The organism is Pseudomonas sp. S3_B08, from assembly GCF_054667725.1.
Genome location: NZ_CP162750.1, coordinates 4,315,515 through 4,373,185 on the forward strand (window position 1 = coordinate 4,315,515; position 57,671 = coordinate 4,373,185).

Genomic DNA, 57,671 nt, shown 5'->3' on the forward strand with positions numbered 1-57,671 from the left:
CGGCAGCTCCTACAGAAGATCGCATTTCAACTGCAGGAGCTGCCGAAGGCTGCGATCTTTTGATCTTTACTGCATATCCCGCCACGTCAGGTACACACGCAGATCGAACTCGATCTGGTGATACCCCGGCAGCATGTGCTCGCACAGTTTATAGAACGCCTTGTTGTGATCCGACTCCTTGAAGTGCGCCAGCTCGTGCACCACGATCATCTTCAGAAAATCCGGCGCGGCGTCCTTGAACAGCGCGGCGATGCGAATTTCCTTGCTGGCCTTGAGCTTGCCGCCCTGCACCCGCGAAACCGTGCTGTGCAGGCCGAGCGCGCGGTGGGTCAGGTCGAGGCGGTTGTCGAACAGCACTTTGTCGATGGCCGGCGCATTGCGCATGTACTGCTGCTTGAGATCCAGCGCGTAGCTGTACAAGGCCTTGTCGCTCTGCACGTCGTGTCGCCCTGAATAGCGCTGATTCAGGTATTCACCCAGGCGCCCTTCGGCGATCAGTTGGCGCACCTGATCCTGCAATTGCGCGGGGTAGGCCTGGAGGTACTTCAACACAGTCATGGACAAGCGACGCGGTTCGAAAAAGGTCCGCCAGTGTAGCGAATTCAACCGGGCAACGCGCTCCAGTCAAACGGTTCAACGAAGCTGACCGCGTCTTCGGCGATCAACGGCCGCGCGACGAGGAAGCCCTGCACGTATTCGCAGCCATGGGCTTGCAGCCACTGATATTGCTCGAGGGTTTCCACTCCTTCGGCAATCACCAGCAGACCGTATTGCTTGCACAGGTCGATGACCATGCGCACCAGCGCCGCATCCCGTGGCGAGTCCGGCAGGCGCGCGATCAAATGGCGGTCGAGCTTCAGCGTGTCCAGTTCCAGATCGCGCAGATGCGCCAGCGAGCACGGCCCCGAACCAAAATCATCCAGCGCCACGCGCACCCCGAGATGACGCAGTAGCCGCAGTTGCTTGCGGGTTTCGTCCGGGTCTTGCATCAACGCTTCTTCGGTGACTTCGACTTCCAGTTGCCGCGGTTGCAGCGCATGGCGTTCCATGACTTGACGCAACTCAGTGACCAGATTCGGCAGGCCGAACTGGGTATTGCTCAGGCTCACGCCGAGCACCAGATCTTCGGCGAACAAGGTTTCCCAGGCTTTGCGCTGACCGGCGCCACGGTGATAGATCCAGCTGCCGAGGCGACTGATCAAGCGCGCCTCTTCCAGCAATGGCAGAAACAACCCCGGCGGCACATCGCCGACGCTCGGATGCTGCCAGCGCAGCAACGCCTCGAACCCACGGATCTGTCCGCTGCCGATCGCCACCTGCGGCTGATAGACCAAATTGAAATCGCGATTCTCGATGGCCTCACGCACGCTGTCTTCCAGCATCAGACGCGAGCGTGCGCGGCCGTTCATTTCAGGGTCATAGAAACGATATTGCTGACGCCCGGCGCGCTTGGCCTCGTACATAGCGATGTCCGAGGCGCGCAGCAAACCGTCGAGATTGCGCCCGCAGTCGGGATAAGTGGCAATGCCGATACTGGCGCCAAGGACGATATCCAGACCTTCGATCTGCTGACACACCGATACCCGTTCGATGAGTTTTTCGGCAATCTTCGCCGCTTGCTCGGGAAACTCCAGATCCAGCAACGCGGTGAATTCATCGCCGCCCATGCGCGCGAGAATATCGAACGGCCGCAGGCACGCTTTCAATTGCTCGGAAACCCAGCGCAACACGCGATCGCCGGCATCGTGACCGAGGGAATCGTTGACCCGTTTGAAGCCGTCGAGATCGAGGTAGAGCAACACCCAACTGCTGTCGCTGCGTTCGCCGCGCAACAGCAGGTTTTCCACGGTCTGGTAGAACCCGCGCCGGTTGAGCAGCCCGGTCAGCGGATCGGTTACCGCCTGGAATTCCAGTTGCTGGTGCAAGTGACGCACCACCGACATGTCCAGCACCGTCACCACCATCGCATGCTGTTCCGAGGGCAGCGGTGCGCAGGACAAGGCCACCGGCACTTGCTGCCCAGGCGCGGTGCGCAACAACGCATCATGCAGGCGCAGGGTTTCCCCGCGTTGGTAGCCGGCGTAGAACTCGGAATCGGCCCACAGGGGAATGTGTGGCTTCTGCAGGAAATCGAGAAACTCCTTGCCTTCCAGATCCTTCACCGGCGCATTGAGCAGTCGCGAAATCGCCGGGTTGGCGAAGCGGATCACGCCGTCCTCGCTCAACACCAGAATGCCTTCGGCGGCGTTGTCCAGCACTGAGGCATTGAAGGCGCGCGCCACTTCCAGGTCATGACTCAGGCGTTGCAAGGCACGGCGATTGCGCTGGTGCTCGAGCAGCGCCTGGACCTTGGGCTTGAGGATTTGCGGATCGAACGGCTTGAACAGGTAATCCACCGCGCCGCTGGCATAGCCTTTGATCACGGCGTCCTGAGATTGCTCGTTGGCGGTGAGGAAAATGATCGGCGTCAGCCGCGTGCGCTGGCTGCCGCGCATCAAGCGCGCGACCTCGAAACCGTCCATGCCGGGCATCTGCACATCGAGCAGGACCAGGTCGATGTCGTGTTCGAGCAAAAGGTTCAGCGCCTCGAAACCCGAGGCGGCGGTCATCACGTGCCAATCCTGACGCTGCAGCAACGCGCGCATGCTGATCAGATTTTCGGGGTAATCATCGACGATCAAAAGGACCGAGCTGCCTTCACCTGGCTGGGGTTGCGCGCATTCCATGCTGCTTCTCTTATCGGGACCGGTTGCCGGCAAAACCATAGACGTACTGAGCCTTCACTCTAGACGCGGATCAGTGAAAGCAGAAGCTGTCATCCCGCCATCATTTAAACAATGCTCAACCCAGCCGACTAACGGTCACCGCTACAGCCCCCGAAAACCGGGCGGGATGGCATTTCGACAGGACTTTGACGTCAAGTAATCGCCAGGCGGGCATTAACAAAAATTGCCGCTACGCTTATAAAGACGCCCGAAAACGCGCGGGCTAGAGCTTCTGGCACCGGCGTTCCGGATGAATTGATTGGAAGAACCGTCATGATCGACCTCGCAACCTGGAACCTCAGCGTTCCTGTTGGCAGCCCGCCGTACACCGTCGAAACCTCAAAACTGGTGGATGGCTTCAAGGATCAGTACTTCCATTCCGACACCGGCACCCTGTTCTTCTGGTCCCCGGTGACTGGCTCGAAAACCGAAAACGCCATCTACCCGCGTACCGAACTGCGCGAAACCTACAGCAACGGCACCCTGCGCAACTGGTACTACCCGGACGCCGACAACCTGCTGCGCGCGACCCTCGCGGTGAACAAGGTGCCGAGCTCGGGCAAGATCGTCATCGGCCAGATCCACGCGTACGAAAGCCAGCGGCCGATGGTCAAGCTCGAATATCAGTACAAGGAAAAAACCCAGACCGGCAATCTGGTGATCAAAGTGCGCATGCGCCCGGACGACGCCGAAAGCCGCGTCATCACCCTCGCCACCGGCGTCAAGCTTGATCGCGAATTCAACTACCTCATCCACTTGAGCCCCGGCGGTGCCCTGGGCGTGAGTGCGGCGGGCTATCAGTGGGACTCCCAGATCAGCGCGACCTGGCGCGACAAGCCGCTGTACTTCAAGGCCGGCGTGTATGTGCAGGACAACACCGGGTACACCAGTGAAGGTGGACAGGTGACGTTTACCAAACTGGATATTGATCACGACAAGTAACCCATTTCGACATCGCAATCCCTTGTAGATACCGTCTTGAGCCTCACCGGGCAAGCGCAAGTTTCGGGTCATATGGCAGTCCTGACTTGAGCACTCCGTAAACGAAGTGCAGCAGCTTGCGCATTGCTGCGCAGATGATCTGCTTGGGGGCCTTGCCATTGGCTTCCAGGCGTTCTTTCATCGCCTTGATCGCCTTATTGTGTTTCAGCGCCACCATGCCAGGCATGTAAAGGCCTGCACGCAGCCGTGCTGACCCTACTCTTGAGATCAGGGTGTGACCTTTGAGCTTTCCTGATTCCTGCAGCTTTGGATTGAGCCCTGCAGCAGCGACCAGTTGGCGAGGATCACTGTATTTGCGCAAGTCACCCAGTTCGGCGAGCAATCGTTCAAGCGTTTTTTGTCCGATGCCGTCGATGGTTACGATGAGATCCCGCATCTGACGCATATCCGGGTCGTCATCGATGTGTTTTTTGATCGCCTTATGCGTTTCTACGATCTCTTTTTCGATATGGCGCAGAACGGAGTTGATCGAGTCTTTGACCTTTTCGTCGGAAACGTCCAGACGATTAAGCTCCATTTGTTCCATTTCCTGAAGGTCATCCAGGCGGCGCACCATTGCTTTTAACTGGCGGTATTTCAGCGGCTCAGGCGCCCATGGGTGAAGTTTTTGATCCTTTTCCCGGGCAAAGTCGGCGATCAGTTTGGCATCGCTTTTATCGGTCTTGATGCGGCGCAGTTCGCTGTCAGCGTACGCTTTGGTCGTAGCCGGGTTCACGACGCAGACCCGGAAGCCTTTGTTGTAAACGAATTCCGCGAGCTCCAAGTGGTAGACGCTGGTGGCTTCCATCACGATCAGGGCCGAACGCTCGGCGTTTTTTTCTAGCCACGCCTCAAACTCTTTAAAGCCCTTTGGATCGTTGGCCAGCTTGGCCTTGGTTTTGTGCTTGCCGTTGGGCTGGTGTGTAGCGATATCAAAGGTGTTCTTTGCGATGTCGACGCCAACGAAACCGGACATGATCGTTTCTCCACTTGTTCCCTGTTGCGATCATCACGTCACTCTGTCCAACCTTGCGAATGCGGGCTCTCGCCGCAGGCGGGCCCAAGATACCGTGCGAACTGTACGAGTGAGTGTGGAGGGCTGGAGCACGATCTACGTCACAGGCAAAAAGCCTAAGGAGCTGCGCGGCTTCCAAGTCCCTCCCTCGATGATCAGTCGAGAACTATCGCTCCTGACGGAGCGTTAGTCGAGATACAAGGAGCTGCCGAAGGCTGCGATCTTTTGATCTTGATGTTGGCGCCTCTTGGGACGCCGGGATCAAAATCAAAAGATCGCAGCCTTCGGCAGCTCCTACCTTTAAACAGCGTTGTTTATATCTGTCAGCAGTTACTTCCGGATGCCTACAACAGCTGATTCCCAGTGATCGGGTTTAGTAGCCCGTGGTTACGCGATGCGCACTGGCACCATTCAGTCGGGCATAACCCGCGCTTGATGGTAGCTGTACGCAGAGCGCCTTCGGGTGCGCCGGTCGCGTCTCCCCGGTCTACTAACCTGCGTTCAGCTGCCACCCTCTTCGTTTAGTAGCGATCCGGTGTCGGCTCCATTTACCGGAGACGAACCATGATCAAATCAACGCCGCACCCCAGAAACAGTCCCGCATCCCCCTACGAATCCCTTGATTCCAAAAAACTCAACGACGCCGCCGAACGCGCCCTCGACCATTACCTCAAACCGTCCGCCTTCATCATGGCCAGCACGCACAAACCCGATCCATGTACCTCGCCAACCCGAAGTACAACACTGAATCGCTGCTGGCAAACGCCAGCGAAACCCTGGGTTCAGCCAGCGAAATGCTCAACAACTTCGCCGCCATGCTCGACACCTCACACCGCAGGACTGCGCTAGGCATCGCGCAGGTGGTCATGCTCGTTGAACTGAAGGAATAGTCGTCCACAAAAAAGCCTCCCTCACCGCGGGTTTCTTGAGCCAAATAGATTAAATGTTCCGCATACGCTACATTGACATCAAAATGTGACGGTAGCGCAACATGGATTACTCTCTTTTAATTACCCGTCTCGGCATTCAATTACGTGAAAAACGTATAAATCGTGGCTTGACGCAGGCGCAGCTTGCCCATCTGGCGGGACTGACGCGATACAAAGTCATCGCAGTGGAGAAAGGCACCCTTTCTGTCGGCATGATCGCTTACGCGCGGGTTTTGGCTGCTTTGGACTGCGAACTCTCAGTGGTTCCAGCAACGATGCCAACCCTTGAAGAGATTGGAGATTTATTCGAATGAACATGGCCTCTCTTCAAGTCAGTACCCCTGAAGGTACTAGCGGAAGGCTTTGCAGCGATGCCGAGGATTTCACTTTTCGTTATCACGAAGATGCATCGCCACAAATGGCGATCAGCCTCCTGATGCCTGTACGGCATGACGAATTTCGTCGGCGCGAGTTGCACCCTGTTTTTCAAATGAACCTGCCAGAAGGCTACGTACTGGAGCAGTTGCGCAACCGCTTGGCCAAGACTGTGAACGTCAACCCAATGCTGCTACTGGCGCTTTCCGGCAGTACATCGCCCATTGGCAGGATTCACGTACGCTCTGAAACCGTTGATGCATTGTTGCAGGCGCAAGAATTTCCGGGAGAAAAACTCGAAGAGATCCTCACGTGGGATGGTACGGAAGATATCTTCGCTGAGATGCTTGATCGTTACCTCCTGCGGGCAGGCATTTCAGGTGTTCAACCCAAGTTGCTGGTGCCGGAGCGGCAAGAACCAGAGTTGCCGAGAGTGACATCCAAAACCTCGGATCTGATCATCAAGAGTGGAAGAGACGAATTCCCGGGCCTTGCGATCAACGAATTCCTTTGCATGTCCATGGCGAAAGAGGCGGGGATTCCCGTTCCACCGTTTTACCTTTCCGACAACGCCAAGCTGTTTGTCATGCGTCGATTTGATCACGACGACAGGCTCAACCCGATTGGGTTTGAAGACATGGCCGTGCTGATGGGGCTGTCGGCTAACCAGAAGTACAGCAAGAGTTATGCGGCAATCGCCAAGGCTGTTCGAGTGTTTTGCCCGGCGAAACACTTGCGTACGTCGCTTGATCAACTCTTCGCTAGCGTTGCCCTGAGCTGCATCGTCGGAAACGGCGACGCTCATTTGAAAAATTTCGGATTGCTCTACTCAGAACCGACGCAACGCGATGCGCATCTGGCGCCGGCTTACGACATCGTCAACACCACGGCCTATATTCCAGAAGATGTTCTGGCATTGGATCTGGCGGGCAACAAGTCAATGTTCGCCTCACGACAAGGACTCTTGGAGTTTGCTCGCACCTGTGAAATCGACCAACCCAAAGAGCGAATTCAAAACCTGCTTGCCTCGGTTGAAACGGTGCTCGGACGCTATCCTCAGTATCGCGAACACGCGCCTCATGTGGTCAACGCCATTGAGCGCGCGGCAGCGCCATTTTCTCTGACGTTTAGATAACTTCGTCATTGCGAGAAATTCCGCCCCCAAAAAACCCGCCTCTCCAGACTGTGTGAAAACCTAGCAATCTGCGCAGCGCTCAAAGAAAATGCTCCGTATCGAAAGATACGGAGCATTTTTCGTTATGGCCTACATCCAGGGACAGTCCCGCAGCCAGACCAGCCTGTTTCCGGTCTCGCTGGAAGAGTTGATCCCCGAGGATCACCTCGTTGGCGTTATCGATCTTCACGTCGCCAAGCTGGATCTGGCTCGACTGGGCTTTGATAAAGCACTTCCCAAAAGCACCGGCCGTCCCTCTTACGATCCAGCGGATCAGCTCATACTCTAGCTCTACGGCTATTTCCAGCGGAAATGGCTGATCTTTAAGCAGATCAGCAACAAAGGCCGGATCTACCAAGCGAAGGTCAGCGACTGCACAAGCTGCACGATTAAAGCGAAGTGCACCGACGCCAAACGCCGATACATCTCGCGCCATATGCACGAACAGGCTTTCCAGCGAATGGAGCAGCGAATGCAGGCGCATCCCGAAATGATGGTCAGCCGACGATCCATCGTCGAACATCCCTTTGGCAACCTTAAACAGTGGTTATTTGGTAACGCTCGCTTCTTGCTGCGACAGCTTGAAGGCGCGAGAGCTGAAATGGCCTTGGCGGTGAACGCCTACAACCTGAAAAGAGCAATTAACGTGTTGAGCGTGCGCCAGATGATGGCGCTGATGGGGCTGAAACGCCTTTTTTCGTCTGCTGTGAGCACAAAAGCAAACGCCCCGAACAAGTCGGGGCGTTTGCTGGAACCACCATCAGTGCGTTTTCACACAGTCTGTCTCGGCGGGTTTCCTTTTAATCAGTTCAACACCCAAGCTCAGTTAGTGGCTTAACTAACGAAGGATTTGATAAATACGCCTCTTCCCACAGTAGACATCGTAATATCTAAATGATCCGACTGTTATAGCCAATTGAGATTAAAGACTGTCAACTATTACAGGTTACGCGTATTTAAATAATCCTTAACATCAAAAACAAGCGATACAAGCACCAACTGTATCCCTTACAGCCAAACACCATCTCATCTACATGGAAGAAACCAACATGGCACAGAAAGCAACCATCGCTCCCCTTCAATATGCTCCCCCCCTTGGTCCACATCCCGCACTTTACGGAACTGGCGAGCCTAATTATTTTGTTGACGTTGCTGTTTCCAACACAGGCCAAGTCCTCGGAACAGGTCGTGTCGAGCCGGGTGGGCAATGGAGAGTCGAGTTAACAATCAAAACAGGTGAATGGATTCAGGTTCAAGCTCGATGCTATGCAACTAAAAACGCGCCGGTCTCAAATACAGAGTGGAGCGATCCCGTAAGCATCTACGGTTAGGATATAAAAAAGATTGAATTTCGTTCTGGCTACTTAATATAAATAAAGCCCGCATCACTGCGGGCTTCTTTCAAACACTTAAATTTAATTAACCTTGGCGTTCAACTCACCCTTCAAATAACGCTGGTACATCGCTTCCAGCGAGATCGGTTTGATCTTCGAGGCATTACCGGCAGTACCGAACGCTTCATAACGAGCGATACATACATCGCGCATTGCGGTCACGGTGGCGCCGAAGAATTTACGTGGGTCGAATTCGCTCGGGTTGGTGGCCATCAGGCGACGCATGGCGCCAGTGGAGGCCAGGCGCAGGTCGGTGTCGATGTTGACCTTGCGCACGCCGTGCTTGATGCCTTCGACGATCTCTTCAACCGGGACGCCGTAGGTTTCTTTGATGTCGCCGCCGTACTGGTTGATGATCGCCAGCCACTCTTGTGGCACGGAGGACGAACCGTGCATCACCAAGTGGGTGTTCGGGATGCGCTTGTGGATTTCCTTGATGCGGTCGATCGCCAGCACGTCGCCGGTTGGTGGCTTGGTGAACTTGTAGGCACCGTGGCTGGTGCCGATGGCGATGGCCAGGGCATCGACCTGGGTGCGCTTGACGAAGTCAGCGGCTTCTTCCGGGTCGGTCAGCATCTGGCTGTGATCCAGAACGCCTTCAGCGCCGATGCCGTCTTCTTCACCGGCCATACCGGTTTCCAGCGAACCCAGGCAACCCAGCTCGCCCTCTACCGAAACGCCGCAGGCGTGAGCCATGGCCACGGTTTGTTGGGTAACGCGGACGTTGTAGTCGTAGTCGGTCGGGGTCTTGCCGTCTTCGCCCAGCGAGCCGTCCATCATCACCGAGCTGAAGCCCAGTTGAATCGAGCGCTGGCAAACGTCAGGGCTGGTGCCATGGTCCTGGTGCATGCACACCGGGATGTGCGGAAATTCTTCGATCGCGGCCAGGATCAAGTGACGCAGGAACGGTGCGCCGGCGTATTTGCGGGCGCCGGCCGAAGCCTGGACGATCACCGGGGAGTCAGTCTTGTCAGCGGCTTCCATGATGGCGCGCATCTGCTCAAGGTTGTTGACGTTGAAGGCTGGAACGCCATAGCCGAACTCGGCTGCGTGGTCCAGCATCTGGCGCATGCTGATAAGTGCCATTGTGTGTGTCTCTCCCGGTTGAGGGTCGTTGATCGTGCCAGCCTGCCGGAGCGGCGGCGGCTATTCAAGTTAATGCAGATCGGGGGTTGAGGCCCGACCTGGTGATTCGGTAAAGCAAATTCCAAGAACTACACAGATCCCCTGTGGGAGCGAGCCTGCTCGCGAAAGCAATCTTGCAGTCGCTGATGCAGTGCCTGCCAGGCCGCTTTCGCGAGCAGGCTCGCTCCCACAGTAGAACTGTGGTGTGTCAATTACTGCGCCTTGCAACCACGGCCAATCAGGTCATTGGTGGCGACCCAGTACACCAGGCCTTCGTCACCCTTGACGTGAAACGCCAGCATGCCATCGCTGTACAGCGCGCCCGAGGCGCCCGGCTCTTCTTTCAGGCGATAGACCTGATCACCGCCGCCGAGGCGAACGTCGACTTCCTTCTGGCCGGCATCGGCGTAACGCCACAACACCTTGGCCTGACTGTCGCAGGTCCAGGTCGTCCAGTCGTCTGCCGGGGCCGACGACTGAAACAGGTTCAACTGCGCGCAACCACCCAACAATGTCAACGCCGCAACGGCGATCAAGCCTTTCATCCGTGTTCCTCGACTGACGACGCATGCCGCCAGCCCTGAGTTAAAGAGTCAGACCCGTCAAGGACAACCATGTTCCTTGACCGGGGTTTGCGTCTCGTATTTGTCCAGGCCGTCCGGCCCCGAGCGCTTGTTCAGCACCGGGTTGGTTTCGGCCTGCCAGTCGGCCTGATAACAGCCCTTCTGCGGCTCGCTCGGTGCTGGCGTGGCGTCAGCCTTCGGGGTGCTCCCGCAGGCCGCCAGCGTACCGGTCAGCAACAACAGCGCTAACGACTTGACCATATGAACACTCCTTTGCCTGGCCAAACGGGCGGCCTCAGGCCTTGGCCCGGCTTTCCAGGACTTCAACGGCCGGCAGCACCTTGCCCTCGACGAATTCGAGGAACGCGCCACCACCGGTGGAAATGTAAGAGATCTGCTCAGCCACGCCATATTTATCGATCGCCGCCAAGGTGTCGCCACCGCCCGCGATGGAGAATGCCGAGCTTTCGGCGATAGCCTGGGCCAGCACTTTGGTGCCGTTGCCGAACTGATCGAACTCGAACACACCAACCGGGCCGTTCCACAGAATGGTTTTCGACGACTTCAGCAGCTCGGCGAAATTGGCTGCAGTTTGCGGACCGATGTCGAGAATCATGTCGTCAGCCGCCACGTCAGCGATCAGCTTGACGGTCGCTTCAGCGCTTTCGGCAAATTCCTTGGCGACCACAACGTCAACCGGCAACGGTACGCTGACTTTGGCAGCGATTTCACGCGCGGTGTCGAGCAGGTCCGGTTCGTACAGCGACTTGCCGACCGGGTGACCAGCCGCCGCGAGGAAGGTGTTGGCGATGCCGCCGCCGACGATCAGTTGATCGCAGATCTGGCTCAGGCTGTTCAGCACGTCGAGTTTGGTCGACACCTTGGAGCCGGCAACGATGGCTGCCATTGGCTTGGCCGGCGCGCCGAGGGCTTTGCCCAGTGCATCCAGCTCAGCGGCCAGCAACGGGCCGGCGGCAGCGACTTTGGCGAACTTGGCTACACCATGGGTCGAACCCTCGGCGCGGTGAGCAGTACCGAAGGCGTCCATCACGAACACGTCGCAGAGGGCCGCGTATTGCTGCGCCAGGTCGTCGGCGTTCTTCTTCTCGCCCTTGTTGAAGCGTACGTTTTCAAACAGCACGATGTCGCCAGCCTTGACCTCAACGCCACCGAGGTAGTCAGCCACCAGCGGCACTTCACGGCCAAGCGCTTTGCTCAGGTAATCGGCGACAGGTTTCAGGCTGTTTTCGGCGGAGAATTCGCCTTCGGTAGGACGGCCCAGGTGCGAGCAGACCATCACTGCCGCGCCTTTTTCCAGGGCCAGCTTGATGGTCGGCAGCGAAGCCAGGATGCGCGCGTCGCTGGTGACAACACCGTCCTTGACGGGGACGTTGAGGTCTTCGCGGATCAATACGCGCTTACCTTGCAGATCGAGGTCGGACATCTTCAACACGGTCATGGGTCGCACTTCCTACGGTTTTTTTGAAGTTGCTGTTTGCAGATAGTGGTCTGCTACGTCCAGCATTCGGTTGGCAAAACCCCACTCGTTGTCGAACCAGGCCAGGATGTTCACCAGTTTGGGGCCGGAAACACGGGTCTGACTGGCATCGACGATGGCCGAATGTGGGTCATGGTTGAAATCACAGCTGGCGTGCGGCAACTCGGTGTAGGCCAAAAGGCCTTTGAGCGGGCCGCTGGTGGCGGCTTCGCGCAGGATCCGGTTGACCTCATTGGCGTCAGTCGCGGTGGCGGTCTGCATCGTGATGTCGAGGCAGGACACGTTGACTGTCGGCACGCGCACGGCTTTGGCCTGAATTCGCCCGGCAAGTTCCGGCAGCAGGCGCTCGATACCGCGTGCCAGACCAGTGGACACCGGGATCACCGACTGGAACGCCGAACGCGTGCGGCGCAGATCTTCGTGGTGATAGGCGTCGATCACTGGCTGATCGTTCATCGCCGAGTGAATGGTGGTGATCGACACGTAATCCAGACCGATCGCCTGATCGAGCAGACGCAGCAGCGGCACGCCGCAATTTGTCGTACAGGAGGCGTTGGACACCAGCAGCTCGTCGCCGGTCAGGCAGTCCTGATTGACGCCGTAGACGATGGTGGCGTCGACATCCGCTTCGCTGGCCATCGGCTGCGAGAACAGCACGCGCGGCGCGCCGGCAGCGAGAAATCGCTGGCCATCGGCACGGGTGTGGTAAGCGCCAGAGCACTCAAGCACCAGATCGACGCCCAGCGACGCCCAATCGATGCCTTCAGGGGTGGCACTGCGCAAGACCTTCACGCAGTCGCCATTGATATGCAGACAATCGCCTTCAACCCGCACTTCGCCGGGAAAACGGCCGTGGGTGGAGTCGAAGCGTGTCAGGTATTCGATGCTGGCCATATCGGCCAGATCGTTGATCGCGACAATTTCAAACCCGGCCTGCGCGCCGCGCTCGAACAACGCCCGCAAGACGCAACGACCAATGCGGCCGTAGCCGTTGAGTGCAACTTTGTAGGGACGCGGTTGAGGCATGGGGTTCTCGATTACCGTGGTGTATCAGGCAGTGCGATGTTGCCCGAACCAACGCTTTCGCGAGCAGGCTCGCTCCCACATTGGAATGCATTTCCCTGTGGGAGCGAGCCTGCTCGCGAAGGCGTCAGCCCGGACAACATAACTGTCAGATTTAGTCTTCCAGCAGCTCTTCAGCCTGACCGAGGATGTTTTCCAGGGTGAAGCCGAACTCTTCGAACAATGCCGAAGCCGGCGCCGACTCACCGTAGGTGGTCATGCCGATCACACGACCTTCCAGACCCACGTACTTGAACCAGAAATCGGCGTGGGCCGCTTCGATGGCGATACGCGCGCTGACCTGCAACGGCAGAACCGACTGCTTGTACTCCGCATCCTGAGCATCGAACGCGCTGGTGCAAGGCATCGAAACCACGCGAACCTTGCGGCCCTGCTCGGTCAGTTTGTCGAAGGCTTGAACCGCCAGACCGACTTCCGAACCGGTGGCGATCAGGATCAGCTCAGGCTCGCCTGCGCAATCCTTGAGCACATAACCACCACGGCTGATGTTGGCAATCTGGCCAGCGTCGCGTTCCTGGTGCTGCAGGTTCTGCCGGGAGAAGATCAGCGCCGACGGGCCGTCCTTGCGCTCCAGAGCGTTTTTCCAGGCCACTGCCGATTCCACGGCATCGGCTGGACGCCAGGTGTCGAGGTTCGGCGTGCTGCGCAGGCTGGTCAATTGCTCAATTGGCTGGTGCGTCGGGCCGTCTTCGCCCAGACCGATGGAGTCGTGGGTGTAGACGTGGATCACGCGCTTCTTCATCAAAGCCGACATGCGTACGGCGTTGCGCGCGTATTCCATGAACATCAGGAAGGTCGCGCCGTAAGGCACCAGACCGCCGTGCAGGGCGACGCCGTTCATGATCGCGGTCATGCCGAACTCGCGCACGCCGTAGTACATGTAGTTGCCGCTGGCGTCTTCAGCGCTGACGCCTTTGCAGCCTTTCCACAGGGTCAGGTTGGAGCCGGCGAGGTCAGCCGAACCGCCGAGCATTTCCGGCAGCAGCGGGCCGAAGGCGTTGAGAGTGTTCTGACTGGCTTTGCGGCTGGCGATAGTTTCGCCCTTGGCCGCGACTTCGGCGATGTAGGCCGAGGCTTTTTCCGAGAAGTCGGCCGGCAGTTCGCCGCTCAGACGACGGATCAGCTCGTTGGCTTCAGTCGGGAATGCAGCGGAGTAAGCGGCGAAACGCTGATCCCACTCGGCTTCGACCGCGCGGCCAGCTTCTTTGGCATCCCACTCGGCATAGATCTCGGCCGGGATTTCGAACGGGCCGTAGTTCCAGTTCAATGCCTGACGGGTCAGGGCGATTTCTGCGTCACCCAATGGGGCGCCGTGGCAATCTTCCTTGCCCTGCTTGTTCGGCGAACCGAAACCGATGGTGGTCTTGCAGCAGATCAGCGTCGGTTGAGCGCTCTTGCGTGCGGTTTCGATGGCGGTCTTGATCTCTTCCGGATCGTGGCCGTCGACGTTGCGGATCACCTGCCAGTTGTAGGCTTCGAAACGCTTCGGCGTGTCATCGGTGAACCAGCCTTCGACTTCACCGTCGATGGAAATGCCGTTGTCATCGTAGAAGGCAATCAGCTTGCCCAAGCCCAGCGTGCCGGCCAGGGAGGCGACTTCGTGGGAAATGCCTTCCATCATGCAGCCATCACCGAGGAACACGTAGGTGTGGTGGTCAACGATGTTGTGGCCGGGACGGTTGAACTGCGCGCCCATGACTTTTTCAGCCAGAGCGAAACCGACGGCGTTGGCCAGACCCTGACCCAGCGGGCCGGTGGTGGTTTCGACGCCCGGCGTGTAACCGAATTCCGGGTGGCCTGGAGTACGGCTGTGCAGTTGACGGAACTGCTTGAGGTCGTCGATCGACAGGTCGTAGCCGGTCAGGTGCAGCAGCGAGTAGATCAACATCGAGCCGTGGCCGTTGGACAGCACGAAGCGGTCACGGTCGGCGAACGACGGGTTGCTCGGGTTGTGCTTGAGGTAGTCGCGCCACAGCACTTCGGCAATATCTGCCATACCCATAGGGGCACCGGGATGGCCGCTGTTGGCTTTTTGCACGGCATCCATGCTGAGGGCACGAATGGCGTTGGCACGCTCACGACGGCTAGGCATCGCTGATCTCCTGGGTGTGAATAGACTGAAACGGAAAAAAGGAGGGCATTTTCCCTCACCCATGCGCCTCGGGGCAATGACAGATAGTCATCGGCAGGCGTTTTTCCAATCGATAGCACAGGTTTCGCTTGGTGAAACCTTTCCGCTATTCGTTTGTAGAGACTGCCGTCCGCCGAGAAGTGCCATTTATCGAGCAATATCAAAACTTTTTGATATTGACCTTGCGGTGCATTGCCCCCGTCTCTAGACTGCCAGCCCTATGAACTTACGCGTGCCTTCCATTCGCCATGACGATTGCGACGAGCTGGCGGCCCTGTGCAAGGCCGGCGGCGATCCGCTGCGGCTGAATGTATTGCGCGCGCTGGCCAACGATTCGTTTGGCGTGCTGGAGCTGGCGCAGATTTTCGGCATCGGCCAGTCGGGCATGAGCCATCACCTCAAGGTGCTGGCGCAAGCCGACCTGGTGGCGACACGCCGTGAGGGCAACGCAATTTTTTATCGTCGTGCCCTGCCCCACAGCGAATTGCTCGGCGGCAAGCTGCACGCGGCATTGCTGGAAGAAGTCGACAATCTGGATCTGCCCGATGAAGTGCAAGCACGCATCGAGCAGGTTCATGGTCAGCGTGCCGCCGCCAGCCGGGATTTTTTCGCCCGGGTCGCGGAGAAATTCCGTGCCCAGCAAGATTTGATCGCAGGCCTGCCGCAGTACCGTGACAGCGTGCTGGCCCTGCTCGACAAACTGAACTTCGATGGTGCAGCCACGGCCATTGAAGTCGGCCCCGGCGATGGTGCTTTTCTGCCGGAACTGGCCCGTCGTTTCGGCACCGTAACCGCGCTGGACAACAGCCCGGCGATGCTCGAACTGGCGCGTCAGGTGTGTGAACGTGAACAGCTGGCTAACGTCAGCCTGCAATTGGCCGATGCATTGAACGGCACAAGCCTCAAGGCCCATTGCGTAGTGTTGAACATGGTCCTGCACCATTTCGCCGCTCCGGCCGATGCGCTCAGGCACATGGCCGATCTGCTGCAACCGGGCGGTAGCCTGCTCGTGACAGAGTTATGTAGCCACAACCAGAGTTGGGCCAGGGAGGCCTGCGGTGATCTCTGGTTGGGGTTTGAACAGGACGATCTGGCCCGTTGGGCCACCGCTGCGGGACTCGTTCCCGGGGAAAGCCTCTATGTAGGCTTACGTAATGGTTTCCAGATCCAGGTTCGCCACTTTCAGCGACCGGCTGGCGACACTCACCATCGGTAAATTCAGGAAAACATCGAGATGAGCGAATACTCCCTCTTCACCTCCGAGTCCGTGTCTGAAGGACATCCGGACAAAATCGCCGACCAGATTTCCGATGCGGTGCTGGACGCCATTATTGCCCAGGACAAACACGCTCGCGTGGCCGTGGAAACCCTGGTCAAGACCGGCGTCGCCATCGTTGCTGGTGAAGTGACCACCAGCGCCTGGGTCGACCTGGAGCAGATCGTTCGTGACGTGATTTGCGACATTGGCTACACCAGCTCCGAAGTCGGCTTCGACGGCGCGACCTGCGGCGTGATGAACATCATCGGCAAGCAGTCCCCTGACATCAACCAGGGTGTCGACCGCGCCAAGCCTGAAGATCAGGGCGCCGGCGACCAGGGCCTGATGTTCGGTTACGCCAGCAACGAAACCGACGTTTTGATGCCAGCGCCGATCACCTTCTCGCACCAGCTGGTGCAGCGTCAGGCTGAAGCACGCAAGTCGGGCCTGCTGCCGTGGCTGCGTCCGGATGCCAAGTCGCAAGTGACCTGCCGTTACGAAGGCGGCAAGGTTGTCGGCATCGACGCTGTGGTTCTGTCGACCCAGCACAACCCGGAAGTGTCGTACAAAGACCTGCGCGAAGGCGTGATGGAGCTGATCGTCAAGCACGTACTGCCTGCCGAACTGCTGAGCAAGGACACCCAGTTCCACATCAACCCGACCGGCCAGTTCATCATTGGTGGCCCGGTAGGTGACTGCGGTCTGACCGGTCGCAAGATCATCGTCGACAGCTACGGCGGCATGGCCCGTCACGGCGGCGGCGCGTTCTCCGGCAAGGATCCATCGAAGGTTGACCGTTCGGCTGCCTACGCTGGCCGTTACGTAGCCAAGAACATCGTTGCGGCCGGCCTGGCCGAGCGTTGCGAGATCCAGGTTTCCTACGCGATCGGTGTGGCCCAGCCTACGTCGATCTCGCTGAACACCTTCGGCACCGGCAAGATCAGCGATGACAAGATCATCAAACTGGTGCGTGAAGTGTTCGACCTGCGTCCATACGCGATCACCACCATGCTCGACCTGCTGCACCCGATGTATCAGGAAACCGCAGCCTACGGCCACTTTGGTCGTGCGCCGCAGACCAAAACCGTTGGCGAAGACAGCTTCACCACGTTCACCTGGGAAAAAACCGACCGCGCCGACGCCCTGCGTTCCGCCGCTGGCCTGTAATACCCTGGCTGCAAGAAAGCCCCGCACGGTTCGCGCCGTGCGGGGCTTTTTCATGCCTGAAACATTCTTTAGATCCCTGTGGGAGCGAGCCTGCTCGCGAAGGCGCCCGCCCATGCAACGTCAATTCAGAATCCGGAAACACCTCGAAAAACACCCCCGGTAACGCATTTCGAATCCTCACCTACCCTTCAAATATTACCCCCGAGCAAGGACGCTCAACGATGCTCTTCACACTGCGCCTGTTGCTGGCCTTCCTGCTGGCACTCATCACCCTTGTCAGCCAAGCCAACTGTCCGAACTGGGATCGTTCCCAAGCCCAACGCGAAATCACCAGCCTGCAAAACCGGATCGACCAATGGGACGACGCCTATCACCGCGAAGGCCGTTCATTGATCAGCGACGAACTCTATGACCAGTCCCAACTGCGGCTGAAAGAATGGCAAGCCTGTTTCAACCAGCCCTCATCCCCGCAGCCGTTGCGCACCGCGTCCGGCACGGTCACCCACCCCATCGCCCACACTGGCCTGGACAAGCTGCACAAAGTCGAAGACCTCGCCCACTGGTTGCGTGATCGCCAGAACGTCTGGGTGCAACCCAAGGTCGACGGCGTGGCTGTCACGCTGATCTACCGCCAGGGGGTATTGCAGCAGGCGATCAGTCGCGGTGATGGGGTCAACGGCCAGGACTGGACAGCCTCCGCGCGCAGGATTGCAGCCATTCCGCAACGTTTGAGGCAGCCACGGGATCTGCTGGTACAGGGCGAACTCTATTGGCGCCTGAGCGCGCATGTTCAATCACAGTCCGGCAGCGTCAATGCCCGCGCCACCGTCGCGGGGCTGATGGGACGTAAAACACTCGATGTTGAACAGGCCGCCGGGATCGGCCTGTTTGTCTGGGACTGGCCGCAAGGTCCTGTGCGGCTGCCGGAAAGATTGTCCGAACTTCAGACATTGGGGTTCGCCACAACCGAGCCCTATACCCAGCCCGTCACCCGATTCGAAGACGCGCAAAAATGGCGCGAGCACTGGTATCGCTCGCCACTGCCCTTTGCCAGCGACGGCGTGGTGCTGCGCCAGAGCCAACGGCCACCCGCCGAACGCTGGCAGGCTCGCGCGCCGTATTGGGCGATCGCCTGGAAATACCCTTTCGCCCAGGCATTGGCCGAAGTGCGCAAGGTCAATTTCAAGATCGGCCGCACCGGGCGGATCACGCCGGTGCTGGAACTGCTGCCGGTCAGACTCGATGACCGCGAAATCAAACGGGTCAGCGTCAGCTCAATCAAGCGCTGGCAAACCCTCGACATCCGTCCCGGCGATCAGGTGGCAATCACTCTGGCCGGGCTGACCATTCCGCGCCTCGACAGTGTCGTGCTGCGCACCAGCGAACGGGCGGACATCAACATCCCCGATGCTGGCGACTACCACGCCCTGAGCTGCTGGCAACCGACGCCGGGGTGTGAAAGCCAGTTTCTCGCGCGTCTGACCTGGCTCAGTGGCAAGCAGGGCCTGGCCATGCAGCATGTCGGTCGCGGCACCTGGGAGAAACTTTTGGAAACAGGCCGTCTGAAACACCTGCTGGATTGGCTGACCCTCGATGCGTCAGAGCTTGCTAACATTGCCGGCCTCGGCGAGCGCAGCAGCGCACGCCTGATCCAGAGTTTTCACGGCGCGCGGCAACAGCCGCTTGCTCGATGGTTGAAAGCGCTGGGCATGCCGCCGACCGGACAGGCACAACTGGACGATTCGTGGCAGGCCTTGGCACAACGCGACACTGAACAATGGCAGGCAGAAGCCGGCATCGGCCCGGGACGCGCGGCGCAACTGAGCGCATTCTTTCGCGACCCGCAGGTACTGGCTTTGAGTGAAACCTTGAAAGCCGCCGGAATCGACGGCTTCTGAACCTGCAATCCCCGCCCGGCGGGAACCCAACGGCCGGCCAGACGCTCCAACAGCGCAGTGCCCTCCCACCCCGATTGCCTTTGCACATGGAGCTTTTATGAAATTTCTCGCACCGCTCGCCCTGCTTACTCTTTGCGGCGTCATGGCCGCCCCGGTCATGGCCGAAGAAGACGGCCCGGGCCTGACCGGTTGCGCTGCCAAGAAGCAGGGCATCATCAATCAGATCGAACAGGCCAAGTCGCGCGGCAACATGGAGCAGCAGGCAGGCCTGGAAACCGCACTGCGTGAAGTGAACGAACATTGCACCGATGCCGGGCTGAAGAAAGAACGTGAGAACAAGGTGCTTGAGGCCAAGCACGAAGTCAGCCAGCGTCAGGCGGACCTCGACAAGGCCATGAAGAAAGGCGATCCGGAGAAGATCAACAAGCGCAAGGAAAAGCTCGCCGAGTCGCGCAAGGAACTGCAGGAAGCGCTGGACGAGATCGATAAGTAACCGGAGCCCCTGTGGCGAGGGGATTTATCCCCGTCCGGCGGCGAGGCCGTCGCAAATTTGGCTAGTCGGGTCCGACTGAAAAAAACCGGTTGTATGGTTTTGGGGCTGCTTCGCAGCCCATCGGGGATAAATCCCCTCGCCACAAGGTACTCACTCGCCACAACGTACTCAGCAGCTTCAGGAATCAATGATCGCGAAACTCTTTATGGCAAGCACTGCAGGCATCCTCGACTTTCTGCACTGCCGGCCCAAGATTGCTGGCCTTGTACGGCTGAACCTGACTGGCGACCACCAATTCACCGGTAGCCGCTTCAAGGGCGCGGGCCAGTTCCTGAAAACGCGCCTGTTTCTGCCAGACATCGTCCTTGGCGCTGGTGTGATCTTGCTCGCGCACCTGCGGAAAATGCTTCCACGGCTCATGGGCCAACGCATCAAGTCTGACCGCACCTTCGGCAAATTTCGGCCCGTCGAAGGCAATGCGCCCACGCAACATGCCGCCGAGGTCTTCGCTGGTCTTGAGCATCTGCTTGAAGATGACCTTGCGCTGGCCCAGCGGCGAATTCGGGTCGACGCCGCCACAGGCGGACAAGGTCAGACAGGCCAGCAATACAACAGCAATTGGTTTCAGAGTCATGATGGCTTCAGGTCGCGGAAATCGGCGGCCAGTATCCTCGGCTCACCGCCAAACACCAATAGCCCTATTAAAAATACGGGTTGGTCGAGCGCATGGAGCTCTCGGCCAACCGGCACAGGAATCACTCCATGAACAGCCGCTTCACGGCCTGGCGTCACCCGCTTATCGTCACCCTTCCACTGCTCGCCATCCTCGCCGGTTGCACAGGCGGCGACAGCGCCAAACCAAAAACCCATGCGCTGGCCACCTATTCCAGCGCGACCTGGGAAGCCTTGCCCGCGGTCTCCGACAGCGATCTGGTCGCCGGTTTCGGCTCGTGGCGCAGCGCCTGCACACGACTCAAAGCCGACGCAGTCTGGGGGCCGACCTGCGCTGCGGCGGTGAATGTGCCGCAAAGCGCCGCCGAGATTCGTGCATTCCTCAAGCAGAATCTCGATGTCTACGGCCTGCGCGCCGAGAACGACAACCCCAACGGTCTGATCACCGGCTACTACGAACCGGTGTACCCCGGCAGCCTGACGCCCACCGCAACGGCGAACGTGCCGGTGTACGGCGTGCCGGAAGACATGATCATCGTCTCGCTCGACAGCATCTACCCGGAATTGAAAGGCAAGCGCCTGCGCGGCCGCCTCGAAGGTCGCGTGCTCAAGCCTTACGACGACGCGGCGACCATCGAATCCAAAGGCGTGAAAGCGCCAGTGGTCGCCTATCTGACTGATCCGATGAATCTGCAATTTCTACAGATCCAGGGTTCGGGCCGGATTCAGACCGAGGACGGCAAACAGTTGCGCATCGCCTACGCCGATCAGAACGGCCACCCGTACCGGCCGATCGGTCGCTGGCTGGTCGAGCAAGGCGAGCTGAAGAAAGAAGACGTGACCATGAGCGCGATCAGCAACTGGGCCAAGGCCAACCCGACGCGCATTCCGGAACTGCTCGCCAGCAACCCGAGCTACGTGTTCTTCACCCGCAACCCGGACAGCAACGAAGGCCCGCGCGGCTCGCTGAACGTGCCGCTGACCGCCGGCTACAGCGCGGCGGTGGATCGCAAGGTGATTCCGTTGGGCAGTCTGTTATGGCTGTCGACCACCAAGCCGGATGGCACCCCACTGGTGCGCCCGGTCGCGGCGCAGGATACCGGCGGCGCGATTGCCGGTGAGGTGCGCGCGGATCTGTTCTGGGGCACGGGTGATGCGGCCGGGCAACTGGCCGGGGACATGAAACAGCAGGGGCAGATATGGATGCTCTGGCCTAAAGGGGCGGCGTTGCCGCAGGTCCCGCAGGTGGCGGATACACCGAAGCAAAAATCTTAAATTCTTCGTGGCCTGATCCATCGCTTTCGCGAGCAGGCTCGCTCCTACATCTGGAATGCATTTCCATGTGGGAGCGAGCCTGCTCGCAAAGAGGCCGGCAGCAACAGCCGATAATCAGATCGACACAAAGAAGAACGAAGCAATCAGCCCCATCCCGATAAACCACACCACCGAACGCAGTGCAGCCCAGTCAGCCAGGTAGCAGATGATGTACAGCAGGCGACTGGTGATAAACAGCACGGCCAGCACATTGACCGTCACCAGCTGCGCAGTGCCGACCAAGTGGGCAACGATCACCGCAGCGGCAAACGCAGGCGTTACTTCAAAGCTGTTCAGTTGCGCGGCATGGGCGCGACGGGCGACGCCATCGACGCTGTCGAGAAAGTCCCGTGGATCATAATTGTCCTTGAGGCGGAAACCGCCGGTGGCCTTCGCCACGATCGTGCACACGTACGGCAGGAAAATCGCGATCAACACACACCACAGAGCCACTGTCATAACGTCGTCCTTTTTTCGATTGGAGAAATTGGCGAGCGGTCAGAACTTCATCACCAGCATGCCGATCAGCACCTGCCCACAGGCTAAGAGCAGCGCCCGGCCGAAAGGTTCTTTCAGCTGGATATAACACGGCAATTCCAGTGAGCCGTCGATTAGTCAGATTATTGATTCGTCATGTGTCAGCAGCTGTTTATACTGCAACCCACCACGCCGTACTCAGCTGCACACCAAAAACTCCAATAAAAGCTGCCTGCTCCGCTTTCTTCGAAAACGGTCGCTGGCACGCGTATGCCTGATCAAAGCGTCAAGACTACCGACAGAGACCTTGCGCATGCCCCTCGCTTTAATTGCACTCGCCGTTGCCGCGTTCGGCATCGGCACTACCGAATTCGTCATCATGGGCCTGCTGCCCGACGTCGCCCGCGATCTGGCGGTGAGCATTCCTCACGCCGGGCTGCTGATCACCGGTTACGCCCTGGGCGTGGTGTTCGGCGCACCGATCCTGGCGATCGGCACCGCCAATATGCCGCGCAAAGCGACACTGCTGGGCATGACGCTGATGTTCATCCTCGGCAACGTGCTCTGCGCGCTCGCGCCGAACTACGCGACGCTGATGGCGGCGCGGGTGGTCACGGCACTGTGTCATGGCGCGTTTTTCGGCATTGGCTCGGTGGTTGCTGCCGGCCTGGTTGCGCCGAACAAACGCGCGCAAGCCATTGCCATGATGTTCACCGGCCTGACCCTGGCCAACGTGCTTGGCGTGCCACTCGGCACAGCGCTTGGCCAATACGCTGGCTGGCGCTCGACCTTCTGGGCGGTGTCGGTGATCGGCATTGTTGCGGCGCTGGCGCAGTGGTTGTGGCTGCCAAAACACATCGCGATGGACAAAGCCAACCTCGCCAGCGAATTCAAAGTGCTGGGCAAGGCCAACGTGCTGCTGGCGCTGGGCATGAGCGTGCTGGCCTCGACCAGCCTGTTCAGCGTGTTCACCTATATCGCGCCGATTCTGCAAGACATCACTGGCGTCAGCCCCCACGGCGTGACGGTGATGCTGCTGTTGTTCGGCGTCGGCCTGACAGCGGGCAGCATGCTCGGCGGGCGTCTGGCCGATAGCCGCTTGCTGCCGTCACTGGTCGGCGTGGCACTGGCAGTAGTGGTGATTCTGGCGGCGTTCAGCCAGACCAGCCGTGCGGTGATTCCGGCGGCGATTACCCTGGTGCTATGGGGGATTTTCGCTTTTGCGCTGTGCCCGATTCTGCAGCTGCTGATCATCGATCAGGCGCATGAAGCGCCGAATCTGGGTTCGACGCTGAACCAGAGCGCGTTCAACCTTGGCAACGCAGCAGGTGCCTGGATCGGTGGACTGGTGGTTGCCAGCGGCGCGGATCTGACGGATCTGCCGTGGACCGGGGCGCTGGTCGGCGTGCTGACGGTGCTGACGGCGCTGTTGTTCATTTACCTGCAACGTCGGCAGGCGAGTGCGGTCAATGTGTCTGGCTGAGACCTCTATTTATCCCCCTTGGGCTGCGCAGCAGCCCCAAAACCTTCAATCGGGTTTTGTCAGGAATAATCGATAAACCGGATTGCGACGGCTTCGCCGCCGAGCGGGGATAAATCCCCTCGCCACAATGAACTGTGGTGTGTCCCATGTCGCTGTTCGCCCATCAAACCCCTGCGTCCAACCTCCGGTCGCGCTCCATTCACCCCTCATCCAAAGGACCCCGGATGCTTGAACTTGTCGCCGCTTTCATCTGCCTCACCACCCTCCTGACCTTCGTCAATTTCCGCTTTATCGGCCTGCCGCCGACCATCGGCGTGATGGTTACCGCCCTGCTGTTCTCATTGCTCCTGCAAGGCCTCAGCGTCCTCGGCTTTCCCGGCCTCGAAGATCGCGTGCAGCAACTGATCGGCCAGATCGATTTCGGCGATCTGCTGATGAACTGGATGCTCTCGTTCCTGCTTTTCGCCGGCGCCCTGCACGTCAACTTGAATGACTTGCGCAGCTACCGCTGGCCGATCGGCCTGCTGGCGACCTTCGGCGTGTTGATCGCCACCGTGGTGATCGGCAGCCTGGCCTTCTACATTTTTGCCCTGTTCGGCTGGCACGTGAGTTTCCTCTACTGCCTGTTGTTCGGCGCGCTGATCTCACCGACCGACCCGATTGCGGTACTCGGCGTGTTGCGTACCGCCAATGCTTCGAAGCCACTGAAAACCACCATCGTCGGCGAATCACTGTTCAACGACGGCACGGCGGTGGTGGTCTTCACCGTGCTGCTGGGCATCGCGCAACTGGGCGAAACCCCGACCGTCAGCGCCACGGCCATGCTCTTCGTCCATGAGGCGATTGGCGGTGTGTTGTTCGGCGGGCTGATCGGTTATCTGGTCTATCGGATGATCAAAAGCGTCGAGCAGCATCAGATCACCGTGATGCTGACCCTGGCCCTGGTGATCGGCGGTTCGGCGATGTCCACCGAACTGCACGTCTCGGCGCCGATTGCGATGGTGGTGGCCGGTCTGATCATCGGCAACCTCGGGCGCAATCTGGCAATGAACGACATGACCCGTCGCTATCTGGACGGTTTCTGGGAGCTGCTCGATGACATGCTCAACGCTTTGCTGTTCGCGCTGATCGGCATGGAGTTGTTGCTGCTGCCGTTCAACTGGCTGCACATGGCCGCCGCAGGTCTGCTGGCGGTGGCGATTCTGTTGTCGCGCCTGCTTACCGTGGCGCCGGCGATCCTGCTGCTGCGGCGCTGGCGCTCAGTGCCGGCCGGCACGATCCGCATCCTCACTTGGGGCGGTTTGCGCGGCGGTGTTTCGGTGGCACTGGCGCTGGCGCTGCCGCTGGGCCCGGAGCGCGATCTGCTGCTGAGCATCACCTACATCGTCGTGCTGTCGTCGATCCTGCTGCAGGGCCTGACCATCGGCAAACTGGTCAAGCACGCGACGCGCAACGAGCCCGCGAGCGTGGCTGAGCCAGCCCACCACTGATCATTTCTTGATCGACTGCGGATCGGGCTTAACAGCCTGATCCGCAGATTCCTTCGGCGCACCGCTTTCGCTGCGAATCTGCGCATGGCTGATCAGCGCGAAGATAAAGCTGCCGCCGATGATATTTCCTGCCAGCGTCGGCGCGGCGAACACCGCCCAGAAATCACTCCACGGCAACTCGCCGGCAAACACCAGATAGGACACTTCCGCCGATCCGACGACGATATGGGTGAAGTCGCCCAGCGCCATGAAGTAGGTGATGAGGATGATGATCCACATCTTCGCGCTCTCCATGGAGGGGATCATCCAGACCATGGTGGCGATCATCCAGCCGGAGACGATGCCCTTGGCGAACATCTGACTGGCGCTGTGCTCCATGACCTTGCGGCCGATCTCGAGGAAGGCGACGTCGGTCTTGCTGTCGAAAATCGGCAGTTCCAGCATCACGTAGGCGACCAGAATCGTCCCGCAGAGGTTGCCGACCAGTACCACTGTCCACAGACGGATCAGTCGCAGGAAGTTCTTCAGCGTCGGCTTGGTCATCACCGGCAGCACGGCGGTCAAGGTGTTCTCGGTGAACAGCTGCTGGCGGGCAAGGATCACCGCGAGGAAACCGGCGCAGTAGCCGAAACTGGCGATCACCTTGAATTCGTCTCCGTCGGGCAGGCGCGAATTGAGCAGGCCCATGCCCATCAGGGACAGGCCCATGGTCAATCCTGCCGCCAGCGCCGACCACCACAGCGCGGCAATGCTGCGCTCCAGTTCCTGGTCGCCCTGGGTGCGGATGATTTCATGCAGAACGGCCGCGCGCGGCGGCTGGCTCTTCTCGACTTCGTGCTGCTCCTTGGCCGAGAGGTCGGGGGTCTTTTCGCTGGTGGGGGTGGTCATGGCGTGGCAACCGGTGGGGGGCGATGTAGCTACGACCGTTGCGCTTGGGAATACGTTCTGTAGGCGCGGCGCAAATCTCTGGATGCACGCCAATCCAGGGTAGGAGCTGCCGAAGGCTGCGATCTTTTGATTTTGATTTTCAGAAACAAGATCAAAAGATCGCAGCCTTCGGCAGCTCCTACAGGGCTCGCATTACTCGCTGACGGCTTCGTCATCCTTGAACTGGTCTTTCACGTATTTGATCTCGGTCCGCCCGTGCGGCGCCGGCAGGCCGTCTTCGCCGAGGTTGACGAACACCATTTTCTCGACGGTCAGGATGCTCTTGCGGGTGATCTTGTTGCGCACTTCGCAGGTCAGGGTGATCGAGGTGCGGCCGAATTCGGTGGCGGTGATGCCCAGTTCGATGATGTCGCCCTGGCGCGAGGCGCTGACGAAGTTGATTTCCGAGATGTACTTGGTCACCACGCGCTGGTTGCCCAGTTGCACGATGGCGTAGATCGCCGCTTCTTCATCGATCCAGCGCAGCAGGCTGCCGCCGAACAGGGTGCCGTTGGGGTTGAGGTCTTCAGGTTTAACCCATTTGCGGGTGTGGAAATTCATGTTCACTCCTGAGCGCTTGCCGAAAGATGCGCCCATCTTGGCAGACTGCTCAGTCAGGCTCCAGGCAGCTGCGACTATGGTCGCCATTGGCGATCTTCATCTGGCCGACAGAAACCCTTTGGAAGATCAGCCCGGGCGGCTATAATCGCCCCCGTTTCAAAAAACGGTAACGTTCATTGGCTACCGTTTTCCCGCCACCTGTCCGAGGGGCGCTGCAGCAGGTTCGACCTGTCAGGCTCGGATGGGGCGTTGACCGGCTCACGCCGGACACTAAACGCACAACGGCGCCCATTCGCATACATTACGAATGGAGGCTCTTCATGAGCGCTGTCAACACGCCTGCCGATTTTACCGATTACAAAGTTGCCGACATGTCCCTGGCTGCCTGGGGCCGTCGCGAAACCATCATCGCCGAATCGGAAATGCCTGCCCTGATGGGTCTGCGCCGCAAATACGCTGCCGAACAGCCGCTCAAGGGCGCGAAAATCCTCGGCTGCATCCACATGACCATTCAGACCGCCGTGCTGATCGAAACCCTGGTTGCCCTGGGTGCCGAAGTACGCTGGTCGTCCTGCAACATTTTCTCCACTCAGGATCAGGCCGCTGCCGCTATCGCTGCCGCCGGTATCCCGGTGTTCGCCTGGAAAGGCGAGACTGAAGAAGAGTACGAGTGGTGCCTGGAGCAGACCATCCTCAAGGATGGCCAGCCATGGGACGCCAACATGATCCTCGACGACGGCGGCGACCTGACCGAGCTGCTGCACAAGAAATACCCGCAAGTGCTGGATCGCGTTCACGGCGTGACCGAAGAAACCACCACTGGCGTACACCGTCTGCTGGACATGCTGGCCAAGGGCGAGCTGAAGATCCCGGCGATCAACGTCAACGACTCGGTGACCAAGTCCAAGAACGACAACAAGTACGGCTGCCGTCACAGCCTGAACGATGCGATCAAGCGCGGCACCGACCACCTGCTGTCCGGCAAGCAAGCGCTGGTCATCGGTTACGGTGACGTGGGCAAGGGCTCGGCCCAGTCCCTGCGTCAGGAAGGCATGATCGTTAAGGTTTCCGAAGTTGACCCGATCTGCGCCATGCAGGCGTGCATGGACGGTTTTGAACTGGTTTCGCCGTTCATCGACGGTATCAACAACGGCACCGAAGCAAGCATCGACAAAGCGCTGCTGGGCAAGATCGACCTGATCGTGACCACCACCGGTAACGTCAATGTTTGCGACGCGAACATGCTCAAAGCGCTGAAGAAGCGCGCCGTGGTCAGCAACATCGGTCACTTCGACAACGAAATCGACACCGCTTTCATGCGCAAGAACTGGGCATGGGAAGAAGTGAAGCCACAGGTGCACAAGGTTCACCGCACCGGTGCCGGCAGCTTCGATCCACAGAACGACGATTACCTGATCCTGCTGGCCGAAGGCCGTCTGGTGAACCTGGGCAACGCCACCGGTCACCCGAGCCGCATCATGGACGGTTCGTTCGCCAACCAGGTTCTGGCACAGATCTTCCTGTTCGGCCAGAAGTACGCCGACCTGTCGCCAGCGCAGAAAGCCGAGCGTCTGACCGTTGAAGTGCTGCCGAAGAAACTCGACGAAGAAGTGGCCCTGGAAATGGTTCGCGGCTTCGGCGGCGTGGTCACCCAACTGACCAAGCAACAGGCTGACTACATCGGCGTCACCGTCGAAGGCCCGTTCAAGCCGCACGCCTACCGTTACTAACAGGCGCTGAATGCTCGCTCTCCCTGTGGGAGCGAGCTTGCTCGCGAAGGCGGCTTATCATTCAACATCCGTGTTGTCTGACCCAGCTCTTTCGCGAGCAGGCTCGCTCCCACACCGGATTGCAGCGTCTCGAAGGTACTTGTTTCCAAGGGTATGACCATGTCCCAAGACCGTCGCTACAGCTTCGAGTTTTTCCCGACCAAGACCGATGCCGGGCAAGAAAAGCTGCTTGCCACTGCCCGTCAGTTGGCCACCTACAATCCTGATTTCTTTTCCTGCACCTACGGCGCTGGCGGTTCGACCCGTGATCGCACGCTCAACACCGTGTTGCAGCTGGAAAGCGAAGTCAAAGTACCCGCCGCACCGCACCTGTCGTGCGTCGGTGACAGCAAGGACGACCTGCGCGGCCTGCTGAACGAATACAAGGCTGCCGGCATCAAGCGCATCGTTGCCCTGCGTGGCGACCTGCCGTCCGGCATGGGCATGACCAGCGGTGAGCTGCGTCACGCCAATGAGCTGGTGGAATTCATTCGTGAAGAAACCGCCGATCATTTCCACATCGAAGTCGCGGCTTACCCGGAGATGCATCCGCAAGCACGCAACTACGAAGACGATCTCGCCAACTTCGTGCGCAAGGCAAAGGCCGGTGCCGACAGCGCGATCACCCAGTACTTCTTCAACGCCGACAGCTACTTCTACTTCGTCGACCGTTTGCAGGCGCTGGGCGTGGATCTGCCGATCGTGCCGGGGATCATGCCGATCACCAACTACAGCAAACTCGCGCGCTTCTCCGATGCCTGCGGTGCGGAAATCCCGCGCTGGATCCGCAAGCAACTGGAAGCCTACGGCGACGACACGCGAAGCATTCAAAGCTTTGGCGAACAAGTCGTCAGCGAAATGTGCGAACGCCTGCTGCAGGGCGGCGCACCGGGGCTGCACTTCTACTCGATGAACCAGGCCGAACCTAGCCTGGCCATCTGGAACAACCTCAAGCTGCCGCGCTGAAGGTTTTCCATGCGATAAAAAAGGCCCTCACCGGGCCTTTTCACTGAAAAGCACAAATGGAATATTGTCGTCGATGATCTGCGCGCAAACAAAAACACGCCCTCAACTGGTCTATCTGGTTTTCGGTGCCGAGACTTACCATCAGGAAGCTGTTTTCAGCATCGCCAGTGCTCTGGCGTGGTTGCGCGAGACACCGGATGCCCCGATCGATATCCAGGTCTTCAGCGACAATCCGCAACCCTATGCACATCTCCCCGTACGCGTTCGCCCGCTGGACGCCGAAACGCGCCAGAAATGGAGCGAGCCCCACGGTTATCATTTCCGCATCAAACATGTCGCTTTGCGCTCGGTACTTGAAGAGCATGAAACGGCGCTGTTGATCGACACCGACACGTTCTTCCACTGCTCGCCGCTCAAACTGTTCGAGCGGGTACAGCCCGGCACCCTGCTGTGCAATGACTACTACGCCCGCTATGGCGACAACAAGATGAGCCTGCTCTACCGCACGCTGTCGGCCACACTGCTGGACAAAGGTCTGACTGACGATCACATGCGCCTGCTCAACTCCGGCGTCATCGGCTTGCACCGCCAGGACGCTCACGTGCTCGACCGCTCCATCGCTTTGATCGATGAGCTGTTCCCGTCGGCACAGGGCGCCTACACCCTCGAAGAGTTCTGCCTGTCAGTGGCTGCCTATCGCACGCTGGACGTCAACAAGTGCCCTGATTTGATTCACCATTACTGGAGCCGCAAGCACCTGTTCAGGGCCAAGGTTCAGGCCTGGGTCGCCAAACATGGCGACAACCCGACCGGCGAGGCTGCACTGGACGACACCCGACGTGTATCACCGCAACTGCCTCGACCACCGCGACTGCAGCGGATGTTCTACAAGCTCGTCACGTTGCTGCTGCCGGCACATCTGCGTCAGTTCATTCGCGAAATCCTTTACGGCTGCTATGAACATCCCAACGAGTTCGATCAGGCGTGTGCAGCGGTCTGGTGGGACAAGGCGCTGGAAAACCAGCAGCAACGCATCGGCAAGCCGGTTTGCAGGCACTTGCTCAGGGACTGGTTCAGTCGCGGCCTGGTCAAGCGGATCCTTGGTTCGCGTCACGCGAAGGTCCACCAACACCTGCTGAAAACCGCAAGCAAATAAGGCCATCGCGGCCATTGCGCCCGGGGTCTGCGCGAAACATGCATGCCAGAGCTTCTCATCAGGCGTTTCGCGTACTAACCTCAGGCCATGCCCCTTATTGCCCAACTGCTGAGCGTTATTCTTCTGACTTGCCTGAGCGTCGCCGCTCGGGGGGAGAAGTTGCGTATTGTCACCGAGCCGTGGGCGCCTTACGTCTACGAACAGGGTGGTAAAAACCTCGGTCTTGACTACGAAACCACCGCCATCGTGTTCCAGCGCCTGGGCATTGAAGTGGAATGGCAGTTCCTGCCGTGGAAGCGCTGCCTGTCGATGCTCGAGACCGGTCAAGCCGACGGTGCGCTGGACATCTTTCACAGCGCCGAACGCGACGCCACTCTGCTCTACCCCAGCGAACCGCTGTCCGACGTCGAATTCGTGATGTTCTACGCCAACGAGCGGCCGCATCCATTCAACACCCTCGAACAACTCAAAGGCCTGACCATCGGCACCTCGCCGGGTTATCTGTACAGCCCTGACTTCAGCCAGTCGGACCTGTTTACCCGTGAGCCGGCGCCAACTCATGAAGCCAATTTCGGCAAACTGGTGCGCGGGCGGATTGACCTGCTGATTACCGATCGCCGCGTCGGTCAGCATTTGCTCGATGAACTGGATATTCGCGATCTGATCACGGAAAACCCGACGGTTATCAGCCGCCAGAGCCAGTTTCTAGCAGTTCGGCGCAATGCCGGCATGGATTTGCTGGTGCAGCGTTTCGGTGCCGAGCTCAAGCGTTTCAAGCGCGAACCGGCCTACGCCGAGCTCAGCGCGCGCTACGGTGCCGCGCCTGTCGATAGCGCATCACTGCGCTCGGCCACGGCCAGCGGCGAAACCGTTGAGCAGCAGGAAAGCAGCGCGCAGTGATTGCTCTGTTATACTCCGGCGTTCCCGCCAGGCTCACGCCCGGACGCCCGGAACCGTAACAGGCCTCTCGACCCGCTACAGCGCAGCTTTCAGCCCGCGCGAGCGCTCCTGACGTGCCTTCGGAACCGCCGCTGGACCGGACGGGATTGCGTCCTCTTAAACGTGATTCGCGCCAGGCAAGACTCCCATTGGGCCAAGCCCTAACTAAAACAGGATTACTCATGTCCTTTGCTTCCCTCGGTCTCTCCGAGGCTTTAGTCCGTGCCATCGAAGATGCGGGCTATACCGAGCCTACTCCGGTGCAACAGCGGGCCATTCCCGCCGTGTTGCAAGGTCGCGACCTGATGGTGGCGGCTCAGACAGGTACCGGTAAAACCGGCGGCTTCGCCCTCCCGATTCTGGAGCGGTTGTTCCCCAACGGTCACCCGGACAAATCCCAGCGTCACGGCCCGCGCCAACCTCGCGTGCTGGTCCTGACCCCGACCCGCGAACTCGCGGCTCAGGTGCACGAGAGCTTCAAGATCTACGCCCGTGACCTGAAATTCGTCAGCGCCTGCATCTTCGGCGGCGTCGGCATGAACCCGCAGGTCCAGGCCATGTCCCGTGGCGTCGACGTTCTCGTCGCCTGCCCGGGTCGCTTGCTCGACCTCGCCGGCCAGGGCAGCGTCGATCTGTCCCACGTGGAAATTCTCGTTCTCGACGAAGCCGACCGCATGCTCGACATGGGTTTTGTGCACGACGTGAAGAAAGTCCTCGCACGCCTGCCGGCCAAGCGCCAGAACCTGCTGTTCTCGGCGACCTTCTCCAAAGACATCACCGACCTCGCCGGCAAACTGCTGCACAACCCGGAACGCATCGAAGTGACGCCGCCGAACACCACGGTCGAGCGCATCGAACAACGCGTGTTCCGCCTGCCCGCCAGCCACAAACGTGCGCTGCTGGCGCACCTGATCACCGCCGGCGCGTGGGAACAGGTACTGGTTTTTACCCGCACCAAGCACGGCGCCAACCGTCTCGCTGAATACCTGGACAAACACGGCCTGCCGGCTGTGGCAATCCACGGTAACAAGAGCCAGAACGCGCGCACCAAAGCCCTGGCCGACTTCAAGGCCGGCGAAGTACGCATTCTGGTTGCCACCGACATCGCTGCCCGTGGCCTGGACATCGATCAGTTGCCGCATGTGGTCAACTTCGAGCTGCCGAACGTCGATGAAGACTACGTACACCGTATCGGCCGTACCGGCCGCGCGGGCCGTTCGGGCGAGGCGATCTCGCTGGTCGCGCCGGACGAAGAAAAACTGCTGAAAAGCATCGAGCGCATGACCAAGCAGAAGATTGCCGACGGCGATCTGATGGGCTTCGACTCCAGCACCATCGAAGCCGAGAAGCCGGAAGCCCGCGAGCGTCCGGACATCCGCAACCCGCGCAATTCTCGTGGCCCACGTGGCGACGGCCCGAATGGCGGCGGCGGTGGCGGCGGTCGCAAGGACAAAGGCAAAGACAAGGGCAAGGAAAAGCCGGCCGGTGAACGTGGCGAGCGCCCTGCCCGTCAGCAGAAACCGCGCGAAGGCACCCCGAGCCGCGAACAGCGCCCGAGCCAGCCACCGCGTGCAGCGGCTGACCGTGCCCCGGACGAATTCCTTGACGACGATATCGATAACTTCGGTAACCGCGTCGACTACGTGCCGAAAGCCGCTCCTGCCGGTGGCCGTGGCCGTCGTCCGGGCGCACCGGCGCAAGGCGCGGGCGCACCACGCGGTGGCCAGCCTCAGGGTCGTCAGAACGGTCCACGCAACAGCAACGGCTCGAGCACCGGCACGCCACCGGCCAAACGCAGCGGCCCGCGCAACGGCGCACCGCGTGACGGTCAGGGTCGTCGCGACGAATCCGCACCACGCAACCGCCGCCCGGCCCGTGACGATCAGCCTCGCAGCGAACCGGCCGTGCAGAACCCGCGCAGCAACGGGCCGAAGATCATGCACAAGGAATCGAAAGCCGACCGCTTCCCGACGCCTGAGCAGCTCGATCAACTGCCAAGCCGCCCGCGTGGCGAGAAACCAGCACTGCTGACCCGCAATCGCTGAGTTTTAACCCGCCATGAAAATGCCCCGACTCGAAAGAGCCGGGGCATTTTTTTACCTCGATTATCTCTGCCATACCGCAATACCCCTGTGGGAGCGAGCCTGCTCGCGAAGGCGGCGGGTCAGCTGAATCTTTGCCGATTGACACACCGCTTTCGCGAGCAGGCTCGCTCCCACAAGGAATAGCGTGTTATGACAAAAAAAACGCCCCCGACCTTTCGACCGGGGGCGTTTTCATGTGGCGGCGAAATTTATTTCGCTTTCACACCTTCGAACGAAACATACAGCTCGACCGCATCGGACTTCGGACCGAGGTCTTTCTGCTTGCCGAAATCGGAACGCTTGATGGTGGTGGTGCCTTCGAAGCCGGCACGGTAGCCGCCCCATGGATCCTTGCCTTCGCCCAGGAAAGTTGCCTTGACGACAACCGGCTTGGTTACGCCCAGCAGGGTCAGGTCGCCGGTCACGTCAGCGGTGTTGGCACCGGTGGACTTGACGCTGGTGGACACGAAGGTAGCCTTGCCGAACTTGCTGGCGTTGAGGAAGTCAGCGCTGGCGATGTGCTTGTCGCGCTCGGCGTGGTTGGTGAACACGCTGGCAGTGTTGACGTTGAACTCGATCTTGCTGTCTTCAGGCTTGGCAGCGTCGAAGCTGAACTTGCCGTCGATGTCCTTGAAGGTACCGGTGATGTAGCTGTAGCCCAGGTGGCTGATCTTGAAGTCGACGAAGGCGTGCTGGCCTTCCTTGTCTACTACATAGTCAGCAGCCATTACGTTGGCGGACAGCACGGCCGAGCCGATTGCCAGAGCGGCCAGAGTCTTTTTCAACATGCTTTCTTTTCCTTTGAGTCGAGGTTGAATTTCAGGCTTTGCGACCGAGCATTCGAGTGAGGGTCGCATCACGATCGATAAAGTGGTGCTTCAATGCTGCCAACGCATGGAGACCGGAAAAAATTACCAGTGCCCACGCCAGCCACAGATGAATCACCCCAGCGGTATCTGCCTGATCCGGTAGTCCGGAGAGCAGAGCAGGGACTTCAAACAGGCCAAACACCGGGATCCCGACACCGTCTGCGGTGGAAATCAGGTAACCGGCAATCATCACAGCGAACAGCGCCAGATACAGAAACCCGTGGCCGAACTTAGCGCCGATACGGGTCATGCGGCTGTAGCTTTGCAGCGTTGGCGGCGGTGGGCTGATGAAGCGCCACAGCACCCGCAACACCATCACACCAAGCAGCACCAGACCGATGCTCTTGTGCAGATCCGGCGCGTCTTTGCGCCAAGTGCTGTAGTAATCCAGCCCAACCATCCACAGACCCAGTGCAAACAGCCCGAAGACCGCCAGCGCCACGCCCCAGTGCATGAAGATGCTGACCCAACCATAGCGCGAAGAAGAGTTACGTAGCTGCATTGCCCAAATCCTGTGAGAACTGCGAACCAAGACTAGCGAGTTATCTATCGAATTAAAGCGGAAAATTTTGCTTTGAAATATCGATAAATACGATCAAGAGTCTGCGAGCGGGGTGTTAAGGAAGGATTAAAGGCGATTCCTGCGTAGAGCGCTTGTACAAATGACGGGGGCTGCATTGACCATCGTCATCTCTGCACACGCATACGGCGAAACTCGACCCTGATAACTATGTACCGCTGATGCGCAATTCAAACCTGCTCGAATGATGCTTCTTTTCATTATTCAAACAGGCACGAAAACATGGCTCTGCGATATACGCCCTTTCAAGCAAGTGGTTCGTCTGTACTGCCGCCCAATCAAACGATGTCTGCGGGCCAATTCCTGCAATCCGAGAACGGTCGATTTCGTCTGATGCTGCAAAGCGACGGGAACCTCGTGCTCAAGGACGGTGAGGCGATCATCTGGATCGCCGACGCCAATCAACCTTACAGCGCAACTTTGCACCCGAAGAAGATGCGCGAGCCGCTGCAGTTTGTGATCAGCAACAGCGGCTTTCTTTATGACCCCTCCAGGCGACGATTATGGATCGCGGAAAGCACGCACAGCACCGACAAGTCGCTTTGGTACAACACATACATGACTGTGCAGGACGATGGAAACCTGGTGATTTACGACCAGCGCACGGGCAGTCTGCGCTGGGCGCGTTTCGGTTTCATTCCCGGGCGCCTGCGCAAACCCAAGCAAAAGTGGCTGAGGAAACTGCCGAACGGGACAGAATTCTTCAAGTGGGAGTTTTGACTGACCAGCCATTCATGGCCGATCAGTTATGGAGTACTGCCGGCGGTTGCAGGCATTCGGCACTGTAGGGGTCTATGTGGCACTTGTGCGCCAGTTCAGAACCATAGCCGCCGGGGAAAAATTGCCCGTTGCTACATCCGGAAAGTGCAATCAAAACCAGTATCGCGATAAGCGTTTTCATAGCATGCCTCCAATTTTTTCCAGCATAAAATTGGCGCGCTGGCAGCCGCTATCACCTCATTCCGAGCATCTTGTGGGAAGGCTCCGGTACGCCGGTAAGTCCCGTAACCGGATGACGAAGGACTGAAACGCAGGGTAAAAAAAACGCGACCCGAGGGCCGCGTTTTCATGTGAACAAAGCCTTACTGCGCCTTGGTCTCGGTCGTTGCAGCAGGCTTGGCCGCTGGCTTCTTCGCCGGTTCAGCCTTCTTCGCCGCCGGTTTGGCCGCCGGCTTTTTCGTTTCGGTTTTTGCCGCCGGTTTCTTCGCCGCTGGCTTGGCCGCTGCTTTTTTCGCCGGCTCGGCTTTTACCGGGGCCGCTGGCTTCGGTGCTTCCACCGGCGCTGGCGCAGGTGCCGGGGTCGGTGCAGGCGCTGGAGCGGCCGGAGCAGGTGCTGGCTCTGGCGCTTTCACAGGCTCTGGCTTCTTCTCGTCATCCGAACCGCCGAACAGGTTGCTGAAGAAGTTGCCCTTCTTCGCCGCTACCGCACCCGCCGCGCCTGCCGCAGCTGCAGCCGGAACCACTTTGGCCGGTTCGAACGACTTGCCTGCCGCCAGATCTTCAACCTGGCTGGCCGCGCGCTGGCCGGTGCGCAGTGCGCCTTCCAGAGTGCCCGGGTACAAGGTGTCGGTGTGTTCGCCGGCAAACGCTACGCGTTGCAGCGGACGTTCCCACAGGCGCCAGAACTTGCTGATCTGCCCCGGGCCGTAAGCCAGGTAGGCGCCGCCCATCGACGGATCGGTGCTGTAGCGACGGATTTCATAACCGGTGAACGAGCCACGGGCCTGTGGGTAAAACGCGTGCAGACGGATCAGCACCTGATCGACCATCTGCTTGTCGCCGAACGCCTGCATCACACGGGCGTTATCGCCGGACAGGTTGATCACCACGTTGGCGCCGCCCTTCAGTGCCGGTTCGATCCAGAGCATGCCCAGACCGGTATTGCTGTAGATCTCGCCGGACATGCGCGATTTGCTTTCCCACACTGGCGTCTTGAACTTCAGCATGATCTGGTCGCGCCAGCCGTAGTTGGTGCCTTTGATCGCCGCCAGGTGCTGAGCATCCAGCGCAGGGGTCAGGGCGATTTTGTTCAGCGCGCGCAGCGGTACCGCCAGCACAACGTAGTCGGCCTGATAGCCGACGCTGCCGACTTTGACGGTCACACCGTCCTTGTCCTGGATGATGGCCGAGACCGGCGAGCTGGTCTTGATGGTCTTGATCTGTTTGACGAAGGCCTGGGCCAGGACCTGGCTGCCGCCGACCAGACGCGAGGCGCGCAGGTCGCGGTCGGAAACGCCGCGATAGACGCGGTTCTGCTGAGCGAAATACAGCAGCGACAGACGCGAAGGTTCGTCGTAGTGGGTGCGAATGTCCTGGTTGATCAACTGACGCGCGGTGGCCGGCGGGTTCTGCTTGTCGAGCCAGCTCGATACGGTGATCTGGTCCAGTGCATGCAGGGTGGCGGTCGCCGCCGGGTTCTGCGGGTCGTCGATCGAGCGCGCCAGATCGTCGAGGGTTTTCTGGTAGCGCTTGAGCGCATCGGCGGTGGCTGGCTGTTTGGTGGCCAGATCAGCGGCGGAGAAATAATCGCCGTCGATCAGATAACCCGGCGTACGCACGAATTCCGGCGCCGGCGTGGTGCCGAGCTTGAAGGTCGACACGTACTTGTTCAGCACCGGCTGGGTCTTGTCGTTGCCGATCCACTCGCTGGTGGCCATGCCCGAGCGCCCGCCCAGGCTCGGTTTGGCTTCCAGCAGGGTGACCTGCCAGCCTTTGTTCTGCAGTTCGTAAGCAGCGGTCAGACCCGAGAGGCCGCCGCCGATCACGATCGCGGTTTTATCCTTGGCCAGCGCCGTAACGCTGAACAGCCCCAACATCACCAGCGCACAGGCGCGCAGCCAACCGACAGACATTCAGCGAACTCCGGAAAAACATGTGGGAAAAAGCAGTTTTGCGAGTCAGACGACTCAAAGAACCGCGAAGAATACGTTAGCCATCAAAACGCCGCCAGCGACGTCTATCGGCTCAGACAAAGTAGTTCAATCGACACAATGGGTTGTTCCCGCGCGATGCATTGCATAGGCTTGCGCGATTGTTCGCCCGCGCCTGACGCGAGCCGCCTCGAGGAGACTGTAAATGGGCCTGAATAACCAGTGGATGCAACGCGATCTCGCGGTGTTGTGGCATCCCTGCACCCAGATGAAAGACCACGAACAGCTGCCGCTGATCCCGATCAAGCGCGGCGAAGGCGTCTGGCTCGAAGACTTCGAGGACAAGCGCTACCTCGACGCAGTCAGTTCCTGGTGGGTCAACGTGTTCGGCCACGCCAACCCGCGCATCAACCAGCGCATCAAGGATCAGGTCGATCAACTCGAACACGTGATCCTTGCCGGTTTCAGCCACCAGCCGGTGATCGAGCTGTCCGAGCGCCTGGTGAAGATGACCCCGCAAGGCCTGAACCGGGTGTTCTACGCCGATAACGGCTCGTCCTGCATCGAAGTCGCGCTGAAGATGAGCTTTCACTACTGGCTCAATCGCGGCCAGCCGAACAAGAAGCGCTTCGTCACCCTGACCAACAGCTACCACGGCGAGACCATGGCGGCGATGGCGGTCGGCGATGTGCCGCTGTTCACCGAGACCTACAAAGCGCTGCTGATGGACACCATCAAAGTGCCGAGCCCGGATTGCTACGGCCGGCCCGACGGCATGAGCTGGGAAGAACACTCACGCAATATGTTCGCGGCCATGGAACAGACGCTGGCAGAGAATCATGACAGCGTCGCGGCAGTGATCGTCGAGCCGTTGATTCAGGGCGCGGGCGGCATGCGCATGTATCACCCGGTCTACCTCAAGCTGTTGCGCGAGGCCTGCGACCGTTACGGCGTGCACCTGATCCACGACGAAATCGCCGTCGGCTTCGGCCGCACCGGAACGATGTTCGCCTGCGAACAGGCCGGCATCCGCCCGGACTTCCTCTGCCTGTCCAAAGCCCTCACCGGCGGCTACCTGCCGCTGGCCGCGTGCCTGACCACCGACGAGGTCTACAGCGCCTTCTACGACGACTACCCGACCCTGCGCGCCTTCCTCCATTCGCACAGCTACACCGGCAACCCGCTGGCCTGCGCTGCGGCATTGGCGACCCTGGACATTTTCGAGCAGGACAACGTCATCGAGAGCAACAAAGCCTTGGCACAGCGCATGGCCTCGGCGACCGCGCATCTGGTCGATCACCCCAACGTCTCCGAAGTGCGCCAGACCGGCATGGTCCTGGCCATTGAGATGGTCAAGGATAAAGCCACGAAAGAAGCCTACCCTTGGCAGGAGCGTCGCGGTTTGAAGGTGTTCCAGCATGCGCTGGAACGTGGCGCGTTGTTGCGGCCACTGGGCAGCGTGGTGTATTTCCTGCCGCCGTATGTGATCACCCCGGAGCAGATCGACTTTCTGGCCGAAGTGGCCAGTGAAGGTATTGATATTGCTACGCGTGACAGCGTCAGCGTGGCCGTGCCGAAAGACTTCCATCCGGGATTCCGCGATCCGGGCTGATCTATTTCACTTAAGCTTCAGCGGTGAACGGACTACCGTCATCGCTGGCAAGCCAGCTCCCACAGGTCCTGCGCAAGTCCTTGTGGGAGCTGGCTTGCCAGCGATAGGGCCGCCAGACTTTTACACTTTTTACAGAGACCCCGCATGAGACTGTCCCGCTTCTTTATCGACGCCCCGCTGAGCACTGGCGAACACGAACTGCCGGAGGCCCAGGCGCATTACATCAGCCGCGTCCTGCGCATGGCCGAAGGCGATGCGGTGCAGTTGTTCGACGGTTCCGGCCATGAGTTTCGCGGATCGCTCGTCGAAGTCGGCAAGAAACGCGTGGTTGTACAAATCGACGAGCAATTCGCCGGACAGGTCGAATCGCCGCTGCAGATCCACCTCGGCCAAGGCCTGTCCCGGGGCGAGCGGATGGACTGGGCGATTCAGAAAGCCACTGAACTCGGCGTGACGCAAATCACCCCGATCTTCAGCGAACGCTGCGAAGTGCGGCTCAAGGACGAACGCGCCGACAAGCGCTTGCTGCACTGGCGCCAAGTGGCGATCAGTGCCTGCGAACAGTGCGGGCGTTCACGGGTGCCGGTGATTCATCCACCAGTATTGCTGGCGGACTGGCTCAAGCAGACCGAAGCCGAATTGAAACTGGTGCTGCATCCGGTCGCAGAACCGCTGGTCAGCCATGCCAAACCGGCGACGCTGGCGTTTCTGATCGGACCGGAAGGTGGGTTGACGGATGGCGAAGTCGAGCAGGCCAAAGGCAACGGTTTCCACGCTGCCCGCCTCGGCCCGCGCGTGTTGCGCACCGAGACCGCGCCGGTGGTGGCGTTGGCGGTGGCCCAGCAACTGTGGGGTGACTTCTAAGGCCCCTTCGCGAGCAGGCTCGCTCCCACATTGGATCTAGGGTGTTCACAAAACCAGAGTTCACTGAAGATTTATTGTGGGAGCGAGCCTGCTCGCGAAAGCGGTGTTTCATTCAACGAAGGTGTTGGCTGACCTGACGCCTTCGCGAGCAGGCTCGCTCCCACAGGGATTGCATTTACAGGACGTAAAACAGAATCGCCACAAAGTGCAGCAAACTCCCGGCAATCACGAACAGATGCCAGATGCCATGGGCATGCCGCAGGCGGTGATCGAGGGCAAAAAAGATAATCCCCACCGTATACAAAACCCCGCCCGATGCCAGCCAGGCAAACCCCGCTGTGCCCAGTGCGGCAATCAGCGGTTTGACTGCGACCAGCACGATCCAGCCCATCACCGCGTAAATCACGATCGACAGAATCCGTGCCTCGGAGCGCGGTTTGATCTCTTGCAGGATGCCGATCAGCGCCAGCCCCCAGACAATCCCGAACAGCGTCCAGCCCCAAGGCCCGCGTAACGTCACCAGGCAGAACGGCGTGTAGCTGCCGGCGATCAGCAGGTAGATCGAGAAATGATCGACCTTCTTCATGATCGCTTTCTTGCGCCCGCGCACGCTGTGATACACGGTCGAGGCGCTGTAGAGCACCAGCAAAGTGAAGGCGTAGATCGCCACGCTGACAATCTTCCACGGACTGCCGTCGAGGCTGGCAATCATCAGCATCCACACGCCGCCGATAAACGCGGCGATGGCCCCGACCAGATGGGTCCAGGCGTTGAGTTTTTCCCCGTGATACATGTATTGCTCACCTCACATTCGTTACCGCAGCGCGCAAGGCTCGGGCCTTGAGCGTAAAAGCGCAATGTTTCTGTTCAACCTCGCCTGCGCGGCCCGCGGGAATTGGGCACAATCGGCCGATACCAAAAAGAGTCCGCGCCATGCTGATCGACGAAGAATTGACCCTGAAAAAACTCGAGGTGTTCCTCGCCTTCATGCGCACCGGCAACCTCGCCCGCGCTGCCGCCGAACTGCAGACCAGCAACGTCAGCGTGCACCGCGCCATTCACTCTTTGGAAAACGCCCTGCGCTGCCCGCTGTTCAAACACGAAGGACGCAACCTGACGCCGCTGGAAAGCGCTTATGTGCTGGAAGAACGTGCGCAGAAGCTGATCAACGACGTCGTCGACAGCGTGCGCCTGACCCGCGAAGCCGCCGGGTTCTCCGCCGAGCGCTTCAAGCTCGGCTCGCTGTATTCGCTGACGGTGAAGACCGTGCCGCAGCTGATCATGGGCCTGAAAATCCGCCGCAGCGAACTCAACATCGACCTGATCCTCGGCTCGAACATCGACCTGCTCTACAAGCTGAAAAACATGGAAGTCGACGCGATTCTGGTGTCGCTGGACGACAGCATCAACGATCCGGATTGCGAGCAGATTTCGCTGTTTTCCGACGACATCTTCCTCGCCACCCCGGCCGATTCAAAATTCGCTCAGCGCAGTGAAGTCGATCTGGCGGAAGTGCGCGATGAAACCTTCATCACCCTGACCCAGGGCTTCGCCACGCATCAGGACGGTGTGCGGGTATTCAAGCAAGCGGGGTTCGAGCCGAAGGTGGCGATGCAGGTCAATGACATCTTCACCCTGCTGAGCATGGTCAGCTCAGGGGTGGGGTACGCCTTGTTGCCGGGGCGGATTGCGGCGGTGTACGAGAATCGGGTGAAGCTGATTCCGTTGCAGGAGAAGTACCGGTTGCAGCAGCACATTGGCGTGGTGTTTCTGAAGGCCAAGGAGCGTGACCCGAATTTGCTGGCGTTGCTGGCGGAGTGTCGGATGTATGCCAATCGGCAGGCTGGGGTTTAGATCAAGATCAAAATCAAGAGCTACCCCCTCACCCCAGCCCTCTCCCCCAAGGGGTAGAGGGGGAAAGGGAGCAGATCGGGGGCTTTTTCAGAACCTGAGTTCGACTTAGAAATTTCAGGTCGATGTATAACGCCAGAACAACTCGGTCAGTCCCCTCTCCCTCCGGGAGAGGGTTGGGGTGAGGGCAGCTTAAATTGACTAACCCATCAACCCGCGCATCGCCAGAAACAACAGCGAAGGCCCAAGCAGACACCCGAGCGCGGTGTAGAACGCCGCCGTCAGGCAACCGTACGGCACCAGCTTCGGATCGGTGGCCGCCAGACCTCCGGCAACGCCGCTGGAGGTGCCCATCAACCCACCGAAAATCACCGCGCTGCGAGGATTGTTCAGGCCGATCATCGGTGCCACGAACGGTGTCATCACCATCACCAGAATCGCCTTGATCAGCCCCGCCGCAATCGACAGCGCCATCACCTCGGAACTGGCACCAATCGCCGCGCCGGTCACCGGGCCGACAATGTAAGTCACGGCACCCGCGCCAATGGTGGTCAGGCTCACCGCATCGGTGTAGCCGAACGCCATCGCCACGCCGACCCCGGCGACGAACGAGGTGCCAACGCCGACAAACAGCGCCAGCACACCGACGAATCCGGCGCGTTTGAGCTCATCGACACTCACGCCAAACGCCGTCGCCACAATCGCGAAATCCCGCAGCATCGCACCGCCGAGCAGGCCGATGCCGGACAGCAGGGGAATATCCACCACGCCTTTTTGCCCACCGGTCAGTGCGCCGCCGATATACGACAGCACCAGCCCGAGCAGAATGGCGATCGCCGAACCGTGCAGACGGCCCTTGGTGAAAGTGTTGGACATCCAGTAGGACACCCACATGGTCAGGCCGACAATCAAAAAGCCGCTGATCAGACCGTAGCCGGTGATCACTTTCATCATTGATTCGTACATGGCGATTACCCCGCAGTCTTGGCAGGAGCAATCGGCGTCTCTTGCTTGTTGCCCATGCGCGTCAGCACCGGCACCAGGGCAAAAGCGATCACTACGGCGAGGGTGCCGGCGAGAATCGCCATCGGCCCGCCCTTCAGCGCACCGTAGACATTCTGCTGCGCGGCCATGGCGACCACGATGGGGATGTAGATCGCGCTCCAGAACTCCACGCCCTGCTCGGTCTTGCCCTTGAGCCAGCCGCTCTTGTAGAGATAGCTGCCCAGGCCGATCAACAGCAGCATCGCAATACCGACACCGCCGACATTGGCCGGCACGCCGATCAGCTTGCCGAGCAATTCACCGACCCAGATACCGACCAGCGTGCAGAAGGCGAGAAATGCCACACCGTAAATAATCATTGTTGTAGTCCTCAAAGTGCATCGTCGAATGTTGTTTTTGTTGTTCGAAGCTTGAGTCGCGGCGTTTTTAGAGTTGGCGGCCACCCTCCTCGCGCAACAGCGCTTGCAGGGTATCGAGGCGGGCACTGTCGAAGGCAGTGACGGTGCCCTGCTCGAACACCCGGCGCGCCAGCCCGGTCAGCACCGCACCGGGCGGCAGTTCGATCTGTAGACGTACGCCGCGCTCGTAGGCGCTTTGCACGGTGCCGCGCCAGTCCACCACGCGGCACATGTTGAAAGCGAGGTCGTCACGCAGCGCTTCGACTTTGCTCACAGGGCGGGCGCGGCTGCCGCTGAGATAGCCGATCCGTGGCGTTTTAAGTTCGACCCCGGCGAAGGCTTCGGCAAGCGCCTGCGCCGGTTTTTCCAGCAATGGGCAATGCGACGGCACGCTCACCGCCAGCCGTTTCGCCACTCCGGCGCCGCGACCGCGCGCCAGTTCGGCCACCGCATGCATGGCCTTGTCGCTGCCGGCAATCACCACTTGGTTATCGGCGTTGATGTTGGCCAGGTACACCGGCGCATCTTCGCTGTGCACTTGCGCCAGCAGGGTTTCGACTGTGGACAACTGCAAGCCGATGATCGCGGTCATGCCGTAGCCCTGTGGATAGGCTTGTTGCATCAGCTCACCGCGCAGACTGGCCAGATGCAGCGCATCGCTGAAACTCAAGGCCCCTGCCACCACCGCCGCCGGGTAGGCGCCGATGGACAGGCCGGCGACGTAATCCGCGCTCAGTTCATCCTGCAATAACTGCCGCGAAGCAGCGACACCGGCGATCAGCAGGCACAACTGAACCGCTCGTGTCGTGCGCAATGCCTCGGCACAATCCAGCAGCAAGACATCCTCGCCGAGCACATCACTGGCCTCGACCAGCGTTTCCCTTGGCAAACGCTGGAGCATGCCCGCTTGCTGCGCGCCCTGGCCGGGAAACACCAGCAGACTGCTCACGCTGCCTGCTCCTGCGGGTTCCACGGATCCGTCACCAGACAGGCCTGATAAGCATTTTTCAGCAGCACTCGGGACGAACCGCTGGCCCATTCCCGCAACGCCACAGCGCCGAACGGCGTCTGCAATTGCATGTCGACTCGGCACACAGTTTGATCAAATAGCGCGACCAGTTCGCGCGCCTGATCACGGCCGATCATCTGCGGCGCACGCAGAATCAGATCGAGATCACTGGCCGCATGCATTGCTCTGAAACCACTGGCCAATTCAAACCCGACACTGCCGCTGACACCCCAGACCCAACGGCAGTCATCGAGCATCGGCCGCAGCTGTTTGAGCGCCTGCATCACCGGCAGATCTCGCTCACACTCAACATGACAAAGGGCTTCGGGACTGACCCGACAGGCAATCGAATCCAGCGCCATAACCGCCGCCAGCCGCTGCTCGCGCAACACACCGCGCACACCGACCGCGACCTGACCTTCCTCGCTCAAGGCCCGGCGCACCACCACCGGTTGCCCGGCCGCCAGCGCCGCGACCGCCCACTGCGGCGCATCCGCCGGCAACTGCGCCGGGGTCATGCCCCAGAGCAGATCGTGGGCCAGGGGCAGGTTCACCACTGCGCCCTCAGCAACTCGCGGACTTTGCTGGAGGCGGCACGATTGCTCGCACCAAGTCGCCCTTTCAAATCTGTGCTGGTCACATCGTTGATCGCTTGCTTGAGGCACTCAGTCACGCGCGTCAGATCTTCCGCCGTCGGTTGTTCGATCTGCTGCACCGAGAGGGTTTCCCAGAGCAGGCCGAGGCTGGCGTAGCTGTCGATGTCGTAGGCCATCGGCGGCACGCTCGAGGCCAGCGCTTCCAGTTCTTCAACACTGCGCAATGTCACCCGCGCCGCCGAGGCCTTGCCCATCGCGTGGACCATCACGCCGGGATCGCGCAAAGCAATCAGGCGATTGGCCTGATAACCATGGGCGAGAAACGCACCCGACATGGCCTTGCCCACCAGCAGCGCAATCACCGGATGGCCGGCCAAGCGTGCACGGGCATAACTGTCCGCCGCGCCGGCGAGCGCCTGATGAATGCCGAGGGCTTCTTCGCGGCGGCCATACGCCTGGCTCGGTACATCGACGATGGCGATGATCGGGCGCTTCTTCGCGTTGTCGCGGTCAGCGCTGATCGCGTCATCCACAGCCTTGGCCAGCCCCCAGCCTTCGAGCAAACCGACTTCGCCGTTTCGGGCGCGGGGGAAACGATTGTCGGGGTCGGCGACCACGGCGATAAAACGCCCGAGCTCAGCGTCGGCCGCTTTCAATGACGGCGGCAACCCTTCGACGCTTTCAGCGCCGGTGCTCAAGGCGTTGAACCAGTGCAAACCGCGCAGTGAATAACTGCTCATGAGCGCTCTCCTTGATACAGATCGCGAACCACCGACGGTTCGATTTGCTGGTCAGTGTTCAGCTTGCCGAGGCGTTGCAGGAACCACTCGGCGCGCTGACTGCGCGGCTTTGCCGGCAAGCCTTGCTGGAGCAATTCACCGACCTGCTGACGAATCTGCGCCACATCATCGCCGACATAACGGTCCACCAGCCCCGTGTTGAAACGCTGTTCGCCGCCGGTCAGGCTCCAGATGAAGGGCCGGTCGCGGGAGTCGTATTCCTCGATCCCGGCTTCCTGCTCGATCACCTGCGGGCCGTTCAGACCGAGGCGTGCTTCCTGAGTCACCAGCAAATAACTGCACAGCGCCGCAGCAATCGACATGCCGCCGAAGCAACCGACACTGCCGGCGACCACGCCGACCACCGGTTGGTATTGCTGCAGATCGACAATCGCCGCGTGAATATCGGCAATCGCCGCCAGCCCTAGATTGGCTTCCTGCAAGCGCACGCCGCCGGTTTCCAGCAGCAACACGGCGCGGGTGGGGATGCCGTTGCGGTTGTCTTCGGCGGCCAGTTCCAGCGCACCGGCAATCTTCGCCCCGCCGACTTCACCGAGGCTGCCGCCCTGAAACGCGCCCTCAATCGCCGCGATCACCATTGGCAAACCGTCGAGGCGGCCCTTGGCGATAATCACGCCGTCGTCGGCTTGCGGCACTACGCCCTGGCGCTCGAGCCACGGCGACATGACCCGTTGAAACGGATCGAGCAGTTCGCGAAAGGTCCCGGCGTCGAGCAAGGCTTGCGCCCGCTGCCGCGCGCCGAGTTCGACGAAACTGTGTTTGTTCAGCAACGCTGCGCTGTCAGTCATGGCCGATCTCCTCGAAACCCTGTTCCAGACGCAAGCGCACTACCCCCGGTGTCGCGCCGAAATCGTGGATATCGATGGCCATCGCCGGCGGCGTGGTGCCGTCGAACATCCGCGCAAACAGGTGTTGCCAGCGCTGCTGCGCGCCGTTGACCGAGGTCTGCACGTTGATCGTCAGTTTGCCGGCCAGACCCGGTTCGATCAGCACTTCCAGATCCCCCGAGCCGACACAGCCGACCAGCGCCCGCCCGCGTGGCGGCTGCCCGGCGGGGAATTCAAACGATAGGCTTTCCATCAAAACGCTCCCTGAACAATGCCGTCGCGCTCGATGCGATCGAGCAGCAGCGTGGCCGCGAGCAAGTCAGCGGCGCCACCCGGCGAGGCATTCAATGCGATGAGTTGTTGATCCAGTTCGTGCAGGCGCCGGCGACCGCTGAGGCTGGCGCTGCCGCCGGCATCAAGCACCGCTTGCGCGCCGGCCTGCATGGCCTGCAGGCCCGGTTCGCCGGCGCGGTAAAGCACGCAGGTGTCAGCCAGTTCGGTCATGATCGCCAGCAACGCATCGAGCCGGGCGTTCTGTTCGCCGTGGCCGTTGGCGCGGCTTTTATGCAGTTGCGGCAGGCCGCGTTGCAGCACGGACGGGAAGCCGAGTTGCGCTTCCTCGCGAGCACCGCGTGCGCCGTAACGCTGGGCGACTTGTGCGCCGTGGCTGAGCGGCGTCGGTGCGTAGCGATCGTCGAGCAGTGCCAGGCGTGCGGCGCACAGGGCGATGGATTTCGGTTGCAGCGCGGCGGCTGTCACCAACAGTCCCAATGCCCAGATCGCACCGCGATGGGTGTTGACGCCGTTGGTGGTCACGAGCATCGCTTGTTCGCCCTCGCGGCCGATGCGGCCGATCGCTTCGCGCAACGGCAAACCGACTTCACCGATCTCCAGCGCGGCCTCGGCCATTTCCTTGAATGCCGGCCACAATGCCAGCGCCGACGCGTGCATCAGGCCCAGGTGCAGATCGGTGTGTGCGCCATTGCCGCGACGATCGACCAGCGCCGGTTTCGGCGACAGATCGGCTTCGTCGATCAGCGCGTCCACCGCCAGATCGGCCAATCGATCAGCCAGGGACAGCGGTTTCGCTTGCAGGTTAAATGCGTGCATTACCAGCTCCTGAATTTGGCGGGCGGGTTGTACAGGCCGCCGGACCACTCGACCAGATCGGCCACGCTTTTCGCCGCGAGCAATTCGCGGGTGGCGTCGGTGCGGCGGATGCCAAGGTCTTCGGGCAAGGCGATCAGGCCTTCGCGGCGCATGCGTTCGGTGTCTTTCGGATTGTGCCGCAGGCCGATGGCGGTAACCCCGGCGACCGCTGCGATCATCGCCTGGCGTTCTTCCAGCGAGCGCGCCTTGTACAGGTAGGCGATGCCTTCTTCGGTGAGCAGGTGGGTAACGTCGTCGCCGTAGATCATGATCGGCGCCAGCGGCATGCCGCTTTTCTTCGCCACTTCCACCGCGTCGAGGGTTTCGACGAAGGTCGGTTTGCCGCCCTCCTGGAAGGTCTCGACCATTTGCACCACGAGTTTCTTGCCGCGTTCGAGCATCGGTTGCGGCCCATCGGCGTGGCGCATGTCCAGCCACGCCGGGGTGCCGTGACGGCGGCCGCGCGGGTCGTGACCCATGTTTGGCGCACCACCGAAACCGGCGAGACGGCCTCGAGTCACCGTCGAGGAATGGCCGTCGCCGTCGACTTGCAACGTCGCGCCGATAAACAGATCCACCGCGTATTGCCCGGCCAGTTGGCAGACCATGCGGTTGGAGCGCAGCGAGCCGTCGCGGCCGGTGAAGAACACATCCGGCCGAGCGGCGATGTAGTTTTCCATGCCCAGTTCGGTGCCGAAGCAATGCACGCTTTCGACCCAGCCGCTTTCAATCGCCGGGATCAGCGTCGGGTGCGGGTTGAGCGTCCAGTTGCGGCAGATCTTGCCTTTCAAACCGAGGGATTCGCCGTAGGTCGGCAGGATCAATTCGATGGCGGCGGTGTTGAAACCGATGCCGTGGTTGAGCGACTGCACGTTGTGTTTTTCGTAGATCCCGCGAATCGCCATCATCGCCATCAGCACGTGCACAGGCTTGATGTGCCGTGGGTCGCGGGTGAACAGCGGTTCGATGTAGAACGGCTTGTCGGCGACCACGACGAAATCGACCCATGAAGCGGGAATGTCTACGCGGGGCAGTTCGCTGACGTCATCGACCAATTGGTTGACCTGAACGATAACGATACCGTCGCTGAACGCCGCCGGTTCGATCAGTGCGGGGGTGTCTTCGGTGCTCGGGCCGGTGTAGATGTTGCCGGCGCGGTCGGCCATGAAGCCGGCCGAGAGCACAACGTTGGGGATCAGGTCCACGACGAGGCGGGCGTAGAGTTCGATGTACGTGTGAATGGCGCCGACTTCGAGCAAGCCATCTTCGAGCAATTGGCTGATGCGCAGGCTCTGGGTGCCGGCGAAGGAGAAATCGAGCTTGCGGGCAATGCCACGTTCGAACAGATCAAGGTGTTCGGAGCGGCCGACGCTGGGCATGATCATGTGCAGATCGTGGAGCTTGGCCGGGTCGGCCTTGGCCAGCGAACGTGAAAGGAAATCCGCCTGTTTCTGGTTGTTGCCCTCCAGCACCACACGGTCGCCGGGATGGATCAGCGCTTCGAGCGCGGCGACGATCTTGTCGCTGGGCAGCACCGCGCCATCGGCGAGCCCGCGCACCTTGTCGAGCCGGCGCTGCTTTTCGTCACGCCGCCGCGTCCAGCGCGAGTCGGGGGAAATTGTTGTTGTCATGCTCACTCCACGGGTTCGCTGTCGTGGAGCCAAGTTAGGCGTGTGCGGTGAGGGCATCAATCAAGCTGGGCGGTGAATCATTACGCTGAGCGTAACGTTCAAAAGCTACCCTCACCCTAGCCCTCTCCCGGAGGGGAGAGGGAACCGATTGGGGGATGCTTGGGAATGACGCTGACCTGAGCCCGTTGTAGTGAATCCATAATCGACTCGGTCATTCCAGGTCGATGTAGGACGCGAGACACCTCGGTCGGCTCCCTCTCCCTTTGGGAGAGGGCTGGGGTGAGGGGCTTTTGATCGTTCCCACGCTCTCCGTGGGAATGCCTCTACGGACGCTCCGCGTTCGGCTCTTGATGGGACGCGGAGCGTCCCGGGCTGCATTTCCACGCGGAGCGTGGGAACGATCAGTCAAGCCTTGGATCAGCGGGCCAATCCCGCATCCACCAGTAACTGCTCCAGCCCCAACAAATCCGGCACCTTCGCCACCTGCTCGCCGACCTGCACCGCCGCCTGCTCCAGCGCATACAACGGCACATCCACGTAACTCAACTGACTGTCGAGCTTGTACGACCGAGGAATCCCCTGCACCAACAGGGCGATGAATCTGAGCTGCGGCAAGCCGCCCAGCGCATTCAGGATGACGATCCGCGCCCGTTCGCCGATGACGATTTTCTGCCCGCAGGCCGATTCGAAACTGATCAGCGGAATCTGCCGCTCGCGCCACGTTACCCGGCCCAGGTACCACGGCGGCGTGTCGAGATCGAAGGCGCTGGCCTGGTAGTCGATCAGCTCGGCGATGGCGACATTGGGCAGGATCAGGTTGCGATCGGCCAGCGGCAGCAACAGCCCGGTGAGCTGGCTGGTGCGCGGGTTGTGCCGGTGCTCATGCATGTTTCTTGCTCCACTGGGCGATGCTCTCCAGCAACACCGATTCCTGATACGGCTTGCCGAGGTAGTCGTTGACGCCGATGGCCATGGCGCGGTCGCGGTGTTTCTGCCCGGTGCGCGAGGTGATCATGATGATTGGCAAGTGGCGCAGGCGTTCGTCGGCGCGCACCTGGGTGGCGACTTCGAAGCCGTCCATGCGCGGCATTTCGATGTCGAGCAGCATCAGGTCGGGCGTGTGTTCTTCGAGGAGCAGCATCGCATCGACGCCGTCCTTGGCAGTCAGCACGTTCATGCCGTGGCGCTCGAGCAAACGGCTGGTGACTTTGCGCACCGTTACCGAGTCATCGACGACCATAATCAGCAACGGCTTGTGCGGTTCGCTGTCGATCTCCGTGCGCGCCGGCTCTTGCGCCAGGCGCGCCTGCATCGCCCGGATCGGTGCGAGCAGATCCAGAATCAGCACCACCCGGCCGTCGCCGAGAATCGTCGCCCCCGACACGCCCTGCACCGCCGCGAACTGCGGGCCGAGGCTCTTGACCACGATCTCGCGAGTGCCGGCCATGGCGTCGACCAGCACGGCAATGTGGCGGTCGTTGCAATGCACCAGCAGCACCGGCAACGGCAGGTTCTGCCCGAGCAGTTTTGGCCGTGGCGCAGTCTTCAACAGCTCGCCGAGATAGCACAGCTCATACCGCTGGCCGCCGTATTGATAGCTCGGTGGATCGTGACGGAAATGCCCTTCCAGATCATTCGGCAACACGCGCACGATGCCTTCGATGGTGTTCAGCGGAATCGCGTACTGATCCTCGCCGCACTGCACCATCAGTGCGCGGTTGACCGACACGGTGAACGGCAGGCGAATGCGGAAATGCACGCCCTGCCCCGGCACCGAATCGATACTCATGCTGCCGCCGAGCTGACGCACCTCTTCGTGGACCACGTCCATGCCGACGCCACGCCCGGAAATCTGGGTGATTTTTTCCGCCGTGGAGAAACCCGGCTGAAGGATGAACTGCAACACGTCGCGGTCGCTGATCTCGGCGTCGGGCGCCAGCAAGCCGCGTTTGATCGCCTTGCGCCGCACGGCTTCCAGCGGCACCCCGGCGCCGTCGTCGCGGATGTCGAAAACGATGTCACCGCCTTCGCGGGACAGATCAAGGGTGATCTGCCCTTGCGCCGGTTTGCCTGCCGCCAGCCGCACATCGGCGGGTTCGAGGCCATGGTCGACGGCGTTGCGCAGCATGTGTTCCAGCGGCGCGGCCATGCGTTCCAGCACATTGCGATCCATCTCGCCATCGGCATTGCCGACGACAAAAGCGACATCCTTGCCCAGCTCTTCGGCGACCTGACGAACGATGCGTTTCAGACGCGGCACCATGCGTTCGAACGGCACCATGCGCGTACGCATAAGGCCTTCCTGCAGCTCGGTGTTGATCCGACCCTGTTGTTGCAACAGGTTTTCTGCGTCGTGATTGCGGCGGTCGAGGGTTTCCTTGAGGTCGAGCAGGTCCGAGGCGGATTCGAACAGCGCCCGCGACAATTGCTGCAACTGCGAATGGCGATCCATTTCCAGCGGATCGAAGTCTTCATAACCGAGGCGTTCGCCATCGACTTGCTGGCGGCTGAGAATGCGCCCCTGGGTTTCGGTGTCGAGGCGGCGCAACTGATCACGCATACGCTCGATGGTGGTTTCCATCTCGTTGAGGGCAATCTGCGCATCGTTGACCTGCTGCTCGATTCGCCCACGGAAGATCGAGGTTTCCCCGGCCAGATTGACCAGCTCATCGAGCAGTTCGGACGAAACCTTGACCATGTCCGCGCCAGCATCGGCGGCCGGTGGCGCAGCCTCGGGCTTGGCCACCGGTGCCGCGACCGGCGCCTCGACCGGCGCCGGCGGCGCCTCAACCTGCACCGGGTGACTGAAATTCTGGATCGCATTGATCAGCCGATCGGCCGGCGGGCACGGTTGCCCGGCGCGCACACCATCGAGCATTTGCGCCAGTCGGTCATGGCCGCGCTGCACCAGCGCGAACAGTTCGGCAGACGGTTGCAGCGCACCGCTAGAGAGGCTTTCGTAGAGAAATTCCAGCTCATGGGCGAGGTCGCCGATCGGGCCGATTTCGACCATCCGCGCGCCGCCCTTGAGGGTGTGCAGATCGCGCAACAGGGTTTCAATTTCCTGACGGTTGCCCGGCTCGGCCTGCCAGCGCAACAGCGCGGCGCCGGAGCTTTCGATGATGTCGAAACCTTCTTCGAGGAAGATCTCCAGCAACTCCGGATCATGCCCGGCGTTGTCGTGTTCGACCGCTGCGGGGGCAGATTCGCTGGCGGCCTGGCCCTGACGCAACTGACGGATCGCGTCGATCAAATCCTGCGCCGGGGTCAGAGCTTGATGCGCTTGCAGTTGCTCCAGCATCAGCGCCAACCGCTCATGACTGTGCTGCAACAAACCTTCGAGCACGGCGCTGTGGTTGTAGCGCCGATCGACCAGCCCTTCGTAGAGATTTTCCAGCTCCTGGGCAAGGTCGCCGACGGCCTCGACCTCGGCCATGCGCGCGCCGCCCTTCAGCGTGTGCAAGTCGCGCTGCAATGACGACAGCGGCGCGGCGTTGTCCGGGTCCTTGAGCCAGCGCTGCAAGGCTTGCCCGGCGCTGTCGAGAATGTCCACCGCCTCTTCGAGGAAGATTTCGACGATTTCGTCGTCAGGCTCAAGGGCGGCAACCGATTGCTGCAATTGCGCGGTGGCCCTGCCCAGTTCGCGAATATCCAGGGTGCGACTGCCGTCGCTGCGGATCAGGCCCATCGCCGCCGGGTCGAGACCTTCGTCGAGCAGATCCTGCAAGGCGCGAATCCGCTCCGGTTGCGCGGTGATTTCCTGGCCGGCAGCGAGCTCGTCGAGCATGTTGATCAGCGCTTCGTGGGCCAGTTGCGCCTCGTGGAAAAACCGCTCACTGACCGCCAGGCTGCTTTCTTCCACCGCGCCATACAGGTCGAGCAAGGCTTCGCACAAGCCATCGACCGCCTGCAGATCGGCCAGATGCGCACCTTCGCTCAGAGTGGTCAGCTCATCGAGCAAGGCGCTGAGTTCCTGGCGTTCGCCGGGGTGCTGCTGCCAGCGCTGCAAGAGGTTTTCGGCGTCGAGGAGGATGTCCATGCCCTGGGCGAGGAAGTTGTTGATCAGTTGCGGATCGCGCTTGAGGCGCAGGCCGCTGTCAGCGCCATCGGTGCTGGCTTGCAGGCGCTCGGCGAGCAGCGCCTCGGTGCGCTTGATCAGCGACTGCGCACCGACAATCGGCGCCAGCGGATCGTGTTTGAGCTGACGCAGGCCGACGCGGAACAAGCCCTCGGCTTCGAGCAGCAATTCAACCTCGTCCAGATCCAGCGGCAACTGATGCGCCTTGAACTCGCGAGCCAGTTGATCCAGTGAAGCCGCCAGTTCGGCCATCGGCAATACGCCGGCCATGGATGCACTGCCTTTGAGCGTGTGCAGCGCGCGTTGCAGCTCGTCGCTGGCCGGCAACGGCACCCGTTCGGCGGCCTGATCGAGGAAACGGTTGAGGCTGGCGAGATGGGTTTCAGCTTCCTTGCGGAAGATCTCCAGCAGCAGCGGATCAAGCGCGGCGACGTCGTCGGTGTCTTCGGCAGCCAGCGGCTCATCGCCTTTGGCCAACGCGTGGGCGCGGGCGGCGAGTTGGTCGACATCGTTGCGCTGGCGCTGACGCTGGGTGGCGAATTCGTTGATCAGCTCTGGCAGCAGCAACAGCGTGTCGCCGAGCAACTGGCGCAGCACTGCGCCGGGCTCGACGCTTTGTTCGAGCACGCGGTTGAGCAGGTTTTCCACCGCCCAGGCCAGTTCGCCAAGGACCAAGGCACGGACCATGCGCCCGCTGCCCTTCAAGGTATGGAAAGCCCGACGCAGTTCGGTCAGCGCGGCGCGGTCCTGGGGATTGGCGGTCCAGCGCGGCAGGTATTCGTGGAGGACCGCGAGGACTTCGTCGGTCTCTTCGAGGAACACTTCGCGCAGTTCATCGTCGACCGGTTCTTCATCGGCCGGCGGCGGCATCAGGCTGTCGGGGCTGTTGCGCGCCGGCGGGTTGAGCGCCGACAGCGGGCTGGCCAGCACTTCGGCCAGCGACTGCACGACGTCAGGGTCGTCGAGCGCTTGCAGATCCTGCATGAGCTGCGCTTCGCTGGGGCTGAGTACCTCATCAAGCACCGGCACTTGCGCTTCGCCGGGCTGCTCGTTGGCAAAGAAGCCGAGGCTGGCAAGGCTGTTTTGCGCGACATCGAGCAGATGCTCGGCGGGCGCCTGCGGGTCGTCGCTAAGGCGTTCGAGGTAATACTCGAGGCTGCTGATCACATCGGCCAGATGATCGAGTTGTTCCCAGCCCGGTTCGTGGGCATCGAGCATCAAATGCTCGCGAATGAAACCGTTGCAGGCCTCGACCAGACTCGCCGCGCGGGCCAGCGGAATCATCGCCAGCGCTCCGCGCACCTGCGTCAGCAGTTCGGGCAGCGGTTGCAGATGCTGGCGGTCCCAATCGGCGTCGATGTAGTCGACGATCATGTCCTTGGCCTGTTGCAGGCAGATGCGCGCTTCCTTGATCACGATCTGATGGATCTGCGTCAGGTCGGTGGTCGGCAGGCGCGCGTCTTCGGCGCTTTGCGTCTCCACCGTGCCGACCATGCCGGCCAGCGTCGCTTCGACGTAGAGCAAGGCCCCGGCGACGTCCATGAGAATCGCGTCGTTCGGTTCGCGCTGGCCTTGGGCGAGGCTGAGCACCACTGCCAGTTGGTCGATGATGACTTTGCGCGGCTGGCCGAAACCCAGCACCGCGAGGGTGTCGGCAATCTGCCGCAGCGGTGCGAGCAGGCTGTCCAGATCCGAGGCGTGCTGGCGGTCGCTGCGCACGAACAGATCGAGGCGCTCCTTGACCCGCACCAGCTCTTCGCACAGCGCCGCCAGCACCGAGCGCATGGCATCGCGGTCGGGGCCGGCGAGGCGCGCGCGTTCTTCATCGACCATCGCGCTGTCGGGCAACGCGTCGTCCAGGGAGTAGCGATCTTTCATGGTCAGCATCTGCCCGGTGGGATGTTCGGCTTTGGCAATATAGAACAACAGGCTTTTCAGCAGCTCGGCCGGCGCCGGCTGATTGAGCCCGACGATGCCCTGCTCGAGCAGGCGCTTGAGCTCTTGGTCGGTGTCCTTGAACAGGCTGCGCAGCGCCGGACTGTTGGCGATGACGCCCTCGCGCATGCCCTCGACCAATGCCGAGGCGATTTGCCACAAAGGGCTCAACGGCGCGTCGCCGCTCAGCGCTTCGAGACGGCTGAAGACTTTGGCCAGATAGCCAAGGTGCGTCTGGTCGTCCTGTTCGCGCAGCAGACCGACCAGAGCCATTTGCAGCATCTGCCGCAGTTTGCGCAGCACGTTCGGCAGATCGGGCGGTTCCAGCGCGGCGAGTGCCTCGTCGCCGAGCGGCGCCAGCTCGGGCAGTGGCGGGCTGAACAGGCTGGTTTCCGCCAGCAGGCTTTCACCGCGAGCGCTGCGCAGATCGTTGATCAGCGGCAACACCACCAGCGGCAGGTCGCGGCGGGCGCTCTGCACGCGGTCAAGGTAAAGCGGCAGTTGTCCCAGAGCTTGCAGCAGCAGGTGCAGGGCTTCGTCGCGGTGCGGTACACGATCATGTTGCAGGGCTTCGACCAGATGCTCCATTTCTTCGGCGAGCAACGCTGCGCCGTAGAACTCGACCATTTGCAGACTGCCGTGGACCTGATGAATGTACGCCAGACATTCGTCCAGCCCGGGGAAGGCCTGCGGATCGTCGAGCACGGCTTCGATCGCCTGATGCGCCAGCCTCAGCGTTTCGGCAATTTCGCCCTTGACCCATTCCAGGGCCACGTAGTCGTGCCGATCACCCATAACCACTCCACTCACGCTTTATCTGTCGCCGCCGGCAAGGTGAATCCGGACACCGAACGACGCAGCTGACTGGCCATTTTCGCCAGGTTGCCGATGCTCTCGGCGGTGGCCGTGGACCCCGACGAAGTCTGCGAGGTGATCTGCTGGATCACATTCATCGTCAGCGAGATCTGCCCGGCCGAAGAGGTCTGCTGCTGCGCCGCGTTGGAAATGCTCTGGATCAGCGCCGCGAGGGTCTTGGACACGCCTTCGATTTCTTCCAGGGCCACACCGGCATCCTGCGCCAGTCGCGCGCCGCGCACCACTTCGGTGGTGGTCTGCTCCATGGAAATCACCGCTTCGTTGGTGTCGGCCTGAATCGCCCGCACCAGGGTTTCGATCTGCCGGGTCGCGGCGGACGAACGCTCGGCCAGGCGCTGCACTTCGTCGGCGACCACGGCAAACCCGCGCCCGGCGTCCCCGGCCATCGATGCCTGGATCGCTGCGTTGAGGGCGAGAATGTTGGTCTGGTCGGCGATGTCATCGATCAGGCTGACGATGTCGCCGATTTCCTGGGACGACTCGCCGAGGCGCTTGATGCGCTTGGCGGTGTCCTGAATCTGTTCGCGGATGTTGTCCATGCCGTGGATGGTGTTGTGCACCACCTCGTTGCCCTTGTTGGCAATTTCCACGGAACGCTCGGCCACCGCCGACGATTCGGCAGCGTTGGCCGAGACCTGATCGATGGACTCGGCCATGTCGCTGATCGCCGTCGAGGCTTCGGAAATCTGCTGGGCCTGTTGCTCAGACGCTTGGGCCAGATGCATGGCGGTGGCCTGGGTTTCCTGCACAGCGGCGGCAACCTGGCCGGCGGTGAGGTTGATGGTCGCCACCAGATCACGCAATTGGTCGACGGAATAGTTGATCGAGTCGGCGATGGTGCCGGTGAAGTCTTCGGTCACCGAAGCGGTCACGGTGAGGTCGCCATCGGCGAGGTCTTCGATTTCGTCGAGCAGGCGCATGATCGCGTTCTGGTTGCGCTCGTTCTTCTCGGCGGTTTCACGCAACTGGCGATTGGTTTCGCGGACCATGACCAGACCGATGAGGATGATCGAGGCCAGCGCCAGCAAGCCCAG

At 60.6% G+C, this 57,671-nt stretch carries 48 protein-coding genes, 2 pseudogenes and 1 riboswitch (1 of these 51 only partly in view); of the genes and pseudogenes, 21 read left to right on the top strand and 29 right to left on the bottom strand.

Annotation, left to right across the window (positions count from 1 at the left end; all coding sequences use genetic code 11):
* Positions 1 to 66: 66 nt before the first annotated feature.
* Together AB4N73_RS19570 and AB4N73_RS19575 are read right to left on the bottom strand one after the other, a co-directional pair.
* Positions 67 to 558, bottom strand: coding sequence for a YgjP-like metallopeptidase domain-containing protein (locus tag AB4N73_RS19570; protein WP_150743451.1), 492 nt, complete (start codon positions 556 to 558; stop codon positions 67 to 69).
* Positions 559 to 602: 44 nt separating this feature from the next.
* The gene (locus AB4N73_RS19575) at positions 603 to 2,726 is read right to left on the bottom strand and encodes a putative bifunctional diguanylate cyclase/phosphodiesterase (RefSeq protein ID WP_041476777.1); all 2,124 of its coding nucleotides are present in this window, start codon (positions 2,724 to 2,726) and stop codon (positions 603 to 605) included.
* Between the two features lie 312 nt (positions 2,727 to 3,038).
* Here AB4N73_RS19575 and AB4N73_RS19580 point away from each other — a divergent pair, with 312 nt between their 5' ends.
* Positions 3,039 to 3,707, top strand: coding sequence for a polysaccharide lyase family 7 protein (locus AB4N73_RS19580; protein ID WP_016772792.1), 669 nt, complete (start codon positions 3,039 to 3,041; stop codon positions 3,705 to 3,707).
* Between the two features lie 43 nt (positions 3,708 to 3,750).
* Here AB4N73_RS19580 and AB4N73_RS19585 read toward each other — a convergent pair whose 3' ends face one another.
* Positions 3,751 to 4,722, bottom strand: coding sequence for an IS110 family RNA-guided transposase (locus AB4N73_RS19585; protein ID WP_056786210.1), 972 nt, complete (start codon positions 4,720 to 4,722; stop codon positions 3,751 to 3,753).
* Between the two features lie 603 nt (positions 4,723 to 5,325).
* Here AB4N73_RS19585 and AB4N73_RS19590 point away from each other — a divergent pair.
* The 4 genes and pseudogenes from AB4N73_RS19590 to AB4N73_RS19605 form a co-directional block, all read left to right on the top strand.
* Positions 5,326 to 5,651, top strand: a pseudogene (locus AB4N73_RS19590) (DUF6124 family protein).
* A 101-nt stretch (positions 5,652 to 5,752) separates the two neighbouring features.
* On the top strand, positions 5,753 to 6,004 hold the full coding sequence (locus tag AB4N73_RS19595; protein ID WP_056786493.1) for a helix-turn-helix domain-containing protein: 252 nt from the start codon (positions 5,753 to 5,755) through the stop codon (positions 6,002 to 6,004).
* Entirely contained in the window at positions 6,001 to 7,200 is a 1,200-nt protein-coding gene (locus AB4N73_RS19600) for a type II toxin-antitoxin system HipA family toxin (RefSeq protein WP_460142439.1), read from the top strand. Before AB4N73_RS19595 ends, AB4N73_RS19600 begins: the two co-directional genes overlap by 4 nt.
* A gap of 124 nt (positions 7,201 to 7,324) precedes the next feature.
* Positions 7,325 to 7,921: pseudogene (locus AB4N73_RS19605) on the top strand (transposase); the annotation flags it as partial.
* 733 nt (positions 7,922 to 8,654) lie between these two features.
* Here AB4N73_RS19605 and fba read toward each other — a convergent pair.
* The 6 genes from fba to tkt all read right to left on the bottom strand — a co-directional run bounded on the left by fba (position 8,655) and on the right by tkt (position 14,994).
* A complete protein-coding gene (gene fba / locus AB4N73_RS19610; RefSeq protein ID WP_008081027.1) occupies positions 8,655 to 9,719 on the bottom strand; it encodes a class II fructose-bisphosphate aldolase in 1,065 nt (354 codons plus the stop codon).
* A 251-nt stretch (positions 9,720 to 9,970) separates the two neighbouring features.
* Complete coding sequence (locus tag AB4N73_RS19615; protein WP_315434623.1) at positions 9,971 to 10,303, bottom strand: MliC family protein; 333 nt, start codon at positions 10,301 to 10,303, stop codon at positions 9,971 to 9,973.
* A 57-nt stretch (positions 10,304 to 10,360) separates the two neighbouring features.
* On the bottom strand, positions 10,361 to 10,582 hold the full coding sequence (locus AB4N73_RS19620; protein WP_016772786.1) for a hypothetical protein: 222 nt from the start codon (positions 10,580 to 10,582) through the stop codon (positions 10,361 to 10,363).
* A gap of 34 nt (positions 10,583 to 10,616) precedes the next feature.
* Positions 10,617 to 11,780 (bottom strand): phosphoglycerate kinase, encoded by a 1,164-nt coding sequence (locus AB4N73_RS19625; RefSeq protein WP_016772785.1) that lies wholly within the window; start codon positions 11,778 to 11,780, stop codon positions 10,617 to 10,619.
* A gap of 12 nt (positions 11,781 to 11,792) precedes the next feature.
* Entirely contained in the window at positions 11,793 to 12,845 is a 1,053-nt protein-coding gene (gene epd, locus AB4N73_RS19630) for an erythrose-4-phosphate dehydrogenase (RefSeq protein ID WP_460142440.1), read from the bottom strand.
* Positions 12,846 to 12,996: 151 nt separating this feature from the next.
* Positions 12,997 to 14,994, bottom strand: a complete 1,998-nt coding sequence (gene tkt / locus AB4N73_RS19635) for a transketolase (RefSeq protein WP_150743450.1) — start codon at positions 14,992 to 14,994, stop codon at positions 12,997 to 12,999.
* Positions 14,995 to 15,253: 259 nt separating this feature from the next.
* Here tkt and AB4N73_RS19640 point away from each other — a divergent pair, with 259 nt between their 5' ends.
* The 4 genes from AB4N73_RS19640 (at position 15,254) to AB4N73_RS19655 (ending at position 19,849) form a co-directional block, all read left to right on the top strand.
* Entirely contained in the window at positions 15,254 to 16,249 is a 996-nt protein-coding gene (locus AB4N73_RS19640; protein ID WP_056786470.1) for an ArsR/SmtB family transcription factor, read from the top strand.
* An 18-nt stretch (positions 16,250 to 16,267) separates the two neighbouring features.
* Entirely contained in the window at positions 16,268 to 17,458 is a 1,191-nt protein-coding gene (gene metK, locus AB4N73_RS19645) for a methionine adenosyltransferase (protein WP_024014624.1), read from the top strand.
* Positions 17,459 to 17,679: 221 nt separating this feature from the next.
* Positions 17,680 to 19,356, top strand: a complete 1,677-nt coding sequence (gene ligB / locus AB4N73_RS19650) for an NAD-dependent DNA ligase LigB (RefSeq protein ID WP_460142441.1) — start codon at positions 17,680 to 17,682, stop codon at positions 19,354 to 19,356.
* Positions 19,357 to 19,453: 97 nt separating this feature from the next.
* Positions 19,454 to 19,849, top strand: a complete 396-nt coding sequence (locus AB4N73_RS19655) for a DUF1090 domain-containing protein (RefSeq protein WP_016772779.1) — start codon at positions 19,454 to 19,456, stop codon at positions 19,847 to 19,849.
* A gap of 184 nt (positions 19,850 to 20,033) precedes the next feature.
* Here the strand turns inward: AB4N73_RS19655 and AB4N73_RS19660 are convergent, their stop codons facing one another.
* Positions 20,034 to 20,483 (bottom strand): c-type cytochrome, encoded by a 450-nt coding sequence (locus AB4N73_RS19660; protein ID WP_460142442.1) that lies wholly within the window; start codon positions 20,481 to 20,483, stop codon positions 20,034 to 20,036.
* 128 nt (positions 20,484 to 20,611) lie between these two features.
* Between AB4N73_RS19660 and mltA the strand changes: the two genes are divergently transcribed.
* Positions 20,612 to 21,796, top strand: coding sequence for a murein transglycosylase A (gene mltA / locus AB4N73_RS19665; protein WP_076564416.1), 1,185 nt, complete (start codon positions 20,612 to 20,614; stop codon positions 21,794 to 21,796).
* A gap of 114 nt (positions 21,797 to 21,910) precedes the next feature.
* Here mltA and AB4N73_RS19670 read toward each other — a convergent pair whose 3' ends face one another.
* On the bottom strand, positions 21,911 to 22,294 hold the full coding sequence (locus AB4N73_RS19670; protein ID WP_039757593.1) for an MAPEG family protein: 384 nt from the start codon (positions 22,292 to 22,294) through the stop codon (positions 21,911 to 21,913).
* 331 nt (positions 22,295 to 22,625) lie between these two features.
* Between AB4N73_RS19670 and AB4N73_RS19675 the strand changes: the two genes are divergently transcribed.
* Together AB4N73_RS19675 and AB4N73_RS19680 are read left to right on the top strand one after the other, a co-directional pair.
* Complete coding sequence (locus AB4N73_RS19675) at positions 22,626 to 23,795, top strand: MFS transporter (protein ID WP_460142443.1); 1,170 nt, start codon at positions 22,626 to 22,628, stop codon at positions 23,793 to 23,795.
* 224 nt (positions 23,796 to 24,019) lie between these two features.
* Positions 24,020 to 25,285: a cation:proton antiporter gene (locus AB4N73_RS19680; protein WP_024014630.1), complete on the top strand. Its 1,266-nt coding sequence runs from the start codon at positions 24,020 to 24,022 to the stop codon at positions 25,283 to 25,285.
* Here AB4N73_RS19680 and AB4N73_RS19685 read toward each other — a convergent pair whose 3' ends face one another.
* Positions 25,286 to 26,173, bottom strand: a complete 888-nt coding sequence (locus tag AB4N73_RS19685) for a formate/nitrite transporter family protein (RefSeq protein ID WP_122747564.1) — start codon at positions 26,171 to 26,173, stop codon at positions 25,286 to 25,288.
* 192 nt (positions 26,174 to 26,365) lie between these two features.
* Positions 26,366 to 26,773, bottom strand: coding sequence for an acyl-CoA thioesterase (locus AB4N73_RS19690; protein WP_071173389.1), 408 nt, complete (start codon positions 26,771 to 26,773; stop codon positions 26,366 to 26,368).
* Positions 26,774 to 26,971: 198 nt separating this feature from the next.
* Positions 26,972 to 27,070, top strand: a riboswitch (S-adenosyl-L-homocysteine riboswitch).
* 23 nt (positions 27,071 to 27,093) lie between these two features.
* Here AB4N73_RS19690 and ahcY point away from each other — a divergent pair.
* From ahcY to AB4N73_RS19715, 5 genes are all read left to right on the top strand, one after another.
* Positions 27,094 to 28,503: an adenosylhomocysteinase gene (ahcY, locus tag AB4N73_RS19695; protein WP_460142444.1), complete on the top strand. Its 1,410-nt coding sequence runs from the start codon at positions 27,094 to 27,096 to the stop codon at positions 28,501 to 28,503.
* A gap of 159 nt (positions 28,504 to 28,662) precedes the next feature.
* On the top strand, positions 28,663 to 29,508 hold the full coding sequence (gene metF / locus AB4N73_RS19700) for a methylenetetrahydrofolate reductase [NAD(P)H] (RefSeq protein WP_056786871.1): 846 nt from the start codon (positions 28,663 to 28,665) through the stop codon (positions 29,506 to 29,508).
* A gap of 73 nt (positions 29,509 to 29,581) precedes the next feature.
* Complete coding sequence (locus AB4N73_RS19705; protein ID WP_056786451.1) at positions 29,582 to 30,664, top strand: hypothetical protein; 1,083 nt, start codon at positions 29,582 to 29,584, stop codon at positions 30,662 to 30,664.
* 87 nt (positions 30,665 to 30,751) lie between these two features.
* Positions 30,752 to 31,564 (top strand): substrate-binding periplasmic protein, encoded by an 813-nt coding sequence (locus tag AB4N73_RS19710; protein ID WP_041476791.1) that lies wholly within the window; start codon positions 30,752 to 30,754, stop codon positions 31,562 to 31,564.
* A 221-nt stretch (positions 31,565 to 31,785) separates the two neighbouring features.
* Positions 31,786 to 33,648 carry a DEAD/DEAH box helicase gene (locus AB4N73_RS19715; RefSeq protein WP_016772767.1) on the top strand — a complete coding sequence of 621 codons (1,863 nt, stop codon included), beginning with the start codon at positions 31,786 to 31,788 and terminating at the stop codon, positions 33,646 to 33,648.
* 248 nt (positions 33,649 to 33,896) lie between these two features.
* On the opposite strand, the gene AB4N73_RS19720 is transcribed toward AB4N73_RS19715, so the two are convergent.
* Both AB4N73_RS19720 and AB4N73_RS19725 read right to left on the bottom strand, forming a co-directional pair.
* The gene (locus tag AB4N73_RS19720; protein WP_039757580.1) at positions 33,897 to 34,475 is read right to left on the bottom strand and encodes a YceI family protein; all 579 of its coding nucleotides are present in this window, start codon (positions 34,473 to 34,475) and stop codon (positions 33,897 to 33,899) included.
* 31 nt (positions 34,476 to 34,506) lie between these two features.
* Positions 34,507 to 35,058: a cytochrome b gene (locus AB4N73_RS19725; protein WP_041476792.1), complete on the bottom strand. Its 552-nt coding sequence runs from the start codon at positions 35,056 to 35,058 to the stop codon at positions 34,507 to 34,509.
* A gap of 300 nt (positions 35,059 to 35,358) precedes the next feature.
* On the opposite strand from AB4N73_RS19725, the gene llpB reads away from it, so the two are divergent.
* On the top strand, positions 35,359 to 35,856 hold the full coding sequence (llpB, locus tag AB4N73_RS19730; RefSeq protein WP_252877040.1) for a lectin-like bacteriocin LlpB: 498 nt from the start codon (positions 35,359 to 35,361) through the stop codon (positions 35,854 to 35,856).
* A 362-nt stretch (positions 35,857 to 36,218) separates the two neighbouring features.
* Here llpB and AB4N73_RS19735 read toward each other — a convergent pair whose 3' ends face one another.
* Entirely contained in the window at positions 36,219 to 37,988 is a 1,770-nt protein-coding gene (locus AB4N73_RS19735) for a flavin monoamine oxidase family protein (RefSeq protein ID WP_460142445.1), read from the bottom strand.
* 223 nt (positions 37,989 to 38,211) lie between these two features.
* Here AB4N73_RS19735 and AB4N73_RS19740 point away from each other — a divergent pair, with 223 nt between their 5' ends.
* Complete coding sequence (locus AB4N73_RS19740) at positions 38,212 to 39,618, top strand: adenosylmethionine--8-amino-7-oxononanoate transaminase (RefSeq protein WP_460142446.1); 1,407 nt, start codon at positions 38,212 to 38,214, stop codon at positions 39,616 to 39,618.
* A 144-nt stretch (positions 39,619 to 39,762) separates the two neighbouring features.
* Entirely contained in the window at positions 39,763 to 40,482 is a 720-nt protein-coding gene (locus tag AB4N73_RS19745; protein WP_460142447.1) for a 16S rRNA (uracil(1498)-N(3))-methyltransferase, read from the top strand.
* A 175-nt stretch (positions 40,483 to 40,657) separates the two neighbouring features.
* Here AB4N73_RS19745 and trhA read toward each other — a convergent pair whose 3' ends face one another.
* Entirely contained in the window at positions 40,658 to 41,275 is a 618-nt protein-coding gene (gene trhA / locus AB4N73_RS19750) for a PAQR family membrane homeostasis protein TrhA (RefSeq protein WP_460142448.1), read from the bottom strand.
* 140 nt (positions 41,276 to 41,415) lie between these two features.
* Here trhA and AB4N73_RS19755 point away from each other — a divergent pair, with 140 nt between their 5' ends.
* The gene (locus AB4N73_RS19755) at positions 41,416 to 42,336 is read left to right on the top strand and encodes a LysR family transcriptional regulator (RefSeq protein WP_122881817.1); all 921 of its coding nucleotides are present in this window, start codon (positions 41,416 to 41,418) and stop codon (positions 42,334 to 42,336) included.
* Between the two features lie 198 nt (positions 42,337 to 42,534).
* Here the strand turns inward: AB4N73_RS19755 and madM are convergent, their stop codons facing one another.
* From madM to AB4N73_RS19815, 12 genes are all read right to left on the bottom strand, one after another.
* Positions 42,535 to 43,299 (bottom strand): malonate transporter subunit MadM, encoded by a 765-nt coding sequence (gene madM / locus AB4N73_RS19760; protein WP_041476796.1) that lies wholly within the window; start codon positions 43,297 to 43,299, stop codon positions 42,535 to 42,537.
* Positions 43,300 to 43,304: 5 nt separating this feature from the next.
* Positions 43,305 to 43,697: a malonate transporter subunit MadL gene (madL, locus tag AB4N73_RS19765; RefSeq protein WP_016772756.1), complete on the bottom strand. Its 393-nt coding sequence runs from the start codon at positions 43,695 to 43,697 to the stop codon at positions 43,305 to 43,307.
* A 67-nt stretch (positions 43,698 to 43,764) separates the two neighbouring features.
* Positions 43,765 to 44,685, bottom strand: a complete 921-nt coding sequence (gene mdcH, locus AB4N73_RS19770) for a malonate decarboxylase subunit epsilon (protein WP_460142449.1) — start codon at positions 44,683 to 44,685, stop codon at positions 43,765 to 43,767.
* A complete protein-coding gene (locus AB4N73_RS19775; protein ID WP_460142450.1) occupies positions 44,682 to 45,302 on the bottom strand; it encodes a malonate decarboxylase holo-ACP synthase in 621 nt (206 codons plus the stop codon). The genes mdcH and AB4N73_RS19775 overlap by 4 nt, the downstream gene beginning before the upstream one ends.
* A complete protein-coding gene (mdcE, locus tag AB4N73_RS19780; protein WP_460142451.1) occupies positions 45,296 to 46,081 on the bottom strand; it encodes a biotin-independent malonate decarboxylase subunit gamma in 786 nt (261 codons plus the stop codon). Before mdcE ends, AB4N73_RS19775 begins: the two co-directional genes overlap by 7 nt.
* Complete coding sequence (locus tag AB4N73_RS19785) at positions 46,078 to 46,929, bottom strand: biotin-independent malonate decarboxylase subunit beta (protein ID WP_353188103.1); 852 nt, start codon at positions 46,927 to 46,929, stop codon at positions 46,078 to 46,080. The genes mdcE and AB4N73_RS19785 overlap by 4 nt, the downstream gene beginning before the upstream one ends.
* Positions 46,922 to 47,221 (bottom strand): malonate decarboxylase subunit delta, encoded by a 300-nt coding sequence (locus AB4N73_RS19790; RefSeq protein WP_056786420.1) that lies wholly within the window; start codon positions 47,219 to 47,221, stop codon positions 46,922 to 46,924. The genes AB4N73_RS19785 and AB4N73_RS19790 overlap by 8 nt, the downstream gene beginning before the upstream one ends.
* Entirely contained in the window at positions 47,221 to 48,078 is an 858-nt protein-coding gene (locus AB4N73_RS19795) for a triphosphoribosyl-dephospho-CoA synthase (RefSeq protein WP_056786410.1), read from the bottom strand. The genes AB4N73_RS19790 and AB4N73_RS19795 overlap by 1 nt, the downstream gene beginning before the upstream one ends.
* Positions 48,078 to 49,748 carry a malonate decarboxylase subunit alpha gene (gene mdcA / locus AB4N73_RS19800; protein WP_016772750.1) on the bottom strand — a complete coding sequence of 557 codons (1,671 nt, stop codon included), beginning with the start codon at positions 49,746 to 49,748 and terminating at the stop codon, positions 48,078 to 48,080. Before mdcA ends, AB4N73_RS19795 begins: the two co-directional genes overlap by 1 nt.
* A gap of 417 nt (positions 49,749 to 50,165) precedes the next feature.
* A complete protein-coding gene (locus tag AB4N73_RS19805; RefSeq protein ID WP_460142452.1) occupies positions 50,166 to 50,636 on the bottom strand; it encodes a chemotaxis protein CheW in 471 nt (156 codons plus the stop codon).
* Positions 50,629 to 56,556, bottom strand: coding sequence for an Hpt domain-containing protein (locus AB4N73_RS19810; protein WP_460142453.1), 5,928 nt, complete (start codon positions 56,554 to 56,556; stop codon positions 50,629 to 50,631). The genes AB4N73_RS19805 and AB4N73_RS19810 overlap by 8 nt, the downstream gene beginning before the upstream one ends.
* An 11-nt stretch (positions 56,557 to 56,567) precedes the next feature.
* Positions 56,568 to 57,671, bottom strand: the 3' portion of a protein-coding gene (locus AB4N73_RS19815) for a methyl-accepting chemotaxis protein (protein ID WP_041476807.1). The gene runs 945 nt beyond the window's last position; the window shows 1,104 of its 2,049 coding nt (coding positions 946-2,049); its start codon lies off the right edge, out of view; it ends in the stop codon at positions 56,568 to 56,570.

Bases quoted from the DNA above. Each gene is read 5' to 3' on its own strand.
- AB4N73_RS19570 (WP_150743451.1), bottom strand. From the start codon at position 558: ATGACTGTGTTGAAGTACCTCCAGGCCTACCCCGCGCAATTGCAGGAT.
- AB4N73_RS19615 (WP_315434623.1), bottom strand. From the start codon at position 10,303: ATGAAAGGCTTGATCGCCGTTGCGGCGTTGACATTGTTGGGTGGTTGC.
- AB4N73_RS19670 (WP_039757593.1), bottom strand. From the start codon at position 22,294: ATGACAGTGGCTCTGTGGTGTGTGTTGATCGCGATTTTCCTGCCGTAC.
- AB4N73_RS19675 (WP_460142443.1), top strand. From the start codon at position 22,626: ATGCCCCTCGCTTTAATTGCACTCGCCGTTGCCGCGTTCGGCATCGGC.
- madM (WP_041476796.1), bottom strand. From the start codon at position 43,299: ATGTACGAATCAATGATGAAAGTGATCACCGGCTACGGTCTGATCAGC.
- tkt (WP_150743450.1), bottom strand. From the start codon at position 14,994: ATGCCTAGCCGTCGTGAGCGTGCCAACGCCATTCGTGCCCTCAGCATG.
- AB4N73_RS19685 (WP_122747564.1), bottom strand. From the start codon at position 26,173: ATGACCACCCCCACCAGCGAAAAGACCCCCGACCTCTCGGCCAAGGAG.
- AB4N73_RS19575 (WP_041476777.1), bottom strand. From the start codon at position 2,726: ATGGAATGCGCGCAACCCCAGCCAGGTGAAGGCAGCTCGGTCCTTTTG.
- AB4N73_RS19655 (WP_016772779.1), top strand. From the start codon at position 19,454: ATGAAATTTCTCGCACCGCTCGCCCTGCTTACTCTTTGCGGCGTCATG.
- AB4N73_RS19795 (WP_056786410.1), bottom strand. From the start codon at position 48,078: ATGCACGCATTTAACCTGCAAGCGAAACCGCTGTCCCTGGCTGATCGA.
- AB4N73_RS19595 (WP_056786493.1), top strand. From the start codon at position 5,753: ATGGATTACTCTCTTTTAATTACCCGTCTCGGCATTCAATTACGTGAA.
- AB4N73_RS19690 (WP_071173389.1), bottom strand. From the start codon at position 26,773: ATGAATTTCCACACCCGCAAATGGGTTAAACCTGAAGACCTCAACCCC.
- AB4N73_RS19715 (WP_016772767.1), top strand. From the start codon at position 31,786: ATGTCCTTTGCTTCCCTCGGTCTCTCCGAGGCTTTAGTCCGTGCCATC.
- mltA (WP_076564416.1), top strand. From the start codon at position 20,612: ATGAACAGCCGCTTCACGGCCTGGCGTCACCCGCTTATCGTCACCCTT.
- AB4N73_RS19580 (WP_016772792.1), top strand. From the start codon at position 3,039: ATGATCGACCTCGCAACCTGGAACCTCAGCGTTCCTGTTGGCAGCCCG.
- trhA (WP_460142448.1), bottom strand. From the start codon at position 41,275: ATGTATCACGGGGAAAAACTCAACGCCTGGACCCATCTGGTCGGGGCC.
- AB4N73_RS19660 (WP_460142442.1), bottom strand. From the start codon at position 20,483: ATGACTCTGAAACCAATTGCTGTTGTATTGCTGGCCTGTCTGACCTTG.
- AB4N73_RS19620 (WP_016772786.1), bottom strand. From the start codon at position 10,582: ATGGTCAAGTCGTTAGCGCTGTTGTTGCTGACCGGTACGCTGGCGGCC.
- madL (WP_016772756.1), bottom strand. From the start codon at position 43,697: ATGATTATTTACGGTGTGGCATTTCTCGCCTTCTGCACGCTGGTCGGT.
- metK (WP_024014624.1), top strand. From the start codon at position 16,268: ATGAGCGAATACTCCCTCTTCACCTCCGAGTCCGTGTCTGAAGGACAT.
- metF (WP_056786871.1), top strand. From the start codon at position 28,663: ATGTCCCAAGACCGTCGCTACAGCTTCGAGTTTTTCCCGACCAAGACC.
- epd (WP_460142440.1), bottom strand. From the start codon at position 12,845: ATGCCTCAACCGCGTCCCTACAAAGTTGCACTCAACGGCTACGGCCGC.
- fba (WP_008081027.1), bottom strand. From the start codon at position 9,719: ATGGCACTTATCAGCATGCGCCAGATGCTGGACCACGCAGCCGAGTTC.
- AB4N73_RS19805 (WP_460142452.1), bottom strand. From the start codon at position 50,636: ATGCATGAGCACCGGCACAACCCGCGCACCAGCCAGCTCACCGGGCTG.
- ahcY (WP_460142444.1), top strand. From the start codon at position 27,094: ATGAGCGCTGTCAACACGCCTGCCGATTTTACCGATTACAAAGTTGCC.
- AB4N73_RS19785 (WP_353188103.1), bottom strand. From the start codon at position 46,929: ATGACTGACAGCGCAGCGTTGCTGAACAAACACAGTTTCGTCGAACTC.
- AB4N73_RS19810 (WP_460142453.1), bottom strand. From the start codon at position 56,556: ATGGGTGATCGGCACGACTACGTGGCCCTGGAATGGGTCAAGGGCGAA.
- AB4N73_RS19705 (WP_056786451.1), top strand. From the start codon at position 29,582: ATGATCTGCGCGCAAACAAAAACACGCCCTCAACTGGTCTATCTGGTT.
- AB4N73_RS19735 (WP_460142445.1), bottom strand. From the start codon at position 37,988: ATGTCTGTCGGTTGGCTGCGCGCCTGTGCGCTGGTGATGTTGGGGCTG.
- AB4N73_RS19725 (WP_041476792.1), bottom strand. From the start codon at position 35,058: ATGCAGCTACGTAACTCTTCTTCGCGCTATGGTTGGGTCAGCATCTTC.
- AB4N73_RS19680 (WP_024014630.1), top strand. From the start codon at position 24,020: ATGCTTGAACTTGTCGCCGCTTTCATCTGCCTCACCACCCTCCTGACC.
- AB4N73_RS19755 (WP_122881817.1), top strand. From the start codon at position 41,416: ATGCTGATCGACGAAGAATTGACCCTGAAAAAACTCGAGGTGTTCCTC.
- AB4N73_RS19740 (WP_460142446.1), top strand. From the start codon at position 38,212: ATGGGCCTGAATAACCAGTGGATGCAACGCGATCTCGCGGTGTTGTGG.
- ligB (WP_460142441.1), top strand. From the start codon at position 17,680: ATGCTCTTCACACTGCGCCTGTTGCTGGCCTTCCTGCTGGCACTCATC.
- AB4N73_RS19745 (WP_460142447.1), top strand. From the start codon at position 39,763: ATGAGACTGTCCCGCTTCTTTATCGACGCCCCGCTGAGCACTGGCGAA.
- AB4N73_RS19720 (WP_039757580.1), bottom strand. From the start codon at position 34,475: ATGTTGAAAAAGACTCTGGCCGCTCTGGCAATCGGCTCGGCCGTGCTG.
- AB4N73_RS19585 (WP_056786210.1), bottom strand. From the start codon at position 4,722: ATGTCCGGTTTCGTTGGCGTCGACATCGCAAAGAACACCTTTGATATC.
- AB4N73_RS19790 (WP_056786420.1), bottom strand. From the start codon at position 47,221: ATGGAAAGCCTATCGTTTGAATTCCCCGCCGGGCAGCCGCCACGCGGG.
- llpB (WP_252877040.1), top strand. From the start codon at position 35,359: ATGGCTCTGCGATATACGCCCTTTCAAGCAAGTGGTTCGTCTGTACTG.
- mdcE (WP_460142451.1), bottom strand. From the start codon at position 46,081: ATGAGCAGTTATTCACTGCGCGGTTTGCACTGGTTCAACGCCTTGAGC.
- AB4N73_RS19640 (WP_056786470.1), top strand. From the start codon at position 15,254: ATGAACTTACGCGTGCCTTCCATTCGCCATGACGATTGCGACGAGCTG.
- AB4N73_RS19600 (WP_460142439.1), top strand. From the start codon at position 6,001: ATGAACATGGCCTCTCTTCAAGTCAGTACCCCTGAAGGTACTAGCGGA.
- mdcA (WP_016772750.1), bottom strand. From the start codon at position 49,748: ATGACAACAACAATTTCCCCCGACTCGCGCTGGACGCGGCGGCGTGAC.
- AB4N73_RS19625 (WP_016772785.1), bottom strand. From the start codon at position 11,780: ATGACCGTGTTGAAGATGTCCGACCTCGATCTGCAAGGTAAGCGCGTA.
- AB4N73_RS19710 (WP_041476791.1), top strand. From the start codon at position 30,752: ATGCCCCTTATTGCCCAACTGCTGAGCGTTATTCTTCTGACTTGCCTG.